The organism is Amycolatopsis sp. FDAARGOS 1241, assembly GCF_016889705.1.
GTDB lineage: Bacteria > Actinomycetota > Actinomycetes > Mycobacteriales > Pseudonocardiaceae > Amycolatopsis.
Genome location: NZ_CP069526.1, coordinates 3,391,681 through 3,447,052 on the forward strand (window position 1 = coordinate 3,391,681; position 55,372 = coordinate 3,447,052).

General features: G+C 71.9%; 54 protein-coding genes and 3 pseudogenes (2 of these 57 running past the window's edge). 40 read left to right on the forward strand and 17 right to left on the reverse strand.

The window, feature by feature from the left end:
* From I6J71_RS16655 to I6J71_RS16690, 8 genes and pseudogenes are all read left to right on the forward strand, one after another.
* A protein-coding gene (locus I6J71_RS16655) for a 2-dehydropantoate 2-reductase (protein ID WP_204095532.1) crosses the window boundary here: on the forward strand, positions 1-919 show its 3' portion. 11 nt of this gene lie to the left of the window's left edge; 919 of the gene's 930 nt are visible here — the last part of the coding sequence; its start codon lies beyond the left edge, outside the window; it ends in the stop codon at positions 917-919.
* 267 nt (positions 920-1,186) lie between these two features.
* A complete protein-coding gene (locus I6J71_RS16660) occupies positions 1,187-2,035 on the forward strand; it encodes an ESX secretion-associated protein EspG (protein WP_204095533.1) in 849 nt (282 codons plus the stop codon).
* Between the two features lie 31 nt (positions 2,036-2,066).
* Entirely contained in the window at positions 2,067-2,480 is a 414-nt protein-coding gene (locus I6J71_RS16665) for a hypothetical protein (protein WP_239154924.1), read from the forward strand.
* 10 nt (positions 2,481-2,490) lie between these two features.
* Positions 2,491-4,476 (forward strand): hypothetical protein, encoded by a 1,986-nt coding sequence (locus I6J71_RS16670; protein WP_204095534.1) that lies wholly within the window; start codon positions 2,491-2,493, stop codon positions 4,474-4,476.
* 7 nt (positions 4,477-4,483) lie between these two features.
* A pseudogene (locus I6J71_RS48300) lies at positions 4,484-4,777 on the forward strand (type VII secretion target); the annotation flags it as partial.
* A 289-nt stretch (positions 4,778-5,066) separates the two neighbouring features.
* Entirely contained in the window at positions 5,067-5,663 is a 597-nt protein-coding gene (locus I6J71_RS16680) for a YbaB/EbfC family nucleoid-associated protein (RefSeq protein WP_204095536.1), read from the forward strand.
* 128 nt (positions 5,664-5,791) lie between these two features.
* Entirely contained in the window at positions 5,792-10,825 is a 5,034-nt protein-coding gene (locus I6J71_RS16685; RefSeq protein WP_204095537.1) for an RHS repeat-associated core domain-containing protein, read from the forward strand.
* A 40-nt stretch (positions 10,826-10,865) separates the two neighbouring features.
* A complete protein-coding gene (locus I6J71_RS16690; RefSeq protein ID WP_204095538.1) occupies positions 10,866-11,186 on the forward strand; it encodes a YrhB domain-containing protein in 321 nt (106 codons plus the stop codon).
* A 323-nt stretch (positions 11,187-11,509) separates the two neighbouring features.
* On the opposite strand, the gene I6J71_RS16695 is transcribed toward I6J71_RS16690, so the two are convergent.
* Both I6J71_RS16695 and I6J71_RS16700 read right to left on the reverse strand, forming a co-directional pair.
* The gene (locus I6J71_RS16695; RefSeq protein WP_204095539.1) at positions 11,510-12,142 is read right to left on the reverse strand and encodes a nitroreductase family protein; all 633 of its coding nucleotides are present in this window, start codon (positions 12,140-12,142) and stop codon (positions 11,510-11,512) included.
* A gap of 142 nt (positions 12,143-12,284) precedes the next feature.
* Complete coding sequence (locus I6J71_RS16700) at positions 12,285-12,866, reverse strand: TetR/AcrR family transcriptional regulator (RefSeq protein ID WP_204095540.1); 582 nt, start codon at positions 12,864-12,866, stop codon at positions 12,285-12,287.
* Positions 12,867-12,989: 123 nt separating this feature from the next.
* Between I6J71_RS16700 and I6J71_RS16705 the strand changes: the two genes are divergently transcribed.
* From I6J71_RS16705 to I6J71_RS16745, 9 genes are all read left to right on the forward strand, one after another.
* Positions 12,990-14,606, forward strand: a complete 1,617-nt coding sequence (locus tag I6J71_RS16705) for an ATP-dependent acyl-CoA ligase (protein WP_204095541.1) — start codon at positions 12,990-12,992, stop codon at positions 14,604-14,606.
* Positions 14,590-15,372, forward strand: coding sequence for an enoyl-CoA hydratase/isomerase family protein (locus tag I6J71_RS16710; protein WP_239154926.1), 783 nt, complete (start codon positions 14,590-14,592; stop codon positions 15,370-15,372). The genes I6J71_RS16705 and I6J71_RS16710 overlap by 17 nt, the downstream gene beginning before the upstream one ends.
* A gap of 37 nt (positions 15,373-15,409) precedes the next feature.
* A complete protein-coding gene (locus I6J71_RS16715) occupies positions 15,410-15,898 on the forward strand; it encodes a MaoC family dehydratase (RefSeq protein WP_204095542.1) in 489 nt (162 codons plus the stop codon).
* Positions 15,895-16,344: a MaoC/PaaZ C-terminal domain-containing protein gene (locus I6J71_RS16720; protein WP_204095543.1), complete on the forward strand. Its 450-nt coding sequence runs from the start codon at positions 15,895-15,897 to the stop codon at positions 16,342-16,344. The genes I6J71_RS16715 and I6J71_RS16720 overlap by 4 nt, the downstream gene beginning before the upstream one ends.
* Positions 16,341-17,858, forward strand: a complete 1,518-nt coding sequence (locus tag I6J71_RS16725) for an acyl-CoA carboxylase subunit beta (protein ID WP_204095544.1) — start codon at positions 16,341-16,343, stop codon at positions 17,856-17,858. The genes I6J71_RS16720 and I6J71_RS16725 overlap by 4 nt, the downstream gene beginning before the upstream one ends.
* Before the next feature lie 2 nt (positions 17,859-17,860).
* Positions 17,861-18,685 (forward strand): CoA ester lyase, encoded by an 825-nt coding sequence (locus I6J71_RS16730; RefSeq protein WP_204095545.1) that lies wholly within the window; start codon positions 17,861-17,863, stop codon positions 18,683-18,685.
* The gene (locus tag I6J71_RS16735) at positions 18,685-19,614 is read left to right on the forward strand and encodes an LLM class flavin-dependent oxidoreductase (RefSeq protein ID WP_204095546.1); all 930 of its coding nucleotides are present in this window, start codon (positions 18,685-18,687) and stop codon (positions 19,612-19,614) included. Before I6J71_RS16730 ends, I6J71_RS16735 begins: the two co-directional genes overlap by 1 nt.
* On the forward strand, positions 19,607-21,355 hold the full coding sequence (locus tag I6J71_RS16740) for a biotin carboxylase N-terminal domain-containing protein (protein WP_204095547.1): 1,749 nt from the start codon (positions 19,607-19,609) through the stop codon (positions 21,353-21,355). Before I6J71_RS16735 ends, I6J71_RS16740 begins: the two co-directional genes overlap by 8 nt.
* A gap of 110 nt (positions 21,356-21,465) precedes the next feature.
* Positions 21,466-22,245, forward strand: a complete 780-nt coding sequence (locus I6J71_RS16745; protein WP_204095548.1) for an SDR family oxidoreductase — start codon at positions 21,466-21,468, stop codon at positions 22,243-22,245.
* Between the two features lie 22 nt (positions 22,246-22,267).
* Here the strand turns inward: I6J71_RS16745 and I6J71_RS16750 are convergent, their stop codons facing one another.
* Positions 22,268-23,644, reverse strand: a complete 1,377-nt coding sequence (locus I6J71_RS16750; RefSeq protein ID WP_204095549.1) for an NADP-dependent succinic semialdehyde dehydrogenase — start codon at positions 23,642-23,644, stop codon at positions 22,268-22,270.
* A 234-nt stretch (positions 23,645-23,878) separates the two neighbouring features.
* Between I6J71_RS16750 and I6J71_RS16755 the strand changes: the two genes are divergently transcribed.
* Positions 23,879-24,556, forward strand: a complete 678-nt coding sequence (locus I6J71_RS16755; RefSeq protein WP_204097096.1) for a GAF and ANTAR domain-containing protein — start codon at positions 23,879-23,881, stop codon at positions 24,554-24,556.
* 32 nt (positions 24,557-24,588) lie between these two features.
* On the opposite strand, the gene I6J71_RS16760 is transcribed toward I6J71_RS16755, so the two are convergent.
* From I6J71_RS16760 to I6J71_RS16775, 4 genes are all read right to left on the reverse strand, one after another.
* A complete protein-coding gene (locus tag I6J71_RS16760) occupies positions 24,589-25,452 on the reverse strand; it encodes a dioxygenase (RefSeq protein WP_204095550.1) in 864 nt (287 codons plus the stop codon).
* A gap of 29 nt (positions 25,453-25,481) precedes the next feature.
* Positions 25,482-26,300, reverse strand: coding sequence for a citryl-CoA lyase (locus I6J71_RS16765; protein ID WP_204095551.1), 819 nt, complete (start codon positions 26,298-26,300; stop codon positions 25,482-25,484).
* Positions 26,293-27,468, reverse strand: coding sequence for a CaiB/BaiF CoA-transferase family protein (locus I6J71_RS16770; protein WP_204095552.1), 1,176 nt, complete (start codon positions 27,466-27,468; stop codon positions 26,293-26,295). The genes I6J71_RS16765 and I6J71_RS16770 overlap by 8 nt, the downstream gene beginning before the upstream one ends.
* A 98-nt stretch (positions 27,469-27,566) precedes the next feature.
* Positions 27,567-28,388, reverse strand: coding sequence for an IclR family transcriptional regulator C-terminal domain-containing protein (locus tag I6J71_RS16775; RefSeq protein ID WP_204095553.1), 822 nt, complete (start codon positions 28,386-28,388; stop codon positions 27,567-27,569).
* A 218-nt stretch (positions 28,389-28,606) separates the two neighbouring features.
* Here I6J71_RS16775 and I6J71_RS16780 point away from each other — a divergent pair, with 218 nt between their 5' ends.
* The 6 genes and pseudogenes from I6J71_RS16780 (at position 28,607) to I6J71_RS50790 (ending at position 32,112) form a co-directional block, all read left to right on the forward strand.
* The gene (locus I6J71_RS16780) at positions 28,607-30,052 is read left to right on the forward strand and encodes an amidohydrolase family protein (protein WP_204095554.1); all 1,446 of its coding nucleotides are present in this window, start codon (positions 28,607-28,609) and stop codon (positions 30,050-30,052) included.
* A gap of 84 nt (positions 30,053-30,136) precedes the next feature.
* A complete protein-coding gene (gene ligD, locus I6J71_RS16785) occupies positions 30,137-31,141 on the forward strand; it encodes a non-homologous end-joining DNA ligase (protein ID WP_239154928.1) in 1,005 nt (334 codons plus the stop codon).
* Positions 31,142-31,234: 93 nt separating this feature from the next.
* The gene (locus tag I6J71_RS50775) at positions 31,235-31,552 is read left to right on the forward strand and encodes an aldo/keto reductase (protein WP_370542157.1); all 318 of its coding nucleotides are present in this window, start codon (positions 31,235-31,237) and stop codon (positions 31,550-31,552) included.
* Positions 31,553-31,616: 64 nt separating this feature from the next.
* Positions 31,617-31,703 (forward strand): annotated as a pseudogene (locus I6J71_RS50780) (hypothetical protein); the annotation flags it as partial.
* Positions 31,704-31,738: 35 nt separating this feature from the next.
* The gene (locus tag I6J71_RS50785; protein ID WP_255570887.1) at positions 31,739-31,870 is read left to right on the forward strand and encodes a hypothetical protein; all 132 of its coding nucleotides are present in this window, start codon (positions 31,739-31,741) and stop codon (positions 31,868-31,870) included.
* Positions 31,867-32,112, forward strand: coding sequence for an aldo/keto reductase (locus tag I6J71_RS50790; RefSeq protein ID WP_255570888.1), 246 nt, complete (start codon positions 31,867-31,869; stop codon positions 32,110-32,112). The genes I6J71_RS50785 and I6J71_RS50790 overlap by 4 nt, the downstream gene beginning before the upstream one ends.
* A 209-nt stretch (positions 32,113-32,321) precedes the next feature.
* Here I6J71_RS50790 and I6J71_RS16795 read toward each other — a convergent pair whose 3' ends face one another.
* A complete protein-coding gene (locus I6J71_RS16795; RefSeq protein WP_204095555.1) occupies positions 32,322-33,512 on the reverse strand; it encodes an NAD(P)/FAD-dependent oxidoreductase in 1,191 nt (396 codons plus the stop codon).
* 129 nt (positions 33,513-33,641) lie between these two features.
* Here I6J71_RS16795 and I6J71_RS16800 point away from each other — a divergent pair, with 129 nt between their 5' ends.
* From I6J71_RS16800 to I6J71_RS16815, 4 genes and pseudogenes are all read left to right on the forward strand, one after another.
* Positions 33,642-36,308 carry an AAA family ATPase gene (locus tag I6J71_RS16800; RefSeq protein ID WP_204095556.1) on the forward strand — a complete coding sequence of 889 codons (2,667 nt, stop codon included), beginning with the start codon at positions 33,642-33,644 and terminating at the stop codon, positions 36,306-36,308.
* A 128-nt stretch (positions 36,309-36,436) separates the two neighbouring features.
* Complete coding sequence (locus I6J71_RS16805; protein WP_204095557.1) at positions 36,437-37,132, forward strand: hypothetical protein; 696 nt, start codon at positions 36,437-36,439, stop codon at positions 37,130-37,132.
* A gap of 25 nt (positions 37,133-37,157) precedes the next feature.
* Complete coding sequence (locus I6J71_RS16810; RefSeq protein ID WP_204095558.1) at positions 37,158-39,272, forward strand: bifunctional lysylphosphatidylglycerol flippase/synthetase MprF; 2,115 nt, start codon at positions 37,158-37,160, stop codon at positions 39,270-39,272.
* Positions 39,273-39,320: 48 nt separating this feature from the next.
* Positions 39,321-40,626, forward strand: a pseudogene (locus tag I6J71_RS16815) (MFS transporter).
* Here the strand turns inward: I6J71_RS16815 and I6J71_RS16820 are convergent.
* The 4 genes from I6J71_RS16820 to I6J71_RS16835 all read right to left on the reverse strand — a co-directional run bounded on the left by I6J71_RS16820 (position 40,615) and on the right by I6J71_RS16835 (position 44,610).
* Positions 40,615-40,869 carry a hypothetical protein gene (locus I6J71_RS16820; protein ID WP_204095559.1) on the reverse strand — a complete coding sequence of 85 codons (255 nt, stop codon included), beginning with the start codon at positions 40,867-40,869 and terminating at the stop codon, positions 40,615-40,617. The pseudogene I6J71_RS16815 and the gene I6J71_RS16820 sit on opposite strands and share 12 nt — an antisense overlap.
* A 62-nt stretch (positions 40,870-40,931) precedes the next feature.
* Complete coding sequence (locus I6J71_RS16825; protein ID WP_204095560.1) at positions 40,932-43,277, reverse strand: aerobic carbon-monoxide dehydrogenase large subunit; 2,346 nt, start codon at positions 43,275-43,277, stop codon at positions 40,932-40,934.
* Positions 43,274-43,747 (reverse strand): (2Fe-2S)-binding protein, encoded by a 474-nt coding sequence (locus I6J71_RS16830; RefSeq protein ID WP_204095561.1) that lies wholly within the window; start codon positions 43,745-43,747, stop codon positions 43,274-43,276. Before I6J71_RS16830 ends, I6J71_RS16825 begins: the two co-directional genes overlap by 4 nt.
* A complete protein-coding gene (locus tag I6J71_RS16835; protein WP_204095562.1) occupies positions 43,732-44,610 on the reverse strand; it encodes a xanthine dehydrogenase family protein subunit M in 879 nt (292 codons plus the stop codon). Before I6J71_RS16835 ends, I6J71_RS16830 begins: the two co-directional genes overlap by 16 nt.
* 289 nt (positions 44,611-44,899) lie before the next feature.
* On the opposite strand from I6J71_RS16835, the gene I6J71_RS16840 reads away from it, so the two are divergent.
* From I6J71_RS16840 to I6J71_RS16890, 11 genes are read left to right on the forward strand one after another with little or no spacing between them, the layout of a single operon-like run.
* Positions 44,900-45,148, forward strand: a complete 249-nt coding sequence (locus I6J71_RS16840; protein WP_204095563.1) for a hypothetical protein — start codon at positions 44,900-44,902, stop codon at positions 45,146-45,148.
* A 10-nt stretch (positions 45,149-45,158) separates the two neighbouring features.
* Positions 45,159-46,025 carry a xanthine dehydrogenase family protein subunit M gene (locus I6J71_RS16845; protein ID WP_204095564.1) on the forward strand — a complete coding sequence of 289 codons (867 nt, stop codon included), beginning with the start codon at positions 45,159-45,161 and terminating at the stop codon, positions 46,023-46,025.
* A complete protein-coding gene (locus tag I6J71_RS16850) occupies positions 46,022-46,540 on the forward strand; it encodes a (2Fe-2S)-binding protein (protein WP_204095565.1) in 519 nt (172 codons plus the stop codon). Before I6J71_RS16845 ends, I6J71_RS16850 begins: the two co-directional genes overlap by 4 nt.
* A 10-nt stretch (positions 46,541-46,550) precedes the next feature.
* A complete protein-coding gene (locus I6J71_RS16855) occupies positions 46,551-48,941 on the forward strand; it encodes an aerobic carbon-monoxide dehydrogenase large subunit (protein ID WP_239154930.1) in 2,391 nt (796 codons plus the stop codon).
* Positions 48,942-48,951: 10 nt separating this feature from the next.
* Positions 48,952-49,869 (forward strand): XdhC family protein, encoded by a 918-nt coding sequence (locus tag I6J71_RS16860; RefSeq protein WP_204095566.1) that lies wholly within the window; start codon positions 48,952-48,954, stop codon positions 49,867-49,869.
* Entirely contained in the window at positions 49,863-50,447 is a 585-nt protein-coding gene (locus I6J71_RS16865; RefSeq protein WP_204095567.1) for an SRPBCC family protein, read from the forward strand. The genes I6J71_RS16860 and I6J71_RS16865 overlap by 7 nt, the downstream gene beginning before the upstream one ends.
* A gap of 10 nt (positions 50,448-50,457) precedes the next feature.
* Positions 50,458-50,712 carry a hypothetical protein gene (locus I6J71_RS16870; protein WP_204095568.1) on the forward strand — a complete coding sequence of 85 codons (255 nt, stop codon included), beginning with the start codon at positions 50,458-50,460 and terminating at the stop codon, positions 50,710-50,712.
* 13 nt (positions 50,713-50,725) lie between these two features.
* Entirely contained in the window at positions 50,726-50,953 is a 228-nt protein-coding gene (locus I6J71_RS16875; RefSeq protein ID WP_204095569.1) for a hypothetical protein, read from the forward strand.
* A 13-nt stretch (positions 50,954-50,966) separates the two neighbouring features.
* Positions 50,967-51,209: a hypothetical protein gene (locus I6J71_RS16880; RefSeq protein WP_239154932.1), complete on the forward strand. Its 243-nt coding sequence runs from the start codon at positions 50,967-50,969 to the stop codon at positions 51,207-51,209.
* A 3-nt stretch (positions 51,210-51,212) separates the two neighbouring features.
* Positions 51,213-51,482 carry a hypothetical protein gene (locus I6J71_RS16885; protein WP_204095570.1) on the forward strand — a complete coding sequence of 90 codons (270 nt, stop codon included), beginning with the start codon at positions 51,213-51,215 and terminating at the stop codon, positions 51,480-51,482.
* A complete protein-coding gene (locus tag I6J71_RS16890) occupies positions 51,479-51,838 on the forward strand; it encodes a hypothetical protein (RefSeq protein WP_239154934.1) in 360 nt (119 codons plus the stop codon). Before I6J71_RS16885 ends, I6J71_RS16890 begins: the two co-directional genes overlap by 4 nt.
* Positions 51,839-51,842: 4 nt before the next feature.
* Here I6J71_RS16890 and I6J71_RS16895 read toward each other — a convergent pair whose 3' ends face one another.
* The 5 genes from I6J71_RS16895 to I6J71_RS16915 are packed head-to-tail and all read right to left on the reverse strand — an operon-like array spanning position 51,843 to position 54,718.
* A complete protein-coding gene (locus I6J71_RS16895) occupies positions 51,843-52,232 on the reverse strand; it encodes a hypothetical protein (protein WP_204095571.1) in 390 nt (129 codons plus the stop codon).
* On the reverse strand, positions 52,229-52,489 hold the full coding sequence (locus I6J71_RS16900) for a hypothetical protein (protein WP_204095572.1): 261 nt from the start codon (positions 52,487-52,489) through the stop codon (positions 52,229-52,231). Before I6J71_RS16900 ends, I6J71_RS16895 begins: the two co-directional genes overlap by 4 nt.
* Before the next feature lie 9 nt (positions 52,490-52,498).
* Positions 52,499-53,599 (reverse strand): VWA domain-containing protein, encoded by a 1,101-nt coding sequence (locus tag I6J71_RS16905; protein ID WP_204095573.1) that lies wholly within the window; start codon positions 53,597-53,599, stop codon positions 52,499-52,501.
* The gene (locus tag I6J71_RS16910) at positions 53,592-54,467 is read right to left on the reverse strand and encodes a MoxR family ATPase (protein WP_204095574.1); all 876 of its coding nucleotides are present in this window, start codon (positions 54,465-54,467) and stop codon (positions 53,592-53,594) included. Before I6J71_RS16910 ends, I6J71_RS16905 begins: the two co-directional genes overlap by 8 nt.
* Positions 54,464-54,718 carry a hypothetical protein gene (locus tag I6J71_RS16915; protein WP_204095575.1) on the reverse strand — a complete coding sequence of 85 codons (255 nt, stop codon included), beginning with the start codon at positions 54,716-54,718 and terminating at the stop codon, positions 54,464-54,466. The genes I6J71_RS16910 and I6J71_RS16915 overlap by 4 nt, the downstream gene beginning before the upstream one ends.
* Before the next feature lie 99 nt (positions 54,719-54,817).
* Here I6J71_RS16915 and I6J71_RS16920 point away from each other — a divergent pair, with 99 nt between their 5' ends.
* A protein-coding gene (locus tag I6J71_RS16920; RefSeq protein ID WP_204095576.1) for a LysR family transcriptional regulator crosses the window boundary here: on the forward strand, positions 54,818-55,372 show its 5' portion. 393 nt of this gene lie beyond the right edge of the window; the window shows 555 of its 948 coding nt (coding positions 1-555); the start codon lies at positions 54,818-54,820; its stop codon lies off the right edge, out of view.

Genomic DNA, 55,372 nt, shown 5'->3' on the forward strand with positions numbered 1-55,372 from the left:
GAAGCGGATCCTCGTGGTGGGCGCCGGTGCGACCGGCGGGTTCTTCGGCGGCCGGCTGCACCAGGCCGGGCGCGACGTGACGTTCCTGGTGCGCCCGCGGCGGGCGAAGCTCCTGGCGGAGCGCGGCCTGCGCATCACGGGCCTCGGCGAGGAGACGGTGCTGACGCCGAACCTCGTCGAAGCGGACCGGCTGACCGGGCCCTACGACCTCGTGCTGTTCACGGTCAAGGCGGCCGGGCTCGAGCAGGCCGCCGCGGACGTGGCGCCGGCCGTCGGCCCGCGCACCCTCGTGCTGCCCGTGCTCAACGGCATGCGCCACGTCGACGTGCTCACCGCGCGCTTCGGCGAGGAGCGTGTACTCGGCGGCGTCGCGATCGTCGCGACCACTGTGGACGGTTCCGGTGACATCCGGCGGCTCGTCGACATGCAGTCGCTCACCTACGGCGCCCGCAGCGAGTCGGCCCCGCCCGAGCTCGCCGACGTGCACGCACTGCTCTCGGACGCCGGCTTCCCCACGGCGCTGGCACCGGACATCACGTCGCAGATGTGGGCGAAGTGGGCCTTCATCGCGTCGATCGGCGCGGTGACCGCGCTCATGCGCGGCACCGTCGGCGACGTCGCCGGGCAGCCCGGCGGGATCGCCTTCGCCGACGCCGTCGTCGCCGAGTGCGCAGCTGTCGCGGAGGCGGCCGGCCACCCCGTGGCGGCGCCCGCGCTCGAGAACGCCCGCGCGACCGTCACCGAGATCGGCTCGCCCCGTGCGCCGTCGTTGTACCGGGACCTCACTTCCGGCCGACCCGTGGAAGGCGAGCAGATCTTCGGCGACCTCGTCGACCGCGCCCACGCGCTCGGCGTCTCCGTGCCGCTGCTCGAACTCGTGCGGCTCAACCTGCGCGTGTACCAGTCGCGCCTCGGCTGAACCGCGGTTCGGCGCCCGCCGAAAATTTCCCGGACTCCGGTGAACCGGATCGGTGGCGGCGCACGTGACAGAGGCGGACGGGCGCGAAGGTCGTGCCCGGCGTGACACGGACGAATGGTCTTTCGGGCACCGGTTCGAGTGGTGATTTCCCGCCACACCAGGACTGCTAGGCTCCGATCAGTGACATCAGCGCCGGTTTTGGCACTGGTGTCCGGACCGCGGCCCCAGGCCGTGCACGACCCGCCTTGCGGAAGGATGCTCTCGGGTATGGCGGACAGGTTCGAGTTCGTTCTCGACGTCGTCGAAGCTCTAGTGGTCGGCCAGGCAACCGGCGGGGACATCCGCCAGTACCCGTTGCGGATCGGGACGGTGCCTTCGGATCCGGTGCGCTTCGTCCGCGTGGCGACGCAGGTCTACCGCGCGATGGAGGACCGCAGGCTCTCCGTGCACGGTGAGCTCAACCCCCACGTTCGCACGGCGTTCGGGTTGCTCGCCCGGCCGCGGGTTTCCGTGGCGGTGACCGGGATCGACGGTGTCGGCGCAGATATCGCGGTGCTCGCGCTCACCGACGGCCGGCAGGCGCTCGGGATCACGCAGGACCCCCTCACGGACGAACTCCTCTTCTCCCTCTTCGCGGACGAGAACTTCGTCGAGGTCGTCACCGGCGTGCTGCCGCCGGCCCGCCCGGCGTCCACCGGCACCCACACCGTCCGCCGCGAGGCGACGCGCTCGGTGTCGGCGATGACGGCCCGGCGGATGGCCGAAGCGGCGGAGGACGAAGAAGAGACCGACGCATTCGGGATGATCGAGGTGCGCGGCACCGTCCAGCCGCGGCGCCCGGACCCCCGCGTGCGGCGGTCGGAAGGCAGCACCGAGGTGCTCGAACGCGTGCTGGCCGCGCCGCGGCTCGGCGGCGGGCACATCACCGTCTCCGGCATCAGCCGGCGGGGCGAGCGGCTGGCCGCCGATCCGTTGAGCTGGCTCGACACCGCAGACGGCCGCTACCTGGTCCACACCACCACGGGCGCGTCCGGTGAGCTGAGCGCGCAGTACGTCCCCGCAGGGCGGTCCGAGGTGGCCCGCGCCGTGCAACACGCCATCGCCGCCGTCTACTGACGAGCGCGCGGAAGAACGAGGAGGGAGCCCGATGGCCGACGACACGACGCCGGTCCCGGCGACGCGCGAACTGACCCCGCGCCTGTCCGGAACCGCGCTCAAGCAGCTGGCGGAGTCCGGCAGTTTCGCGGTGGACGACACCACCGGCAACCAGATGATCGAATCGCTCGAGGGTGTGATCGACACCCTTCAGTCGCGGTGGGACGCTCTGCAGAAACTGGGCCAGAGCCCGTTGATGTCCGAGACGGCCACCGGCAAGTGGGTGGCGAACCACATGCTCAACACGGCCAGCGACGCGCAAGGGCTGCTGACGCAGCTGCAGGCGGCGAAGCAGGAGTTCCCGACGTACGTCGAGGCGATCAAGCTGGCCAAGCAGAACTACCGCGACAGCGACTCCGCGTCCCGCGACTCGCTGAAGCAGCTCCCCGTCGACGAGCTTTCCTGAGGAGGACCCCGTGTCAACGACCGACTCGTCCACCTCGACGGTTTCCGACCCGTCGTCGCCGGACTACGACCCGCACAGCCCCTACTACGACGTGACGGCCGATTCGTCGTCCAAGTACTACGTCGGCCCGGTCAAGCCGGACGACGTCGCCTCCGGTGATCAGATCCGCGCCGAGGCGACCAAGGAGATCGACGACGAGATCGCCAACGGCTGGCTCGGCCCCACCGTCGACCCGAAGACGCGCAACGACAAGATCCAGGACCTCTACGAGCAGAAGCTCGTGGAGTCGAAGGGCGGCCTCAACGACGGCCTGCAGATCCGCCAGACCGGCGGCGCCCCGACGACCGACTGGTCGCAGGCGACGCACGAGCAGATGGTGCAGGCGATCACGCAGCAGGCCGACTCGGCGAAGGTCGCCGAGTCATCGGAAGAGTGGGTGCGCGTCGGCAATGAGCTGGCGACGCACCAGCAGAACCTGGCGAAGGCGATCAGCGCGAGCACCTCGAACTGGCAGGGCGCGGGCGGTGACGCCGCGCGCGAGCACCTCGCGAACGTCGGCAAGTGGCTCGGCACCACGGCCCAGGGCGCGACCCTCACCGGCCGGCAGCAGGAGATCCACTCCCAGGCGCTGAACGAGACGCAGATCGCGATGGCGGCCAATCCGCCCGTGCAGTTCGACCTGCAGCAGGCCAACCAGCAGCTCCAACAGATCACCGACCCCGCCGAGTACGCCGCCGCGGCGGGGAAGGCCATGGCGACCTACACGGAGCAGCAGGCCGCGCGAGGCCAGGCGGCCCAGATCATGACGCAGTACGACAACACGATCGGCGCGGCCGTCGTGACGCCGCAGTTCGCCGCGCCGCCGAAGCTGCCGGGCTCCGCCGGCGCCGGTGGGGCCGGCGGCGGTGCGGGTGGCGCCGGCGGCGGCGCGGGCGGTGCCGGTGGTGCGGGCGGGGGAGCCGGTGGCGCCGGTGGGGCCGACGCGTTCTCGGCCGGCGGCGGCCCTGGTGGCGGTGCGCTCGGTGGCGGTGCGCTCGGTGGTGGCGCTGGTGGCGGTGCCGGTGCTGCCGGGGGCGGTGCCGGTGCTGCCGGGGGCGGTGCCGGCGGGACCGGAGGTGGTGCCGGTGGTGGTGCGGGCTTCACCCCGCCGCCGCTCAACGTGCCGGACGGTCCCGGGGGCAGTGGCTTCTCCGGCTCCGGAGCGGGCGGCGGTGCCGGTGGCGGCGCAGGGGGCGGTTCGGGCTTCACTCCGCCTCCGCTCAACGTGCCCGACGGCCCGAACGGCAGCGGGTTCGGCGGGGGCGGAGGCGTCGGTACCGGCGGATTCGGCGGCGGTGGTGGCGACGACACCACGAAGGCCTCGAGCTTCACACCGCCTCCACTGAACGTTCCGGACGGCCCGGGTGGCGGCGGTCTTGGCGGTGGTTCGGGCTTCAACCCGCCTCCGCTGAACGTGCCCGGCGGTCCCGGGGGCAGCGGCCTGGGTGGTGGCTCGGGTTCGGGCGCCGGCTTCACACCGCCGCCGTTCAACCCGGGCACCGGAGTCAGCGGCAGTTCGCTCGGTGGTTCGAGCGGCGGCCTCGGCGGGGGCTCGGGCAAGATCCCGACCATCGGCCGCGGTGGTGGTGTCAACGGCGAGAGCATCAGCAGCCGCCTCGGCGGTGGCGGTGGTGGGATCGGCGGTGGCGGCGGCATCAAGGGCGCCGGTCTCGGTGGTTCGGGCGCCGCGTCGGGTGCTGCGAGCGGTACCGGCGCCACGGCTGAGGAGGAGCTCGCCGCCCGCGGCGGTGCCGGTGCGGCCGGTGCCAAGGGCGCGGCCGGTTCGCCCGGCATGGGCGGCATGGGTGCGGCCGGCCGGGGTGGCGGCAAGGGCCAGGAGGACAAGGAGCACAAGACGGCCGACTACGTGGAGTCGGACGACCCGAGCTTCTTCGCCGCCGACGAGGTCGTCGCACCTCCGGTGATCGGCGACTGGAAGAACAAGGACTGGAAGTGAGGCGGCGATGACGAGCGGCAGCGGATTCGAAGTCGAGCCCGACGAGCTGGTGGCGCACGCCAGCCACCTCGACGGTCTCACCGACCGGCTGAACAACGCGGTGCAGGCGGCGGACTACGCGTTGAGCGATGACGCGTACGGCCTGCTCTGCGCGTTCCTCCCGCCGATCGTGAACCCGACGGGACAGCAGGCCAAGGACACGGTGAGCGCCGCGGCCGAGGGCATGCAGACGACGGCGGACAACGTCCGCACGGCGGCGCAGGGCTATCGCGACCGTGATGAGTCCCAGGCCCAGCCCTTCCTGCGGTCGCTCAGCAACAGCGACGACGCGGCGGGCCTCTCGAGTGACGGCGAGCCGGCGACTCTGCGGCGCGCCAGCGTGGGCACCTCGGCGGGCGACTCGTCCGGCGTCGACCCGTCGCGGTTCCGCATCGGCACGACGGTTCAGGAGCCGGCGGCGGACCCGTCGTCGTTCCGCATCGGCACGGTCACCGAGTAGGGACCGGCCCTGATCGTGGCGCCGGGCGGCTGAGCGGCCCGGCGCCACACGCAGTTTCGAAGCAGGAAGCAGATCGAGGAGTACGAGCGTCATGACCAGTGCGGGAGGGTTGGGTGACCTGATCAGGGACCCCGACGAGGCGATCCGGCGGATGGACGAGTGGGCGGCCGGGTTCGCCCGCAAGGCCGAGCGCTACGCGGCCGCCCAGCAGGAAACGGAACGGCTGCGCCTCACGGCGTCGAGCCCCGACGGCACCGTCAAGGTCACCGTCGGTGCCGACGGCGTGGTGTCCGACCTGGTCTTCGGGTCGAAGACGCGGACGATGCCGCCGGAGGAGCTGGCGCGCATGGTGCTGACCACCATGCGCCGCGCCCAGGCGGGCATCACCGAGCGCGTCGCCGAGGTCATGACCGAGAACCTCGGCGACGAGGACCAGGAAACCCGCACCGCGCTGCTTTCCAACCTCAGCAGCCGTTTCCCGGACCCCGACGAGCCCGAAGACGGTCCCGGCGAAGAACCGGCACCTCCGGTTCCTCCGGTTCCTCCGGTGCCGCCGGCACCGTCGGGTGGCGCGGCCACTCCGCCGCCGGCCGGTGGCGCGACTCCGCCTGCCGCCCCGCCCTCGGCGCCGCCTTCGCGCCGGCCGGGTGGGGTTGATCCGGACGAGCAGGACAACAACCCCTGGTGATCACCTCGTGGCGTCAGGCCGCTCCGCCGGCCTGACGCCACGGCATCGATGACTTCACAGCTGCGCCGTGCACCCGTTCGAGCGGCCCGCCTGCGCGTCGGCTGAACACGAATGGAATGGGGAAACGCGTGAGCAATCCGTTGATTGCGCCGACGGTCGATTCGACGAAGGCGTATTCCGGGATTTCGCTGTTGGAGACGGCGAACGATCTGTCGTCGGCGATCGAGTCGGGGGACTGGGCGTCGGTGGCGATGGGTGCGGTCGGCACCGCGCTGGATGCGCTCTCGGTGGCGATGGATCCGTTCGGGGCGATTCTGGCTGCGGGTGTGTCGTGGTTGATGGAGCACGTCGGCCCGCTCAAGGACGCGCTCAACGGGTTGACGGGGAATGCGGATCAGATCAAGGCGCAGTCGGAGACGTGGGCGAATGTCGCCAAGGAGCTGGGCAGCGTTGCGGATGATCTGAACAGCGCGGTGAGTTCGGATCTGCAGGCCTGGTCGGGGGATGCGTCGGATGCGTATCGGCAGCGGGCGCAGGATCTGGGCACGACGTTGCAGGCGGCGCAGAAGGGCTGTGAGGGCGCGTCGTCCGGGGTGAAGACCGCGGGTGAGGTCGTGGCGGCGGTGCGGACGCTGGTGCGCGACATCATTTCGGAGCTGGTCGGGCATTTGATCAGTTGGGCGTTGCAGGTGGTGTTCACCCTCGGTGTCGGGTTGGCGTGGGTGGTGCCTCAGGTGGTCAGCGCGGTCGCCAAGACCGCTTCGCAGATCACCTCGATCGTGACGAAGCTGGTGAAGGCGCTCAAGGCGCTGATCCCGTTGTTGAAGAAGGCCGGGACGCTGTTCGAGGACGCCGGTAAGGCGTTGAAGGGCCTCAAGGGTGGCAAGGTCTCGTCGGCGGGCAAGGGTGGCGACGTCGGCGGCATGCCGAAGGACCCGCCCAAGCCCGTCGGTGGTGGTGGGGGCACCCCGAAGGGCGGGGGCGACGGTGCGCCACCACCGGCCAAGTCGGGGGGTGATGACTCCACGCACTCCTCCAGCGCCGGTGGCGGGGGCAGCCACGGCGGTGGCGGCACCCCGCCCCCGAAGACCGAGGCGCCAGCGCCTCCGAAGACCGACACCGGTGACGGTCCGACGGTGACTTCCGGTGCGGGTGGAGGCGGTGCTCCGAAGGGCGGCGGTTCCTCCGGCCCCAAGTCGCCGGGCAAGGTGCCGGACAAGCCGGAACCCCCGCGCGACCGTTCGGTGGGCACCGACAACCGCGTGTGCGAGTCGGACCCGGTCGACATCGCGACCGGTGACGTCGTGATGACCCAGGTGGACCTCCTCATGCCGGGTCTTCCGGAGTTGGCGCTGGAGCGCACGCACATCTCCTCCTACCGGGCCGGCCGGGTGTTCGGTTCGACGTGGTCGTCTACTTTGGACCAGCGGATCGAGTTCGACGACGAGCACGCTTGCTACTTCTCGGCGGACGGCATGATCCTCGTGTACCCGTTGCCGCGCGCCGGTGAGGCCGTGTTGCCGGTCGAGGGTCCGCGGTTGCCGCTCGTCGCGACCGAGGCTGGGTACCGGCTGGCCGACCCGCTGCAGCAGGTGAGCCTCGAATTCGCCGCGGTGCCGGGCGCCCGCCGTGGCCTGGTTCCGCTGGTGGCGATCGAGCACGAGTCCGGCGAGCGGATCGACCTGCAGTACGGTCCGTCCGCGGTGCCGGTCGGGCTGAGCCGCTCCGACGGCCGGGCTGTCCGGCTACTGAGCGAGGGGGGACGGATCACCGCGATCGAGGTCGCCGACGGCGACGCCTCGGTGTCGGTGGCGAAATTCGGGTACAACCGGTTCGGCCAGCTGACGAAGGTCGCGAACTCGTCGGGCCTGCCTGCGGGGTACGACTACGACGTGCACGGCCGCATGGTCGGGTGGCAGGACCGGACGGGTACCTGGTACCGCTACGTCTACGACGCCGACGGCCGCTGCGTGCGCACGGTCGGTCCGCAGGGCTTCTACAGCGGGTCGTTCGCCTACGACCGTGAGCGTTTGATCACGCGTTACTCGGACTCGCTGGGCAACGTTACGGAATACCACCTCAACGAGGCCAACCAGATGCTGCGCCGCGTCGACCCGCTGGGGAGCGTGACGGGTTTCGTGTGGGACCGCTACGACCGGCTGCTGGAGAGCGTCGACCCGCTGGGGCACACGACTGCCTACTCCTACGACGAGTACGGTGCGCTGGTCTCGGTGACCCGTCCCGACGGTTCCGTCGTCGAGGTGAGCGGGGGTGGAACCGGACTGACCATCACCGTCCGGGACGGCGACCGGCACTGGAGCCGCACCTACACGGGCGAGAACGTGCCCGACCCGCTGATCGACCCGGTCGGCGTGTCGGCCTCGTTGAGCTACACGGAGCTGATCGACCGGCAGAACGCCGCACCGGAGGTGGCGGCCGCCGGCGCAGGAGCACCCGCCGACACTGACCCGGCGGGCCAGTCGGAGCCGCGCGACGTGTTCGGCCGCGTGACCACAATGCTCAACCGCTCGCGGCGGCCGGTCCGGCTCGGCTGGACCGTCGAGGGCGAGGAAAACCTGAGGGTCCATCCGTCCGGGGCTCGTGAGGCGCGGCGGTACGACCCCGAGGGCAACGAGGTCGAGCACGTCAACGGCGCTGGGTTCGTGACCCGGACCGAGTACGGGCCGTTCGGGTTGCGAACGGCGTCGATCGACGCCTCCGGTGCGAGGACCACCTACGCCTACGACACCGAGCTTCGGCTCACCACGGTCACCAACCCGCTGGGGTTGCAATGGACCTACCGCCACGACGCGGTAGGCCGGCTGGTGGAAGAGGTCGACTTCGACGGGCGCGTGCTGCGGTTCGACTACGACCGCGCCGGGCGCCTGGTCCGGTCGGTCAACGGAGCCGGTGACCGGACCGAGTACGTCTACGACCAGCTCGGCAACGTCCTCGAACGGCGGACTCCGACGGGGACGACCCGCTACTCGTACGATCCGGTGGGACGGATGATCCACGCCACAATCGGCGACGTCGAGCTGCGGATCGAGTACGCCGCCGACGGCACGTTGCTCAGTGAGACCGTCGACGGTCGAACGGTGACCACCAGCCGAGACCAGAACGGCGCGACGGTCCGGCGTACGCCTTCCGGAGTGGAGAGCGTGTGGCGCTTCGACACCGCGGGCAATCCTGATGCGCTGACGGTCGGCAGGCACTCCGTCGAGTTCAGCCACGACGAAGGTGGCCGCGAAATCGTTCGGACGGTCGACGGCCGGGTGGTTGTCTCGCAGGCCTTCGACGGCGACGAGAACTTGGTCGAGCAGTCCGTGCGGACCGCCGAATCCGAGCGAAGCCGCCGGTTCACCTACCGGAGCGACGGGTTCCTCACTGGGATCGACGACGAGGTCGCCGGCCCGACGCGGCTGCTGCTCGACGCGATCGGCCGGGTCGTGGAACTGCAGACGACGCAAGGCGACCGGCACTACCGCTACGACGACCTCGGCAACGTGACCGAGTCTGGCGAGCCGGTGGCCGCAGCCACCACCGGGATCCGGCGCTACGCCGGGAATGCTCTGGTGGCCGCGGGTGCCACGGAATACGAGCACGACCTGCAGGGGCGGGTGGTATCGCGCCGCGAAGGCGACCGGGTGTGGCGCTACACCTGGGACGCGCACGATCGGCTGGTCGGACTGCTGACGCCCGACGGCAGCCGGTGGAGCTACCGCTACGACCCCGTGGGGCGCCGCATCGGCAAGCAGCGGCTGGTGGCCGCCGCAGGGTCGTGGCACGTCACCGAGAGTTTCGTCTTCACCTGGAGCGGCTCACAACTGGTGGAGCAGAGCCACACCAACGAGGCGGGGCGGCAGGTCATCACCACCTGGGAATACCACCCGAAGGACGACCGCCCGATCCTGCAGCTCGGCCAGCCGTCCACTGTGGACGAGGAGTTCTTCTCCATCGTCACCGATCTGCTTGGTACTCCGACGGAGCTTCTCGACGCCGATGGGGCCACGGCGTGGCGCGACAGCGTCGGGCTGTGGGACCGGTCGGGCGGCACGGCGCTCACGCCGCTGCGCTTCCCCGGCCAGTACGCGGATGCCGAATCGGGCCTGCACTACAACGTCTACCGATACTACGATCCGGCTACCGGCCGCTACCTGAGCCAGGACCCGCTCGGCCTCGGGCCCGCCGAGAATCCCGCCGCCTACGTCCCCAACCCGTTCGCGGCCTGCGACCCCCTGGGTCTCGCGGCGAAGAAGGGCGGCTGCGGCGCCGGCGGTTCCGGCAAGGGCAAGACGCCCGACCGGCCCGGCGGCGGTGGAGACGTCAGCAAGGTCCCGGACACGAAGGGCAAGGGCGCGGCAAACGGCACCCACCCGGCGGGAGCCGAACCCGGCATGCCCAGCGCGTCGTCTTCGTCGGGGACGAGGCAGCCGACGCACGCCTACCACAACCTCGATGGCACCGGTTACCACACGGCCGGCCAGAACATGTTCAACCAGTACTACCCGCCGGCCAAGCCCGGCTGGCCGGGCCGGCCGAACGATCTCGGCGGCGCGATCCCGTCCACGAGTTCGTCCGCGCACAATCCCTACATCCCGGCGAACGCCACACAGCGGCCGCCGACACACCCGGCCGTGATCGACCCCAATGGACCGGGCCCCTCGGTGCACGCCGGGCACGGTACGCCCCAAGCGCAGCAGCAGTTCCTGGACACGCACTTCCCCAACCACGGCCAGATCAACCCGAACTTCGGTACGAACCAGGGGTACGGTCTGAACTGCAACCAGTGCATCGTCAGCGTGGACGCGGTGAACGCGGGTCACCCCGTCACGCACGCGCCGCCGATGTCGTCCGGCTCCTTCGCCGGCACCGAGTTCCTGAAGAACAAATACGGCGGAACGGAATACCACAACACCACTTACGGCGAAATCACGCAGAAGATCACCCAGCAAGGTGGCGCCGGAGTCGTCTACATCAACCGGCCGCCCGCCGGTGGCTTGCCCGGTTCGGCACACGTGTTCAACGTCGTGCACCACCCGCAGTACGGTGCGGTCTATCTTGACGGGCAGACGGGCAAGCTGGCCAACCTCGAGGCGTTGACCCACCAGGGCGGTGCGGTCGACCGGGTCGATCTCATGCACTACTTCCCGAACTACTAGCCGAAGCAAGGGGACTTTCGAGGTGGAGGGTATTTCGATCATGGACCGGGACAACGCGCTGGCGGCGGCACGGGCGCTACTGGACCAGGAAACCGCCGCGATTCCTGAGGACTCCCCGTTTCACGACATGGTGATCCGGGACGAGCAGGTCGTGCAGCATCCGGCCGGCTGGCTGGTGCCGTTCAACACCAGGCGGTACCTGGAGACCGAGGACTTCGCCGTGGCCGCGGTGCCCAACCTGGTCATGGTGCCCGGCGACGGCTCGCCCGCGCACTTCCCACCCAGCGCGGTTCCGGTCGACCGCTACCTGGAGGCGGTCACCGCGGGCGAGATCGGCTGGGGGCAGCTGCCTCAGACCTGACCCTGCTCGGATCGCGGGTATGGACAAATTCGCGGTGATCACCAGGCCCGGGGCGACGAGACATCGCTTCAGGGGCCGGCCGAGAAACTGGCCCCGCGCCGTGGGCGCGGCCTGGGATCGGCCCGAGCCGCCAGTGGAACCAGGACAAAGGAAAAGGTTTCGGCTACCACGCGAACCCCCGAAAACAACGCGTGGTAGAAGAAAACAGGCAGCAAGATCGCGAAGCAGCACGGTCTGGGCTGATTACCCGGCTGATTTGTCGGGCGACTGAGTCCGGCTGCGGGTGTGCCCCGCAGCCGGCCGTCGCTACGCGCTTGTTTTGGTCACCACTGGTCCCAGTGGGTGACCTCGTCCGGAGCGGGCCGGGAAGCCGGGCGGAAGTCCGTGCCCTTCGTGTACGCCAGCGGAGTCAGCACAGTCTGCACGACCGTCTCGTAAGGAATGCCGAGGACGTCCGCGACGTCCTTTTCGCGGGCGACGTGCATGGACGTCCAGGCCGTACCCAATCCGCGGGCGCGCGCGGCGAGCATGAAGCTCCACGTGGCGGGCAGGACGTTGGACACGCCGGCTGCCGCGGAAGCTCGGTCGGGGCCCTCGTTGCAGGCCAGGACGAGCACGGGGGCCTCGCCCATGTGCTCGCCGAGGTAGTCGGCGGAGCTGGCCACGCGCGACTGCACGCGGTCGCGCTCGGTGGCGCCCGCGTTGTTGCCCGGGTAGCCGGGGGAGGCCTTGTACTTGGCGTAGATGGAGCCGTAGATCTCGCCGATGGCGCGGCGCTTGGCTTCGTCGCGGACGACCACGAAGCGGGCCGTCACCACGTTCGAGCCGGCCGGGGCTTGCAGTGCCAGTGCGACGCATTCGCGGATGAGGTCGTCGGGGACGTCGCGGGTGAAGTCGAGGCGTTTGCGGACCGCGCGAGTGGTGGACAGGAGCTGGTCGGGGGAAAGATCGAGCATGTCGCGATCATAGGTCCACCCGAACCACGGTGCCGACGCGCGAGATGGTGACCACAACGCACCGCGCCGGAAGGCCGGCGCGAACGGTTCCGCGAACGGCACCCACCGAACCGGGCGCAACGGCGGCAGAACGCGCCCACCGTCAGTGCGCGCGCAACCCCTCGATCAGCAGATCCGCGAACTGCTCCGCCAGCTGATCCGTCGTCAGCGAACCTTCCGGCGAATACCACACGTACGCCCAGTTCAGGATGCTCGTCAGCGCGATGCCCGCGATGCGCGGATCGGCAGCGCGGAACTCGCCGTCGGTGATGCCGCGGGTGATGATGCTGCGCAGTCCCGTCTCCCAGCGGTCACGGCTGGCGATGACGGCCTGCTGGCGCGGTTCGCTGAGGTTGCGCCACTCGTGGAAGAAGACGGTGGCGAACTCCTTGTTCTCGGCGATGAGCTTGAGGTCGCGCGCGGCGACCTGGCGCAGTTGCTGCGTGGCCGTGCCCCCGCCCGCGAGGATCTCCTCCATGTCGCGCTCCGAGCGCTCCATGATGCTGTGCACGATCGACTCCAGCAGGTCCTCCTTGCTCTGGATGTGCACGTACAGGCTGCCGGCGTGCACGCCGACCTCCCGCCCGATGTCGCGCATCGACGTACCGTGGTAGCCCTTGCGGGCGAACAGGCTCGCGGCGATTTCGACGATCGGCGTCACGTAGTCGGTGGCTCGTTCGGGCACGAGCCCCATTAGACACTACGGCGAGTGACGAGTCGATGGGCACACAGCTTGCAACAACTGTTTGTTGACCAATCGTGTCCTGCCGGATAGCGTCCGGGGCAGAGACTTGGAGGCAGCTCGACGATGCGCTACTACGAGATCGACCAGAGGACGACCGCGCACATCCTCGCCGACAAAGCCGCCCGCGTCGGCGACCGGCCGTTCCTCCATTGGGCCGGGCGCACTTACACCTACCGGGACCTCGACGAGATCACCAACCGCTACGCCAACGGGTTCGCGGACCTCGGCATCACGAGGGGCGACCACGTGGCGATGATGATGCCCAACGGCCCGGAGTTCCTGTGGACGCTCTGGGGCCTGGGCAAGCTCGGCGCCGTGGCGGTGCCGCTCAACACCGCAGCTAAGGGCGAGCTGCTGCGCTACTTCCTCGACCAGTCCGATTCCACGGCGATCTGCGTGGCGGGGGAGCTGCTCCCGCGCGTCGCCGCCGTGCTGTCCGAGGTTCCCGGCGTGCGCACGGTGCTGGGGCTCGGCGCCGACCCGGCACAGCTCGCCGCGCTCGAGGGCATCGCGACACACGACTTGGCGACCCTGCACGACGCGTCTGCGGAACCGCCGCGGCTCGCCGAACCCGTGCGCTGGAACGATCCCCACCTGATCCTGTACACGTCCGGCACCACCGGCCCGTCGAAGGGCGCGATCTGCCCGCAGGCACAGGGACACGCGGTCGGCCACCAGATGGCTTCCCTCAACGGGTACCGACAGGACGACGTGCTCTACACCTGTCTGCCCGTCTTCCACGGCAACGCGCTCTGGTACACCGTGTACGCCGCGCTGTGGGCGGAGGCGTCCGTGGCGCTCTACCCGCACTTCTCGGCGAGCCGGTTCTGGTCGCAGATCCGCGAATCACGCGCCACCGTGTTCAACGCGCTCGGTGCGATGGCGAACATCATCTGGCAACAGCCGCCGTCCGAACAGGACCGCGACCACTCCGTGCGGATCTGCATGATGGTTCCGAACTCCCGCGAGCTGGCCGAAGGGTTCCTCGAGCGCTACGGCACGCGCGTCACCTCGGTCTACGCCATGACGGAGAACTGCGCGGTCACGGTGTTCAGCCCGGAGGACCCGCTGGAGAAGGTCCCATCGGCGGGCCGCGTGCGCCCGGACATGAGCGTGCGGATCTTCGACGACGACGGCCTGCCGGTGCCCACGGGCGAGGTGGGCGAGATCTGCCTGCGGCCCAACGAACCCGGCATGACGATGCTGGAGTACTACAAGATGCCGGACGCCACGGTCGGCGCCACGCGCGACCTGTGGTTCCACACCGGCGACCGCGGTTCGCTCGACGAAGACGGCTACCTGTTCTTCTCCGACCGCAAGAAGGAAGCCATCCGCCGCCGCGGTGAGAACATCTCGGCGTACGAGGTCGAGACGATCGTCTGCCGGCACCCGGCGATCCTCGAGGCCGCCGCCGTGCCGGTCGCCTCCGAGCTCGGTGAGGACGACCTCATGGTCTACCTCGTCACCGAGGACGGCGCTTCCGCATCGTACGAAGAGATCATCGCGTTCTGCGACGAGCACATGCCGTACTTCATGGTGCCGCGCTACCTCGAGTTCATCGACCGGCTGCCCAAGACGCCGAGCGAGAAGATCGAGAAGTACAAGCTGAAGACCGCCGCCGCGAAGCGCGTCGGCGAGCTGTGGGACCGGGAGGCCGCGGGCATTGTCATCAAGAAGTGAAGCCGTCAACTTCACCGTCGACGGGCACCTCGGCCGCATCACGATCGACCAGGAAGCCACCCGCAACGCGCTGAGTCCCGAAGTGATCGCCGGGCTGGACCGGGCGATCACGGCCGCCGAGGGCTGCTCGGTCGTGGTGGTCCGCGGGCGGGGCGGGACGCTGTCGGCCGGTGCGGAGCTGAAGTTCCTCCGGTCGGTGCTGGACGATCCAGAGGCGGTGCGCGACTACATCACCTCGATCGGCGTGACGCTCGACCGGCTGGAGGCCGCGCCGTTCGTGTCCGTGTGCGTGATCGACGGCTACGCGGTCGCCGGCGGCTGCGAGATCATGCTCGCGTGCGACCTCGCGGTGGTCAGCGAAACGGCGCAGATCGGCGACCGGCATCTCGAGTACGGCCTGCTGCCGGGAGCCGGCGGTTCGGTGCGGCTCACGCACGCTGTGGCGCCGGCCATCGCACGAAGGCTGCTCTACACCGGGGAAATCGTCGACGGGGCCACGGCGGCGAGCTTCGGGCTCGTGAGCAGCGCCGTGCCCGCGGCGGAGCTCGACGATGCCGTCGACGCGCTCGTCGCCCGCCTGTCGCGGCACGCCCCCGACGCGTTGCGGAGCATGAAACGCCTGCACCGCGACGCACTCGCCGCGGAGCCGGCGACGGCGATCACCGCCGAGCGCGAGACGCTGCTCGCGCACCTGGCCGGACCGGTCGCCCGCGAAGGGCTCGCCGCCTTCGCCGAGCGCAGACAGCCCCGGTTCAGCACACTCTGAGGCGACCCGGCCGGTGACCCAGCACGGAAGGAAGACCATGAGCACAGACACCGAGCGCCCGGTTTCGGGCCGGTGGTTCGAACAGCTGACGGTGGGCACCCTCGTCCACCACGCGACGCGGCGCACCGTCACCGAGACCGACAACGTGCTGTTCACCACGATGACGATGAACCCGGCGCCCATGCACCTCGACGCCGACTACGCCTCGCGCAGCGAGTTCGGCAAGCCGCTGGTGAACAGCATGTTCACGATCGCGCTGGTGGTCGGGCTCTCGGTGTACGAGCTGACGCTCGGTACTATCGTCGCGCAGCTCGGACTGTCCGATGTGGAGTTCCCCAAGCCGGTGTTCGCCGGCGACACGATCCGCGTGGAGAGCGAGGTCGTGGAAGCCCGCGCCTCGAAGTCGCGGCCGCGCGCGGGGGTCGTGGTGTTCGAGCACCGGGCCTACAACCAGCGTGACGAGCTCGTGTGCCGGGCCCGGCGCACCGGGCTGATGCACCGCGAACCGACGGGGGAGCAGGCGTGATCACCGAGTACTTCGACAAGATCAAGCTCGGCGACCGGCACGTCAGCCGGGCCCGCACGATCACCGAGACGGACATCGTGCAGTTCGCGATGTTCACCGGCGACTGGCACCCGGCGCACACCGACGCCGAGTACTTCGGCCAGGACCCCGTGTTCGGCGGCCGCGTCGCCCACGGCGCGCTGTCGCTTTCGGTCGCGCTGGGGCTGGTCACGTTCTGGCCCGAGGCGATGAAAGCCTTCTACGGCATCGACAAGCTCCGCTTCGTCACGCCGGTGCGCGTCGGCGACACGATCCACGTCGAGACCGAGGTCACCGAGCTGACGCCGCGCGGCGCCGGCAAGGGCGTGGTCACTTCGGCGTTCCGGATTCTCAACCAGCGCGGTGAAACCGTGCTCGCGGCGACGCTGAAGACGCTGGTGGTCACCGAGGAGGCGGCGCGGCGATGAGCGAGGTGACGGCCGAGCTGGAGAAGGCCGCGCAGGCCGCGCTCGCGGGCGGCGACGCGAGCCGGTGGCCGAACAAGATCCCGGTGCGGGAGCGGATCGCGCTCCTGCTCGACCCGGGCAGCTGGGTCGAGGACGGGCTGCTCGCCGATGCCTCCGGCGACGGTCTGCCGGCCGACGGCGTGCTCACCGGCGTCGGCACGGTCGAGGGCCGCCCGGTCGCGGTCATCGCCCACGACTTCTCGGTCAAGGCCGGTTCGTGGGGCGAGCTGACCTGCGAGAAGCAGGTGCGCATCCTCGAACGCGCCGACCGCGACCTGATGCCGGTGTTCTACCTCGTCGATTCGGCGGGCGGGCGGCTGACCGACCAGCTCGGGTTCTTCTCGGGCCGGCGTGGGGCGTCGCGGATCTTCCAGCTGCAGATCAAGCTCTCCGGGCGGGTGCCGCAGATCTGCTGCCTGCACGGGCCTTCGGCCGCCGGCGGCGCGTACATGCCGGCGTTCACCGACTGGGTCGGCATGGTCGAGGGCAATGCGTCGATGTACCTGGCCTCGCCGCGTGTCGCCGAGAAGGTGACCGGCGAGCACACCACGCTCGAGGAGATGGGCGGCGCGGTCATGCACGCGACGGTCTCCGGCTGCGGTGACGAGGTGTTCGACGAGGACTGGCAGGTGATCGCGGCCGCGCGGCTGCTGCTGTCGTACCTGCCCGACGACTGGCGCTCGCCCCCGGCGAACGCCGAACCCGCCGAGCCCGAACTGCTCGACTGGCCCGAGGGCCTGATCCCGGAGGACCCGAACGCGGCCTACGACGTGCGCGACGTGATCCTGCGGCTCGTGGACGCCGGCAGCTTCTTCGAGATCAAGTCGGCGTGGGCCACCGAGATGGTGACCGGGTTCGCGCGGCTCGACGGGCAGACCGTCGGGCTCGTGGCGAACCAGCCGTCGGTGCGCAGCGGCGCGATCTTCGTCGACTCGGCCGACAAGGCGGCGCGGTTCATCTCGATGTGCGACGCGTTCAACATCCCGCTGGTGTTCCTGCAGGACGTGCCGGGCTTCATGGTCGGCGTCGCGGTGGAGCGGCAGGGGATCATCCGGCACGGTGCCAAGATGGTCGCCGCGATGGCCAGCGCCGAGGTGCCCAAGTTCAGCGTCGTGCTGCGCAAGGCCTACGCCGCCGGGTTCTACGCGATGTGCGCACCGGGTTTCGAGCCGCGCGCCACGATCGCGCTGCCGACCGCGACGATCGGCACGATGTCGCCGGAAGCTTCCGCGAACGCCGTGTACGCCAACAAAATCGCGGCGATCGAGGACCCCGCCGAGCGCGAGGCGTTCGTGCAGGCGCGGGTCGCCGAGCAGGCCGCGGACTTCACGCTCCTGCGGCTGGCCGGCGAACTGCACGTCGACACCGTGGTGAAGCCCGAAGCGCTGCGCGCCGAGTTGCTGGGCCGCCTGCGGGCCGCCCGGAACTGGGAGCGCTCGGGGCACCGCCGCCACCACCTGATCAGCCCGGTGTGACCATGACGGACGGACTGGTTCCCCGCAGCCTGCTGTTCATGCCGGGTTCGAAGGCGTCGATGGTCGCGAAGATCCCCGTGCTCGCGCCCGACGCTGCCGTGGTCGACCTCGAGGACGCCGTGCCCGCGGCGCAGAAGGCCGAAGCGCGCGAGACGGCGGTCGCCGCGCTGGCCGGGCTCGACGCCGGCCCGCGCACCACCGTGCTCGTGCGCGTCAACCCGATCACGTCGCCGTGGTTCGCCGACGACCTCGCGGCCGTCGCCGGACTCGGCGGGATCGGCGTGGTGCTGCCGAAGTACGAGCGGCGCGAGGAGATCGACGTGCTGCGCGGCCGGCTCGGGCCCGACGCGCCGATCGTCGTCGGGCTCGAAACCGTGCGCGGGGTCGCGGACTGCCGCGAGCTGCTGCGGGCCGGCCTCGACTCCGTCTACTTCGGGGCCGAGGACTACATCGCCGATATCGGCGGCGTGCGGACCACCCACGGCGACGAGGTGCTCTACGCACGCAGCGAGGTCCGCCTCGCCGCGCACCTCGCCGGGGTGTCCGCTGTGGACCAGGCCGTGGTCGCGATCCGCGACGACGACCGGTTCCGCGCCGACGCGGCGCAGGGTCGAGCGATCGGGTACACCGGCAAAATCTGCGTGCACCCACGTCAGGTCGAGCTGGCGCACGAGGTCTTCACACCGGCGCCGGACGAGGTCGCGCACGCGCGCGCCGTGCTGGCGGCGGCGGACGAAGGCGTCGCGGTCGTCGACGGCCAGATGGTCGACGACGTCCACGTGCGGATGGCGCGCACCGTGCTGGCGCGGCTGCCGGAGGAGCGGTGATGCGCGTCGGACTGATGTTCCCGCCCGGGGCCGACCCGGGCGAGATCCCCGCTGTCGCGCGCCGCGCCGAGGAAGCCGGCTTCGACTACTTCTGCTGCGGTGAGCACGTGTTCTTCCACGGGCCGATCACCAACGCGTTCGTCGGGCTGGCCGCCGCCGCGGGCGCCACCGAGCGGATCCGGCTGCTGAGCGCGCTCACGATCCTGCCGGTGTACCCGGCCGCGCTGGCGGCGAAGCTCGTCGCGACACTCGCGGCCGTGTCGCGCGGCCGGTTCGAGCTGGGCGTCGGGGTCGGCGGGGAGCACCCGCCCGAGTTCGAGGCCGTCGGCGTCCCGCTCGCCGAACGCGGCCGCCGGACCGACGAAGCCCTCGAGGTGCTCGAGAGGCTGCTGGCCGGGGGACCGGTGACGTTCCACGGGGAGTTCACCACGATCGAGGACCAGGAGCTGCAGCCGGTGCCGGCGCGGCGCCCGCCCGTGTGGGTCGGGGGCCGGCGGCGCGCGGCGATGCGGCGCGCGGCGAAGCACGCCGACGTCTGGCTGCCGTACCTGGTCACACCCGAGCGCCTCGCGGGCAGCCTCGCCCAAGTCCGCGAGCTGGCCGCCGGGCACGGCCGCGAAGCCGCGGACCTCACCGGCGGTGTCTACCTGTGGTCCACTGTGGACCGGGACGGCGACCGCGCCCGCCGCGAGGTCGTCGAGGCCATCAGCCGGATCTACCGGCAGGACTTCGAGCCCTACGCCGATCGCTACCTGCTCTTCGGCACGCCGGCCCGGCTGCGTGAGCGCATCGCGCAGTTCGCCGCAGCCGGCGCGGAGCGCATCGTGTTCGCCCCGGCCTGCGCGGCCGGAGACCGCGACCGCGTGATCGACCTGTTCGCCACCGAGGTCCTGCCCGGGATCCGGGAGAGGGGAGTTTCCGTTGCCTGAGTTCCGCAAGGTGCTGGTCGCGAACCGCGGCGAGATCGCGGTGCGGGTGATCCGGGCCGCGCGCGACGCCGGGCTGGCCTCCGTCGCCGTGTACGCCGACCCCGACGCGCGGGCGCCGCACACGCGCCTGGCCGACGAGGCCTACGCGCTGCACGGGAGCACTGCGGCCGAGTCCTACCTGGACATCGACAAGCTGCTCGACGTCGCCAAGGTCAGCGGTGCCGACGCCGTCCACCCCGGGTACGGGTTCCTCTCGGAGAACGCCGACTTCGCGCAGGCGGTGCTCGACGCCGGGCTCGTGTGGATCGGCCCCGAGCCGCAGGCGATCCGGGACCTGGGCGACAAGGTCACCGCGCGCCGCATCGCGCGGTCCGTCGGTGCACCGCTCGTGCCGGGCACGGAGGAACCGGTCGCGTCGGCCGGTGAGATCGTCGCGTTCGCGCGTGAGCACGGGCTGCCGGTGGCGATCAAGGCGGCGTTCGGCGGCGGCGGGCGCGGGCTCAAGGTTGCGCGGGAGCTCGCCGAGATCCCCGAGCTGTTCGACTCGGCCACGCGCGAAGCGGTGGCGGCGTTCGGCCGTGGCGAGTGCTTCGTCGAGCGCTACCTCGACCACCCCCGGCACGTGGAGGCCCAGGTGCTGGCGGACGCGCACGGGACCGTGCTCGTCGCCGGCACGCGGGACTGCTCGCTGCAGCGGCGGCACCAGAAGCTCGTCGAGGAGGCGCCGGCACCGTTCCTGACCGAGCGGCAGCGCCAGCTGATCCACTCGTCGGCCAAGCGGATCTGCGCGGCGGCGGGCTACCGCGGCGCGGGCACCGTGGAGTACTTGGTGGGCACCGACGGGACGATCTCCTTCCTGGAGGTGAACACCCGCCTGCAGGTCGAGCACCCGGTGACCGAGGAGACGACCGGCCTCGACCTCGTGCTGGAACAGTTCCGCATCGCGCGCGGCGAACCGCTGCCCTACGCCGAGGACCCCGCACCACGCGGGCACGCGTTCGAGTTCCGGATCAACGGCGAAGACCCGGGCCGCGGGTTCCTGCCCATGCCCGGGACCGTGCGCCGGTTCGACGTGCCGGAAGGACCGGGCATCCGGCTCGACTCCGGCGTCGAAGCCGGCACCGTCGTGGGCGGCCAGTTCGACTCGATGCTGGCCAAGCTGATCGTGTCCGGACCGGATCGCGCGACCGCACTGGCCCGCAGCCGCCGGGCGCTGGCCGAGCTGACGGTCGAGGGCCTCGCGACCGTGGTGCCGTTCCACCGTGCGGTCGTGCGTGATCCGGCGTTCACCGCGGAGAACGGCTTCACCGTCCACACGCGCTGGATCGAGGACGACTTCGTCAACGACTTGCCGGAATACTCGGCCGAACCAGCCGGCGACGGCCGGGTGGCGATCTCCGTGGGCGGGCGCGCGCTGCGCGTCTCGTTGCCGGGTCTGTCCGAAGTGGGTACCGGGCGCGCCGAGGAAATCCGCGCGGCCTCGGCGGCCGTCGCGCTCGGCCCGCGGGCGACGGCGGTGTCGGGGGACGCGGTGACGACCCCGATGCAAGGCACTGTCGTGAAGCTCGCGGTGGCCGAAGGCGATCGGGTGGCGGCCGGGGACCTGATCGCGGTCGTGGAAGCCATGAAGATGGAAAACCCCGTGAAGGCGCACAAATCCGGCGTGGTCGCCGGGCTCGCGGTGGCCGTCGGCGACAGCCGGGCGCAGGGCGAGGTGTTGTGCGAGATCCGCGACGAGTGACACCCGCGTGGCTCTTCGGGCACGGCCGAGCGGACCTCCGGCCGCCGGCGCCGCCGGGCCGGTAGGGTCGGGAGCGGTTTTTCCGTTGGCGCGGCAGGGGAGCAGGACTCGTGGATCTCGGAATCGCCGGCCGCACGGCCGTGGTGTGCGCGTCGACCCTCGGGCTGGGGCGCGCCTGCGCCACCGAGCTCGCCCGGGCGGGCTGCACCGTCGTCGTGAACGGGCGGTCGGCCGAGTCGACGCGCGCGGCGGCCGAGGAGATCGCGGCGGAGACCGGCGCGACGGTGGTCCCCGTCGCGGGGAACGTCGACGACCACCCCGTGCAGGACGCGCTGCTCGCGGCCGCCGGTGACGTCGACATCCTCGTGAACAACAACGGCGGCCCGCCGTTCCGCGACTTCCGCGAGGTCGACGAAGAGGCATTGCTGGCCGGCGTGCGCGCGAACATGGCGACGCCGATCCGGCTCGTGCAGCGGGTCGTCGACGGCATGGTGGCGCGCCGGTTCGGCCGGATCGTCAACATCACGTCCGGCTCGGTCAAGATGCCCCTCGCGGGCCTCGACCTCTCCAGCGGCGCGCGGGCCGGCCTGACCGGGTTCCTCGCGGGCGTCGCGCGGTCGGTGGCGCACGCCAACGTGACGATCAACTTCCTGCTGCCCGGTTCGTTCGACACCCGCCGCCTGCGTTCAGGCCAGGAAGCGGCCGCCGCCGGCGCGGGCGTGACCCCGCACGCGATCGCCGACCGCCAGCGAGCGGCGATCCCGGCCGGCAGGTTCGGCGAGCCCGCCGAGTTCGGTGCCGCCTGTGCGTACCTGTGCTCGGCGCAGGCCGGGTTCCTGACCGGCCAGAGCCTGCTCATCGACGGCGGCGCGTACCCGGGCGTACTCTGACGCGCCGGGCACGCGCCGCTGCTCAGCCGACCCAGACGGTCTTGAGGTTGCAGAACTCCCGGATGCCGTGCGACGACAGCTCGCGGCCGTAACCGGAGCGCTTCACGCCGCCGAACGGCAGCTCCGGGTACGACACGGTCATGCCGTTGATGAACACCTGCCCGGCCTCGAGGTCACCGATGAAACGTTCGATCTCGTCCGCGTCCTGCGTCCACGCGTTGGAACCGAGGCCGAACGAGGTCGCGTTGGCGACCTCCAGCGCCTCGTCGATGTCCGCGACGCGGAACAGCGAGGCGACCGGCCCGAACACCTCTTCGGTGTACATGCGCATTTCGCGCGTGATGCCGCTGATGACGGTCGGCGGGTAGAACCAGCCCGGCCCGTCGGGTCGCTTCCCCCCGCACAGCACCTCGGCGCCCGCGGACACGGCTTCGTCCACCAGCTCCTCGACGTCGGTGCGGCCCTGCTCGGTGGCCAGCGGACCGACGTCGGTGCTGTCGTCGGTGGGGTCGCCCACCGTCAGCGCCCGCATCCGCTCCACGAACTTCCTCGCGAACTCGTCGTAGACGTCCGTGTGCACGATGAACCGCTTCGCGGCGATGCAGGACTGGCCGTTGTTCTGCACGCGGGCGGTCACCGCGGTTTCGGCCGCGTGGTCGAGGTCGGCCGAAGGCATCACCACGAAGGGGTCGCTGCCACCGAGCTCCAGCACGGTGTGCATGACCTCGTCGCCGCAGATCGCGGCCACCGAGCGGCCGGCGGGCTCGCTCCCCGTGAGCGTCGCGGCCGCCACGCGCGGGTCGCGCAGGACGGGCTCGACCTGGCGCGAGGAGATCAGCAGCGTTTGGAAGCAGCCTTCGGGGAACCCACCGCGGCGGAACAGGTCCTCCAGGTACAGCGCGCACTGCGGCACGTTCGACGCGTGCTTGAGCAGGCCGACGTTGCCGGCCATCAGCGCAGGCGCGGCGAAGCGCATCACCTGCCACAGCGGGAAGTTCCACGGCATCACGGCCAGCACCACACCCAGCGGCTGGTACCGGCCCAGCGCACGGGACGCGCCGACGGCCGACGGGTCGGCGAGCGGCTCGTCGGCCAGGAACTCTTCGGCGTGGTCCGCGTAGTACCGCATGCCCTTGGCGCACTTGAGCGCCTCGGCCCGGGCCGCGGCGAGCGTCTTGCCCATTTCCGTGGTCATCGTCGCCGCGACGTCGTCGGCCTCCTTCTCCAGGAGGTCGGCCGTGGCGTGCAGCAGCGCGGCGCGCTCGGCGAACGAAGTGCGGCGATAGGTGAGCCACCGTTCGTGTGCGACAGCGATCTTGTCCCGGACCTCGGCTTCGGTCAGCTCGGTGAACGTCGTGACCGTCTCCCCGGTCGCGGGGTTGATCGTGGCGATCGCCATGGGTGGAGCCGTCCCTTCTCCTCGATGCGGTGCGGCCGGCGCGCTCGTCCGCGGATCCCGGCCCCAGCAGCAGCCTAGGCTTTCCCGGCCCGAGTGGCGGGCAAACCCGTGCGGGCGCGCGCCGGGGTGCACTGCGCGAGTGGACACCGACGTCAGACCGCCCGGCGCGCAGCCGGGTAAAGTGTGCGAGTGGACATCGATGACAGAGCCGCGTTCGACGAGCTCACCGGCGCGATGACGGACCTCACTGCGGCGCTCGAGTCCGGCGACGACACCGCCTCGACACTCGAAGCCGTCTGCACCCACGCCGTCCGCGCGGTACCGGGCGCCGAGATCGCGAGCGTCACCGTCATCACCGAAGGGAAAGCCGAAACCGCCGCGTACACCGACGAGATCGCACTGCGCGTCGACCGGGCGCAGTACGCCGCGGGCGACGGACCGTGCCTGCGCGCGGCGGCGACCGGCGAGATCGTGCGCATGTCGCTTCCGCACGCCGGCCGGGAGTGGCCCGAATTCGTGGACTTCGCCCGCGGCGAGGGCATCGGCAGTTACCTCGCCGCGCCGCTGCGCGTCGACGAGACGCTCTCGGGCGCGCTCAACCTGTTCAGCACCGAAAGCCACGGCTTCGAAGAACTCGACGGCAAAGTCTTGGAGCTCTACACGGTCGTGGTCGCGTCGGGACTGCGCACCACCCGGCGGTTCCGGCGCGCACACGACCTCGCCGCCCACCTCGACACCGCGATGCGCAACCGCGCGGTGATCGAGCAGGCGAAGGGCATCCTCATGGCCGCGCACAGCATCAGCGACGTCGAGGCCATGCAGCGGCTCATCCGGGAATCGCAGAACACCAACGTGAAGCTGCGCGAAGTCGCCGTCCGGTTCGTGCACGAGGCGACGCGGCCGGCCGGCTGAGCCGGTTCAGCCGGCCGGCCGGTTCAGCCGGTTCAGCTCGAGGGCTGGAGCACGAAGTCGTAGCGCGCTTCGACCCAGGGCACGACCGACTCGCCGCCGTCCGGCGTCGGGCCGGGATCACGCGGCTCGAACGCGACCACCAGTTCCTGCTTGGTGCCGAACACGACGTCGCTGTCGAGGTACTCGGCGCCCTCCTGGAACAGGTGGGTGATGAGCGGCTCGTGGCCCTCGGCCGTCACCAGGAAGTGCACGTGGGCCGGGCGGAAGTGGCTGATGTCGGTGCGCGAGATAAGGTCGCCGACCGGGCCGTCCATCGGGATCGAGTACCCCTTCGGCGCGATGGTGCGCACGCAGTACGAACCGTCGGCGCGGGCCGTGTACTTCGCGCGCAGCCGGGCTTCGTCGATCTCCGGCAGCTGCGACTCGTAGGCGCCCTCCGCGTCGGCCTGCCACACGTCGAGCAGCGCGCCGGCGACGGGGGAGCCGTCGAGGGAGCGCACGGAACCGGTGACGTACAGGGGAGTGCCTTCGACGCCGTCGGACATGTCACCGCCGAAGTCCAGTGCCGGCGAGCCGTCGATGTGGAACGGACCGAGAACCGTGGCAGGGGTCGCTTCCGGGGCGAAGTGGTGGTTCATCTGCACCACGAGCATGCTCAGGCCCAGCACGTCGGAGGCGAGGATGAACTCCTCGCGCTTCTCGTCGCTGATCTGGCCGGTCGAGGTGAGCCACCGGATGGCCGCCATCCACTCCGCTTCGGTGAGCCGCACCTCGCGCGCGAAGGCGTGCAGGTGGCGCACGAGCGCGGTCATCAGCTCCTTCGCGCGCGGGTCGTGCGCGGTCGCCCACCGCCGCTCGGCCAGCTCCGTGATGTTGTCTTCGGTGACGAGCTCCATGGCTGTCCTCTCCTGGGCCGGGCGGCGGGTCAGGGCTGTTCGGGCGAATAGGGGTCCGGCGCGACGGGCCGGTTGTTCAGGTCTACCGCGAGGAAGACGTCGTTGGCGACGGGGTGGCGCAGTTCTTCGGCAAGCTGCCCGATGAGCCCGGCCGTGCGGGCCAAAAGTGCGAACCCGCGCAGCAGTTCGAGCGGGAGGCCGAGGTCGGCCAGCGCGGCACCGCAGACGCCCGCGCCGTTGAGCGGCAGCGTCTTGCCGAGCACCTGCGGGTGCACGCGGCCGATGGCGCTGAACAGTGCCAGGTGCGGTCCGACGAGTCCCTCCTCCGCCGCGATCTCCAGCAGGCGCGGGGTTCGTGGGTCACCCTGCTTGTGCACGTGGTGACCCAGGCCCGGCACGAATTCGCCCGCCGCCCGTCGCGTCCGCACGGTTTCCAGGGCCAGCGCGTCCCAGCCGGCATCGTCGGCGGGGAGCTCGCCGGTTCTGCCGGCTTCGGTGAGGACGCCGTGCAGGAACCTGCCGCAGTCCTCGGTCACGCCGAGGAAACGCGAGCCACCGCCGAGCAGGCCGGCGGCGAGCGCGCCCTGGATCGAGTCGGGCGCGGACAGGTAGGTCAGGCGTGTGACGATCGCCGTGGGGGTGAAGCCGTGGTCGGCCAGCGCGGCCAGCACGGCTTCGAAGACGCGGGTCTCACCCGGCGCCGGCCGGCGCTGCGTCGCGAGCCAGAAGGCCAGCTCGCCGAAGCCGACCTTCCCCATCACGTCCTGCGCGAGGTCCTGCCCCAGCAAGGTGATCTTGTCGAGGGACGACGCGCCGAGGGCGGTCTCGTACACCGGGGGCTCAGCCATCTCCGTCCTTTCGCGTGAGCCACGCGCGCAGCTGCTCGCCGTGCTCGTCGAGCTCGGGCGGCGGCAGCCGGTAGGTGGCCGGCGTCGCCGAGAACCGCAGCGGGTGCCGGGTGGTCGGGACCGCGCGGTCGCCCTCCCCGACCTCGACGACCGGGTCGAGGCCGAAGCGCTCGGCCATCGCGAACCCGCCGTCGATCGTCTGGATGGGCCCGCAGGGCACGCCCACCGCGGTGAGTGCCTCGAACCACTCGACGGCGCCCCGTGTCGCCAGCCGCCGTTCGAGGATCGGTCGCAGTTCCTCGCGGTTCTTCGTGCGGTCGGCGTTGTGCGCGAACCGCGGGTCGTCGGCGACCTCGGGGATCGCGAGAACGTCGCACAGCTTGCGGAACTGGCCGTCGTTGGCCGCGGCGACGATCAGGTCGTCGTCCGCCGTCGGCAGGGGTTCGTAGGGGAAGACGCTGGGGTGCGCGTTGCCCATGCGGTAGGGCACCACGCCGCCGGCGGCGTAGGCCGAGCTGTGATTGACCAGCCCCGTCAGGGCCGAGGACAGCAGGTTGACCTCCACGAGCTGCCCGGCGCCGGTCGCGTCACGGTGGCGCAGCGCGGCGAGGATGCCGATCACGGCGTGGTTGCCCGCCATCACGTCGAAGACGGAGATCCCGGCGCGGTAGGGCGGGCCGTCGGGGTCGCCGGTCAGGCTCATCAGGCCCGAGATCGCCTGCACCATCAGGTCGTAGCCGGGCACGTGGCTGCCCGCGCCGGAACCGAAGCCGGTGATCGACGCGTACACCAGGCCGGGGTTGGCGGTGCGGACGCTTTCGTAGTCGAGGCCGTACTTCGCGAGCCCGCCGGGCTTGAAGTTCTCGATGAGCACGTCGGCGCGGGCGGCGAGCTCGCGCCCGAGCGCGGCGTCGGCCTCATTGCGCAGGTCGAGCGCGATCGAGCGCTTCCCGCGGTTCACGCCGAGGTAGTACGTGGAGGTCTCGCCGCGCACCGGGGGCATCCAGGTGCGCGTCTCGTCGCCCTGCGGGCCTTCGACCTTCACGACCTCGGCGCCCAGGTCGGCGAGCAGCATCGTGGCGTACGGGCCGGCGAGGACCCGGGAGAAATCCGCGACCAGCAGCCCCGACAGCGGTCCGCGGGCCGCCCCCGCCGGGGAGTCTTCCATGTCGTGCCTCTCTGCTGGTTTCTCAGCCGTGTCCGCTAGCCGGACCAGTGTCCGTCCCAGCGCTCGACTCAGAGTCTGCGCCTGCGCGGCGCAGGGCGTCAAGCACCGTCGCCGGAGGCCGCGGGCACTTCGACGTGCGGCACGTCCTGCAGGCGGGCGAAGTCGGCGCTGATGTCGCCGGCCGACTGCAGCAGCAGGGGCAGGTGGTGGCCCACGAGCCGGTCGACCGGCGTCTCGGCCGCGTGGCAGTTGACGTTGACGCTCGCGATCACGCGGCCCGAACCGTCGCGCAGGGGCGCGGCGACCGACCGGATCCCGAGGGTCAGCTGCTCGTCGGTGAGCGCCCAACCGCGGGCGCGGACTTCGCGCAACTCCGCGTCGCGCTCGGCGCGGCCGGGCTGCCAGCGCGGCACGAGCCCGGAGCGCGTCGGCTGCGCCAGCGCGACGTCGAGGTCCCCTGGGGAGAGGGCGGCGAGCAGCACTTTGCCCAGCGACGTCGGCAAAGCGGGGAAGCGCGTGCCGATCTGGACGGCCAGCGACACGATCTTCGGCACCGAAACCCGTGCCACGTAGACGATGTCCGAGCCGTCGAGCTGGGCGATCGAGCACGACTCGTGCGTCTGCGCCACGAGCTTCTCCAGGTGCGGGCGGGCGACGTCCCACAGCCCCATCGACCGCACGTACGCCACGCCGAGCTCGAGCACCCGCGGGGTGAGCGAGTAGCCGCGCTCGGCCGGGCGAACGTAGCCCAGCTCCTCGAGCGTCAGCAGGATCCGCCGCGCGGTGGGGCGGGCCAGCTTCGTCGCCGCGGCGACCTCGGCGAGCGTCATCGCGGGCCGGTGGGGCTCGAAGGCCGCGATCACCTCGAGGCCGCGCGCGAGCGCCTCGATGAAGTCCGGACCGGTTCCCTCGCGTGGCATGGCGCGACCTCCTGACGGCCTGGCGGACCTGGTCTCCGCGAAGCGTAGCCGCTCGGTGTCCGCGAGCCGGACAGCAACGTCGGGCGAGAGGCCGGCCCGCGGGCGTGCCCGCCATTGACACGGGCGGTGGCGTGCGAAAAGGTATTCACATCCACTCGTTGTCCGCCAAGCGGACGATTGTACGCGGGACTCACCGAGACCGCGGAAGAGAGGCAGCCATGAGCGAGCCCAGCGACACCGCCGGCCGTCCGGTCGTGCTGCGCGGCGGGACCGTGCTCACCGTCGACGCCACCCGCCGGGTGCTCCCCGGCCACGACGTGCTGGTCACCGGTGACACGATCACGGCCATCGGCCCGGACCTGGCCGTCCCCGAGGGCACCGTCGAGATCGACGCGACCGGCGGCATCGTGATGCCGGGCATGATCGACACGCACCGGCACATGTGGCAGACCGCGATGCGCGGCTACGGCGCCGACTGGACGCTGACCCAGTACTTCGTCTGGTACTACCTGGATTGGGGCAAGGTCTTCCGCCCCCAGGACGTGTACGCGGGCAATCTGCTCTCGGCCGTGGAGGCGCTCGACGCCGGCGTGACCACCACCGTCGACTGGTCGCACGGGCTGCAGACGACCGAGCACGCCGACGCCGCGGTCGACGCGCTGCAGGCGGTGGCGGGCCGGTTCGTGCTGGCCTACGGCAACATCCAGGACGCGCCCGCGCACTGGACCTCCACGCCCGAATTCCGCGACTTCGTCTCCCGGCGCGTGACGGACGACCCGATGCTCGGATTCCAGCTCGCGTTCGACGTGACGGGCGACCCGGCGTTCCCGGAGAAGCCCGCGTTCGAGGTCGCGCGCGAGCTCGGCGTGCCGGTGACCACGCACGCGGGCGTGTGGGGCGCGACCGGTGACGACGGCATCAAGCTCATGCACGACCACGGGTTCATGACACCGCACAACATCTACGTGCACAGCGCCTCGTTGTCGGCGGACTCCTACCACCGGATCGCCGCGACCGGCGGCTCGGTGTCGGTCTCGACGGAGAGCGAGCAGAGCGCGGGCCAGGGTTATCCGCCCACCTGGGCCCTGCGTGCCCACGGCATCCCGGTGTCGCTGTCCATGGACACGTCCGTGTGGTGGAGCGGTGATCTGTTCACGGCCATGCGCACCACCCTCGGCGCCGACCGCTCGCGCGAGCACCTGGAAGCGCACGCGAAGGGCGACACCGTCACGCACGCCGCGTTGCGAGCCGATCAGGTCGTGGAGTGGGCGACGCGCGGCGGCGCCAAGGCGCTCGGGCGCGAGGACGAGCTCGGTAGCGTCGAGGTGGGCAAGAAGGCCGACCTGGTGCTGGTGAAGAACGACAACTCACCCGTGTCGTTCCCGGTGCTCAACCCCCACGGGCACATCGCGTTCCAGGCCCAGCGCGGCGACGTGCACACGGTGCTGGTGAACGGCCGGATCGTGAAGCGCGACCACCGGCTCGTCGACGTCGACCTGCCGGCCGTGCGCCGGACGGTGGAGGAAACCGTCGAGCACCTGCGCTCGCGCCTGGGCGAGGAGGCCTGGCAGCAGGGCATGAACCCCGATGTGCCGGAGGCGAAGATCCTCGACAACCCCTACACCTACACCGATTACCAGAGTGGGAGCACGCACGGCGGCTGACGCCTCCACAGTGGACGTCTCCGGCGGGATCGCGGTTTCCGGCCTACCGTGAACCGCGAGGATACGTCGAGGCGGGAGGCCGGTGTGGCTGGTGGTGCTGAGCGGTCGCGCGTGCCGGCCGGGATCGAGCCGATGCTCGCGACGCCCGATGGCGGCACGCTGCGCGACGGGCCGGAATACGCGTATGAGTTCAAGTGGGACGGTTACCGCGCGATCATGCGCGTGGCCCCCGACGGCACGACGGTGCTGACGAGCCGCAACGACAACGACTTCACCGGCCGCTTCCCCGAGCTGGCCGGCGTGCTCGGAGACGCACTGGGCGGGCGCGCGGCGGTGCTCGACGGCGAGATCGTGGCCCTCGACGAGCAGGGGCACCCGGACTTCGGGCTGCTGCAGAACCACGACACCGCCGGGCGCTCGGTGTCGTACTTCGTGTTCGACGTGCTGCTGCTCGGCACCGAGTCCTTGCTGGATGCGCCTTACGACGAGCGTCGCGCCGTGCTGGACGCGCTCGAGCCGGCGAACCGGCAGCGGGTCGCGATCACGCCTTCCTACACCCACACCGACTTGTCGGCGCAGGGGATGAGCCCGGCGGATCTGCTCGAGGTCGCGCGCAAGACGATGCTCGAAGGCCTGGTCGTCAAGGTACGCTCTTCGAAGTACCACCCGGGCCGGCGCAGTCCGGAGTGGCTCAAGCACCCGTTCATCCGCACCACCGAGGTCGTGGTCGGCGGCTGGCGCCCCGGTCAGGGCCGCCGCGACGGCACCGTCGGCGCCCTGCTGCTCGGCGCCCATGACCCCACCACGGGCGACCTGCTCTACCTCGGCGACGTCGGCACCGGCTTCACCGAACAGATGCTGCGCGACCTGCGGGAAACACTGGCCCCGCTGGAACGCCCCACGAGTCCCTTCGCGAACCCCGTCCCCCGCGAACGCGCTCGCGGCGCGCACTGGCTGACCCCTTCCCTCGTCGGCGAGGTCGTCTACCGCCGCCTCACCCCCGGCGACCACCGGCTGCGCCACACCGCGTGGCGGGGATTGCGGCCGGATCGGAAACCCGGCGAAGCGAAGGTGCCGCCGCTGTCGTGACGGAGCGACGCTGTCCTGCGGAGAACTCTCCGGTACGTTCGGAGCATCATTGGAGAGTTCTCCGTTTCGTCTCTCTTCTTCGGCACCGCGAACATGTATCCGCAAGGTTCGAGTGAGGAGATCCTGGGCCGGGCGATGCGGGATTTCGCCGATCGCGACGACGCGGTGCTCGCGACGAAGCTGCGGCACCCGATGCGGTCGGGGCCGAGCGGGGAGGGCTTGTCGCGCAAGGCGATCATGGCGGAGATCGACCACAGCCTGCGCCGGCTGGGCACCGATTACGTCGACCTGTACCAGATCCACCGCAACGATCCGGCGACGCCGCTGGAGGAAACCCTGGAGGCGCTGCACGATCCGGTGAAGGCCGGCAAGGTGCGCTATCCGGGGGCGTCGTCGATGCCCGCGTGGTAGTTCGCGAAGGCATTTGTACACGCAGCACACGCAGCACACGCACGGGTGGGCGCGGTTCGTGTCGATGCAGGACCACTACAACCTGCTGGCGCGCGAGGAGGAACGCGAGATGCTCCCGCTGTGCCTCGACGAAGGCGTGGGCACGATCGTGTGGAGCCCGCTGGCCCGCGGCCGGCTCGCGCGGCCGTGGCAGGAGACGAAGGCGACCGCGCGGGGCTCGACGACCCGTTCGCGGATCTGCTGTACCTGCCGTACACGGCAGAGAGTGACCGCAAGATCGTGGCCGCCGTCGGTGCCCTCGCCCAGGCGCGCGGGTGAAGCGGGCGCAGGTGGCGCTGGCGTGGTCGCGCAGCAAGCCCGGCGTGGTCGCGCCACTGGTTGGGGCGAGCACGAGGAACCAGATCGACGACGCCGTCGCCTCGCTGGAAATCACCCTGAGCGGCGAGGAGATCGCGCAGCTGGAACAGCACACCCCGCGGTATGTCTTGCAGGGCATCTGCGACGACCGCGAGCTGCAGCGGATCGTGGCACAGGTGCCGCAGTTCACCGCGGCGCCCTGAGTCCCTGTTCGCTCGGCTCGGGTAGTTCGACGCGATGGCCTGCGCGGCGCGGCGGTGAACCACCTCGTCGAGGGCTTCGGCCGCCGAAGTGGCGCAGGGGTGCTTGCGGGCGATGGCGAACCCGGTCACCGGCCGCGTGTTTCAAGCGGTGCGAGGCCGACAGCTGACGGGAAACCGCCACGGCGCACGGAGAAGAGCCGGAGCACGCGTCAGCCGCCCGTCAATTTCGTGACGAGCGCGCACAGTTGCACCGGATCCTCCTGCTGGACGGCCCGCACCGGCCGGGTCGACGAGCCGGCCAGTGCTGTCGTGCGCAGTGTCCAGTCGCGCAGGTGGCGGGCGGCGGGTGAGGACCGGGAGGAGAGCCGCGCGAGCCGGTCGGCGTGGTTCTGCACGCGCAGCACCGCCGGGCGGCGCCGCTCGGTGTAGTGCCGGAGCGCGACCGGCACGGAGTCCTCGGCCAGCTCGGCGGCGAGCACGGCGGCGTCGACCAGGGCGGAGTTCGCGCCCTGGCCCACGGTCGGCGCCATGGCGTGGGCGGCGTCGCCGAGCAGCACGAGCCGGCCGTCGTGCCAGGGCACGCAGTCGACGCGGGCGGTGGTGGTGACCAGCAGCTCGTCGAACCCGGCCAGGCGGGCGACGATGCGGCCGGCGCCGGGGGAGACGCTGGCCCAGGCCGTCTGGAACGCGGGGAGGTCGCCCGAGCGCAGGGCGTCCGCGACCGCGGGCGAGGTGGCGCACGCGTAGAAGTAACAGGTTCGCCTGTCGACCGGGGCCGCGCCGAACAGGCCGAGTTCGGTCCACACTTCGCCCACGACGTCGTCGCCCCGGCGGGGTACCAGGCCGCGCGCGTAGCGCTCGCGGTCGACGCGCTTGTGGGTGCCGAACGAGCCACCGGCGCGCACGGTCGAATCGACTCCGTCGGCGCCGGCCACCAGATCGGCCTCGATCACGCTCCCGCGGCCACGCCACGTGAGCTCGACGCACCCGGCCGGATCCGCACTTTTCACCGTCGCGCCCAGCCGCAGGTCGATCACGGGCTCCTCCCGCACGGCCTTCAGCAACACCGCGTGCAGCAGGCTTCGCCGCACGGCGAGCACGTGGTCGAGGCCAGGGCCGAAGTCGGGCACGGCGAGCTTCGCGAGCGGCGACCCGCGGGTGCCGAGCAGTGCGGTGGCGCGCATCGCGTGGCCTTCGCGTTCGAGCGGACCGGTGAGGCCGAGGCCGGCGAGCACCGCCAACCCGTTGGGCTGCACCAGGATTCCGGACCCGCGCCCACCCGGGTCCGCGTCGCGTTCGAGCACGGTCACCGACGCGCCGGCGCGCGCCAGCAGCAGCGCGGTGGCCAGCCCGCCGATGCCGGCTCCGACGACCACTGCGTCGAGGTGCGCGATGCCCATGGGCCCTCGCCTGGTGAGGAGTTCGGTTCGTGCGGCCCACGCTGCCCGGCCGCGGGGCGCCTGGCATCCGTGAGGTGCCCTGTCTCGCGGAGCCGGGGACGGCCGGAACCCGGGGTTACCATCCGCTTCATGCTCTACGGCCGGGGAGCCGAGTGCGCGGAGATCCGGGGATTGCTGGCGGCGGCCCGCGATTCCCGCAGCGGCGCGCTCGTGCTGCGCGGCGAACCGGGCGCCGGCAAGTCGGCGTTGCTGGACTACGCGGCCGCCGAAGCGGCGGGCATGCGGCTGCTGCGCGGCGCGGGTGTGGAGACGGAAGTGTGCTTGCCGTTCGCGGCGCTGCACCAGCTGCTGCACCCCGTGCTCGACCGGGCCGGCGATTTGCCGGGACCGCAGGCCGCGGCGTTGCGCGGCGCGTTCGGGCTCGCGCCGGGCCGAGACGGCGATCCGTTCCTCATCGCCGTCGCCGTGCTGACCCTGCTGGGGGAGGTCGCCGGCGACCGGGGCTTGCTGTGCCTGGTCGACGACGCGCAGTGGCTCGACTCCGGGTCCGCGGAAGTGCTGGCGTTCGTCGCGCGGCGGGTGCAGGCGGACGGTGTCGCGCTGCTGTTCGCCGCGCGAGAGGGCGAGAGCCGCGAATTCCGCGCGCCCGGCCTGCCCGAACTGACCGTGGCCGGGCTCGACGTCGAAGCCGCCGGGGCGCTGCTCGACGAAGCGGCGCCCGGGCTCGCGCCCGCGGTCTGCACCGCGCTCGTCGCGGGGACGGCCGGAAATCCCTTGGCACTGCTGGAGATCCCCGCTTCCCTGAGCGCAGACCAGCTCGCCGGACGCGCCCCGCTGCCGGTTCCGCTCGACGCGGGCCGCGACGTGGAACGCCTGTTCCTCGCCCGCGTCCGTGCGCTCGGCAAAGCGGCGCAACGGTTCCTGCTCATCGCCTCGGCCGAGAGCGGCGGGGACCTGCTCGCCGTCCTGCGCGCCGCGGGCGCCGACGGGGCGGGGCTCGACGAAGCCGAGCGCGCGGGTCTGGTGCGCGTGCTCGGCGACCGGCTCGAGTTCCGTCACCCGCTCGTGCGCTCGGCGGTGTACCACGGCGCGACCTTCCTCGAACGGCGCTCGGCCCACCTCGCGCTCGGTGCGGTGTTCGACGCCGCGCACGACACCGACCGCCGGGCGTGGCACCGCGCCGCCGCGGCGCTCGAGCCGAGCGCGGAGCTGGCGAAATCGCTGGAGGAGTCGGCGGCGCGGGCACGGGCCCGCGGCGGGGCGGCGGCCGCGGCCAACGCGCTCGAACGCGCCGCGCAGCTGAGTCCCGGGGACACCGACCGAGCGGCCCTGCTGCTCGCGGCGGCCGAGGACGCCTGGCACGCCGGGCAGCACGGCCGCGTCGCCGCACTGCTCGACGCCGCTGAACGGCTCGACGCCGCGCGGCCCGTGCGCGGCCGCGTGTGGTTTCTGCGTGGCATGGTGGAACTGCGGTCCGGCGACCCCGCGGCCGCGTGCCGGCTGCTGCTGCGCAGCGCGGCGGAAAGCCCGGACGACGGTACGGCGACGCTCGTGCACGCGGGCGAGGCGGCCGCGCTTCTCGGCGATCCGGCGCTGGCGGCCGAGGTCGAACGGTGCGCGGGCGAGGACGAGCAGTCGCGCCTGGTCACGGGCTGGGCGAGCCTGGCGCGCGACGACTGGCCCGCGGGCGCGCGGCTGCTCGGTGCCGTCGTCGACGCGGCGGGTGCCGACGACGATCCGGTGCGGCAGGTGTGGACCGGGCGGGCCGCGCTGTACCTCGGAGACGTGGACACGGCCCGCACGGCCTACACCCGGGCGGTGGCGCGGGCTCGCGCCGGCGGCGAAGTCGGTGCCCTGCCGATGGTGCTCGACCGGCTGGCGTTCACCGACGTCCTGGCCGGGCGCCCGGCCGACGCGACGGCCAACGCCACCGAGGGCCTGCGGCTCGCCGGTGACCTCGGGCTCGACGTGGGACTCGCGCTGGTGAGCCTGGCGCTCGCCGCCGCGTGGACTGGCGACGCGCCGGCCTGCCGGCGCGCCGCCGACCGGGCGCACCGCGTGGCCGCGGAGCGCGGGCTGACGGTGGTCGCGGCGGGTGCGGACTGGGCGCTCGGTCTGCTGGCGCTGGGCGCCGGGCAGCCCGCCGAGGCCGCGGCACGACTGTGGTCGCTGGCCCCGGGCGGGCCCGGCGACCACGCGTTGATCCGGCTGTGGGCGACGCCCGACCTGGTCGAGGCCACCGTGCGCGCGGGTGGGCCCGCGACGGTGCGCGAGTCCGTGACGGCGCTGGCCCACTGGGCGCGGGGAAGCCGACAACCCGGTCCGGCGGCGGCGCTGAGCCGGTGCGAGGGCCTGCTGTCCGGTGACGTCGACCGCTTCCGCGCAGCGGTGCGGCTCGATCCGCAGGGCCGGCAGCCGCTCGAACGTGCCCGCACCCAGCTGCTGCTCGGTGAATCGCTGCGCCGGGAACGGCGCCGCAGCGAGTCACGGGCGTACCTGCGGGCCGCGCTGGAGACGTTCGAACGCGCCGGCGCCGCGGCGTGGGCCGAGCGCGCCGCCACCGAACTGCGCGCGAGCGGCGAGAGCGCCCACAAACGCGACGAAGCCCAGTGGGCGCGGCTGACCCCGCAGGAGCTGCAGATCGCGCGGTTCGCGGGTGGAGGCGCCAGCAATCCCGACATCGCCGCGAAGATGTTCCTCAGCCGCCGGACCGTGGAGTACCACCTGCACAAGGTGTTCACGAAGCTCGGCGTCACCTCGCGCACGGAATTGGCGCGCCTCGACCTCGACGGGTGAGTTTCCGGCGCGGCGGGGTTCCGCGTCGCTTTCCGACCACTGTGGACACTGGTGAGTTCACGGATTCGCGCCCCGCCGCCGCGGGGCATCGTCCGGGCTGGACCTGTCTTCGAGCCGGGGAGCCGACGATGAGTGCCACCTATCCGCAGCCGCCGCGGCGCAGCCCGGCGCGAGTGGTCGTGATCGTCCTCTCGGTGGTGGTGCTCGTCGTCGGGGTGTGCCTGGCCGTCGGTGGCGGGGTGCTGCTGCTGATCTTCGGCACGAACGGGCAGCTGCGGTCGGGGCAGCACGCCGTGTCGACGCCCACCGTCGCGCTCGTGACCGACACCGCGCAGGTCGCCGACTCCACGAGCCTCACGCGCGCGCTCGGCGCACCTTCGGTCACGGTGCACGCCACCGGAGGCAACAGCTCCGGGCTGTTCATCGGCATCGGGCCCGCCGCCGAGGTGGACCGCTACCTCGCGGGCGCCGCGATCGAGCAGGCGCGCAACTTCGACCTCGACCCGTTCTCGGTCGGCTCGGCGCGGGTCAACGGCGCGCTCGTCGTGCGGCCGCCGGCCACACAGACGTTCTGGGTCGCCTCCGGCTCCACCGGTCTCACCTGGCGGATCCGGGACAGCAGCTACCGCGCGGTCGTGATGAACGCCGACGGCTCGGCCGGCGTGAACGCGCAGCTCGACGTGACGCTGGCTCTGCCGCGGCTGTTCGGCTACGCACTCGGCTTCTTCATCGGCGGGGTCGTGCTCATCGTGGTCGCCGTGCTCGCGCTCGCACTGGGCCGCCCGCGCGCCCGCGTCTCCGCGCCGACGGGACCGCCGTCCTGACGAATTGAGCCACCGAGAGGGGACCATGGCCCAGCACGCCGCGGCGGTCGAGCCCGCGAGACAACCCGAGTTCCTCGGCCGCGTGCGGTCGATCGCCCTGCTGCTGTGGCGGCGGGCCCCGTTCACCACCGCGGTGGTCCTGGTGATGGTCGTGGCCGGCCTCGCGACGGGGTCGCTGTGGAGTGCCGTGGAATCGCGCGAGTGGTTCCCGCTGGTGTCCTACGGCCTGCCCTCGCTGGAGAACGGGCGCTGGTGGACGTTCCTCACCGGGCCGTTCTTCGCGCTGACGCCGATCTTCTACCTTCCGGTGGCCGGCGGCTTCGCCCTGCTGGTCGGGCCCGCGGAAGCGCGGATGGGCACGCGGCGCACGGCTGCGATCGCCGTCGGCGCGCAGCTCGCCGCCACCCTCGGCGCGGCGCTGGTCCTGCTCGGGCTGCGCAGCACCGGCTGGGCCTGGGCCGGGCAGCTGGCCGAGCGCACCGACGTCGGCTTCTCCGCGGGAGCGCTGGCCGTGGTCGCGGTGGTGAGCGCGACCATCCGGTCGCCGTGGCGGCTGCGGTTGCGCGCGCTGTTGTGCGTGTACGTCGGCGTGTCGATCCTCTACGTCGGCACGCTCGCGGATCTCGAGCACCTGCTCGCGGTCGGGCTGACGCTGCCGCTCGCGCGCCGCCTGGCCGGGCCCCGGCGCGTCCGCTCGCTGGGCCGGCCAAGCAGACGGGAATGGCGGCTGCTCGCGGTCACCGGCCTCGCGGTGGCCGGTGCCGTGCAGGTCGTGGTGCGGATCGCGCCGGGCCCGAGCCCCCTCGGGTCGACGGCCGGGCAGGCCGACTCGATCCCGGAGCTGGCGATCGTCTTGATCGTCATCGCGCTGATGATCAACGGCCTGCGCCGCGGCAAACGCGCCGCATGGCGCTGGGCGGTCGGGCTCGCGTCGCTGATCGTGGCGCTCGGGGTGGTGATCGCCGTGCTCGTGGTGATCGCGGAGATCTTCGGCCTGGCCTACACGATCGAAAACGCGCCGTTCCTCGTCGCCGACGCCGTGCTGTGGGGTGCGGAGCTGACCCTGCTGCTCGCGGCGCGCAGCGCGTTCCGCGTGCCCTCGCGGCGGAAGCGGCGGCGGGCGCTCGGCACGCGCGACGTCGACACCGCGACCGAGCTGCTGCAACGCCACGGTGGCGGCACGTTGTCGTGGATGACCACGTGGCCCGAGAACTACCACTTCTTCCCCGACGACGAGTCGTACCTCGCCTACCACCGCCACGCCGGCGTCGCGATCGCGCTGGGCGACCCGATCGGGGCGGTCCCGGGCACGATCACCGCCTTCTCGGAAGCGTGTGACAGCGCGGGACTGATCCCGTGCCTGTTCTCGGTCACCGAGGAGACGATCGCGTTCACCGGCGGGCTGGGCTGGTCGCGCGTGCAGGTCGCCGAGGACACGATCGTCGACCTGGAGAACCTGGAGTTCCGCGGCAAGGCGTGGCAGAACGTGCGCTCAGCCCTCAACCGCGCGAAGAAGGAGGGCATCGCCTTCCGTCTCGTGACCCTGGCCGACGAGCCGTGGTCGCTGGTGGCGCAGGTGCGGGCGATCTCCGAGGAATGGGTGGGGGACAAGGGGATGCCCGAGATGGGCTTCACCCTCGGCGGCGTCGACGAGGCGCTGGACCCGCGCACGCGCGTCGGCCTGGCCCTCGACCCCGGCGGGGTCGTGCACGGCGTCACGTCCTGGCTGCCCGTGTACTGCGGCGACGGCCGGGTCGGCGGCTGGACCCTCGACGTGATGCGCCGGCGCGCCGACGGGTTCCGGCCCGTCGTGGAATTCCTGATCGCGTCGAGCTGCCAGCAGTTCCGCGACGAAGGCGCCCGCGTCGCGTCCCTCTCGGGTGCCCCGCTGGCCCGCGCGCCGGAAGCCCCGCCGGCCGGGCCCCTCGAACGGCTCCTCGACTCCTTCGGCGGCGCGATGGAGCCGTATTACGGATTCCGCTCGCTGCACACATTCAAGATGAAGTTCAACCCGCGTTACGTCCCGATGTACCTCGCCTACCGCGAGGAGGCCGACCTGCCGCGGATCGGCGTCGCGCTCACCCGCGCCTACCTGCCGGACGCGTCGCTCGGGTCGCTGGTACGGATGGGCAAGAGCTGACTTCCGGACCTCTTCGCGGGGTGCCTGCCCGCCGCTACGCTCGGCGTCATGATCAACCGGGGGGAGCCGGGCACGGCGGAGCAGGTCCTCGACCGCGGCTTGCAGGTGCGCCGCGTGGCGCCGGCAAGTTCGATCGGCACGACGATCGAGTGGTACGACTACTTCATCTACAGCACGGCCACCGCGCTGGTGTTCAACAAGCTGTTCTTCCCTTCGCTGTCGCCGGCGTCGGGCACGCTCGCGGCGTTCGCGACGCTCGGCGTCGGGTTCGTGGCCCGCCCGCTGGGCGGAATCGTGTGGGGCCACTTCGGCGACCGCGTGGGGCGCAAGGCGATGCTCGTCGCGTCGCTGGTGCTGATGGGGCTCGCGACGGCCGCGGTCGGCGTGCTGCCGACGTACGAGTCGGCCGGCGTCCTCGCGCCCGCGCTGCTCGTGGTGCTGCGCGTGCTGCAGGGCATCTCGGCGGGCGGCGAATGGGGCGGGGTGGCGCTGATGGCCGTCGAGCACGCCCCCGAGGGACGCCGCGGCCGCTACGGCTCGTTCTCCCAGATCGGGGTGCCCGCGGGGCTCATCCTCGCGCAGCTGGTGTTCTTCGTGGTCTCCGGCGCCACCTCGCCGGCGGCCTTCCGGTCGTGGGGCTGGCGCGTGCCGTTTCTGGTCAGCCTCCTGCTCGTGGCCGTGGGCCTGGTGATCCGGCTGTGGGTGGCCGAGAGCCCGGTGTTCGCGCGGCTGCGCGACGCGGGCGAACGCAGCCGCGTCCCGATCGTCGAGGTGCTGCGGCGGCGCCCGCGCGAGGTGCTGGTGGCGTCGGTGAGCTTCATCGCGAACACGGCACTGGGATACGTGTTCTTCGCCTACCTGCTGTCGTACGGGACGTCGGTGCTCGGCCTGTCCAGCACGACGATGCTGGTGGAGATCATTCTCGGCAGTGTGGTGTGGCTGGTGGGCATCGTGGCGGCGGCGAGCTGGTCCGACCGCGTGGGCCGCAAGCGGGTCTACCTCGTGGGCTCGGTCCTGCTGGTGGTCCGGTCGATCCCGTTCTTCCTGCTTGTCGACACGCGCCAGCCGTGGCTGCTCGGCGTCGCGGTCGTGGTGCTGAACCTCGGCCTCGGCGCGGCCTACGGACCGCAGTCGGCGCTGTTCGCGGAGCTGTTCGAACCACGTTTCCGCTACAGCGGCGCTTCGTTCTCCTACGCAGTGGGCGCGGTGCTGGGCGGCGGGTTCGCGCCGGCTGATCGCGACGGCACTGCAGACCTCGACCGGCACCTCGCTGTCGGTGTCGCTGTGCATGGTCGGGGTCGCGGTGCTCAGCCTCGGTGCCGTGCTGGCCTTCCCGCGCTCGTCAGGCCGCTGAGTTCAGGGCCAGCACCCGGGTTCCCTCCGGCGTCAGCTCGGCGCGCACCCACTGCCCGGGCGAGCCGGGTTCCACCGCGCGCACGAGGCCGGCGTGCGCGAGGTGGTGGGCCGTCGCCTGGTCGGTGCACTGCAAGCCGTCGACGCGCAGGTCGGGTTCGCGGCCGCCGGCCAGCTCGGCGCGGCCCTGGGCGACGGCTCGCAGCATGGCGAGCGCCCGGCCCGTGATCGGTGTCGCGGTCATGACAGCTCCTTTCCGCGTCCCCTGCGAGGAATACGGATCCGGCGCCGCGCCGGTTCAGGTGCTCAGGAAATCGCCAGGTCGGCGCGCAGCGGGGCGCCCTTCATGGCCCGCCACACCGCGGCCGGCGTGAGCGGCATGTCGGCGTGGCGCACGCCGAAGGGCGCCAGCGCGTCCACGACCGCGTTGACGACGGCGGCGGGTGAGCCGACCGTGGCCGATTCGCCGATGCCCTTGGCGCCGATCGGGTGGTGCGGCGACGGCGTGACGGTCTCGCCCAACTCCCACGACGGGCACTCCAGCGCCGTCGGCAGCAGGTAGTCCATGAACGACCCGCCGAGGTGGTTGCCGTACGCGTCGAAAGCCACGAGCTCCATCAGCGCCATGCCGATGCCGTCGGCGAGCCCACGGTGGACCTGGCCCGCGACTATCATCGGGTTGATGCGCACACCGCAGTCGTCTACGGCGACGAACCGGCGCACCCGCACCTGGCCCGTGCCGGCGTCGACGTCGACCACGCACAGGTAGGCCCCGAACGGGTAGGTCAGGTTGGGCGGGCTGTACACGCTGCTCGCGTCGAGCTGGCCCTCGACGCCGTCGGGCAGGGCCAGGTCGGAGTGGGCGGCCAGCGCGATCTCGCGGATCGTGTGCCCGCGGTCCGGCACGCCGCGCACGAACCAGCGCCCGCGCTCCCACTCGAGGTCGTCCGGGCTCACCTCGAGCATCGCCGACGCGACTTGCCGCGCGCGTTCGCGGACCTTGCGCGCCACCGTCACCGCGGCCGCGCCGGACACCGGGGTCGAGCGGGAACCGTAGGTGCCGAGGCCGAACGGCGTGTGGTCGGTGTCGCCCTGCACGACCTCGACCTCGTCCGGCGGGATGCCGAGCTCGTGTGACACGAGCTGTGCGAACGTCGTCTCGTGGCCCTGTCCCTGGGACATGCAGGAAAGCCGCAGCACGGCCGAGCCGGTCGGGTGCACGCGCAACTCGGCGCCGTCGGCCATGCCGAAACCCAGGATGTCCATGTGCTCGCGCGGGCCCGCGCCGACGGCCTCGGTGAAGAAGCTGAGCCCGATGCCCATCAGCTCGCCACGCTCGCGCCTGGCCGCTTGCTCGCGGCGCAGTCCGTCGTAGCCCGCCAGTTCTTTCACCAGTTCCAGCGCGCGCGGGTAGTCGCCCGAGTCGTACTGCCAGCCGGTGGCGCACGTGTAGGGGAACTGGTGCGGGCGCAGCAGGTTGCGCATCCGCAGCTCGGCGGGGTCCATCCCGAGTTCGCGGGCGAGCACGTCCATCATCCGCTCGACGACGTAGACCGCCTCGGTGATCCGGAACGAGCACGCGTACGCGACGCCGCCCGGCGCCTTGTTCGTGTACACGCCGGTGACCGAGCAGTGCGCGGCAGGCAGGTCGTAGGACCCGGTGAAGACGTGGAAGAACCCGGCCGGGAACTTCGCGGGCTGCGCGGTGCCGTTGAACGCGCCGTGGTCGGCGAGCACCCGCACACGCAGCCCCAGCAGCCTGCCCTCGCGCGTCGCCGCGATCTCGCCGCTCATGTGGTAGTCGCGGGCGAAGGCGGTGCTCATCAGGTTCTCGGAGCGGTCCTCGGTCCACTTCACCGGCCGCCCGGTCACCATCGAGCCCACGACGGCGCACAGGTAACCGGGGTACATGCCGACCTTGTTGCCGAACCCGCCGCCGATGTCGGGCGCGACGATGCGGATCCGGTGCTCGGGCAGCCCGGTGACCCGCGAGTACAGCAGCCGGTGCGCGTGCGGTGCCTGCGCGGTGGCCCACACGGTGAGCTTGCCGGTGATCGCGTCGACGTCCGCCACCGCGCCGCACGTCTCCAGCGGCGCCGGGTGCACGCGCGGGTAGAGCATGTCCTGACGTGCCACCACGTCCGCCGTGGCGAACGCGGCCTCGGTCGCCTCGGCGTCACCGGCGGCCCAGTCGAACACGTGGTTGTCGGTCTTGCCGAGGTCGTCGCGGATCACGGCGGCGCCGGGCGCGAGCGCGGCCGGCGCGTCGACGACCACCGGCAGCGGTTCGTACTCGATGTCGATCAGCTCCAGCGCGTCGCGCGCGGCGTAGCGGTCTTCGGCTACGACGAACGCGATCTCCTGGCCCTGGAAGCGGACCTTGTCGGTGGCGAGCACGGCCTGGACGTCGTGCGAGAGCGTCGGCATCCACGCCATCCCGCGCGCGGCCAGGTCCTCGCCCGTGAGAACCGCGCGGACCTTGGGGTGCGCCTCGGCCGCGCTCGTGTCCACCGACACCAGACGCGCGTGCGCGTGCGGGCTGCGCAGGATCGCGCCGTGGAGCATCCCGGGCAGCACGAGGTCGTCGACGAACGTGCCGCGCCCGCGCACGAACCGCGCGTCTTCCTTGCGCGGCAACGAGCCATACGTCATGCCGGTGCTCCGTCCGGGTGCTCGGCCGCCCAGCGGATCGAGCGGATGATGTTCTCGTAGCCGGTGCAGCGGCACAGCTGCCCGGAGATCGCTTCGCGGATCACGGTCTCGCTCGGATCCGGATCGTGGTCGAGCAGCCAGCGCGCGGTCATCAGCATGCCGGGCGTGCAGAACCCGCACTGGATCCCGTGACACGCCACGAAACCCTGCTGCACCGGGTCGAGCGCGGCGCCCTGGCCGAGGTCCTCGACCGTGCGCACGCGCTTGCCGTCGGCCATCGCGGCGAGCACCGTGCACGACTTCACCGGCAGGTCGTCGAGCCACACCACGCACGTGCCGCAGTTGGAGGTGTCGCAGCCCCAGTGGGTGCCGGTGAGCCCGAGGTCGTCGCGCAGGAAGTGCACGAGCAGCAGGCGTGGTTCGACCGTGCGGCGGTGGGTTTCGCCGTTGACCGTCACCGTGATCTCCACGCGACCGCCCTCTCCTTGGCCCGGTTCAGCGCACGGGTCGTGAGCGTCGCGACGAGGTGTCGCTTGTAGTCCACCGGGCCGCGCTGGTCGGCTGCGGGGGAGCAGTGCTCGGCCGCGATGAGCCCCGCCTTCTCGAACCGCTCCGCCGTCGCGCCGCCGCCGCGCAGGAAGTCCTCGGCCTCGGCCGCGACGAACCGCGGCGCGCCCACCGCGGTGAGCCCGATGCCGGCCTCGGCCACGTCATCACCCTCCAGCACGAGTGACGCGCCGGCGGCCGCGACCGCCCAGTCGCCCGCGCGGCGGCCGACCTTCGCGTACGCGCTCCCGCCGCCTTCGCGGATCGGCAGCCGCAGCTCCACCAGCAGCTCGGCGGGTCCGACGACCGTGCTGTAGGGACCGCTGAAAAACTCGCGCACCGGCACCGTTCGCGTGCCCTCCTCGCTGCGGATCACGGCGTTCGCGTGCACGGCGGCGAACGCGGCGGAGAGGTCCTCCGACGGATCCGCCTGGCACAGTGAGCCGCCGACGGTGCCGCGGTTGCGCACGATCGGATCGGCGATCACGCACTCGGCGTCGGGCAGGATCGGGAACAGTGCACCGGCTTCGTCCGACGCCAGCAGCTCCGCGTGCCGCACGAGCGCGCCGATGCGCAGCTCGCCGCCGGCGACCCCGATACCCGTCAGCTCCGTGAGCTCGTTGACGTCGACGAGCGCCTCCGGCCGGGCCAGCCGCAGCTTCATCATCGGGATCAGGCTGTGCCCGCCCGCGATCACGCGGCTTTCCGGGCCGTACTTGGCCAGCAGCGCCAGCGCGTGCTCGACGCTCGAGGCCCGCTCGTACTCGAACTGCGCCGGCACCTGCATAACGATCGATCGTCCCCGTCGCGCGCGGGCGCCGCAACAGCGGATTAACCGATGGCCTACTGCGCCGTTCGTTGCCGATCCGACCACAGCCACGCCTATCCGGCTTGCGCAGCGATGGTTGCGCAGTGCCCGGGCTCTGCCTGCTTCCGGTCGGAGTGGCAACGGCCCCGGGGACCGGTTCCGCGCAGGTCCGCGCGGGGTTAAGCAAAGGGTTAATCCCGGATTGTCCGGCCCGCCGTCCCGGGGGAGCATCACCGCACCTGACCAACGGCGGAAGCAGGTGCGCGTCATGCGGATCGAGTCCGACGGGCACAGCCGCGGCAACCCCCGGCTGTACGAGCTCGTGGAGGACGCACCGGACGAACGGCCCGGGGCGGGACACAGCCCGACCGTGCGGGCCTGGCCCGAGTTCGTGGACTTCCTGAAGGTGGCGGGTCGCCCGGTCGCCGGTCCGTGGCCGCCGCACCAGCGCCCGCGCCCCGACCCCGAGGAGGACACCCTCCCCACGGCCGTGGCCGAACCTCCCGAGACCGCCTGAGGAGGGCCGCGTGTACCCGTCCCGGTTCCGCTACGAAGCTCCCCGTTCGCTCGCCGAAGCGCTCGACCTGCTGCACTCCGGCGGCGACGAGGCCAAGGTACTCGCGGGCGGGCAGAGCCTCGTGCCGCTGATGAAGCTGCGGTTCGCCTCGCCCTCGCTCGTCGTGGACATCAACAACATCCGCGGCCTGGCCCACCACGAAATCGACGCCGACGGCAACCTCCACGTCGGCGCGCTGTGCCGGCACGCGGATCTCGAACGCTCCGCGCTGCTCAAGTCCGCGCAGCCGACGATGGCCGCCGCCGCGCCGCTCGTGGCCGACCCGATCGTGCGCAACCGCGGCACGCTCGTCGGCTCGCTGTGCCACGCCGACCCGCAGGGCGACTGGGCGTCGGTGGTGCTCGCGCTCGACGGGTCGGTCGTCGCGGAAGGCCCGGCCGGACGGCGGACGATCGCGGCGCGCGATTTCGTGCTCGGGCCGTTCCAGAACGCGCTCGCGCCCGACGAGATCGCCGTCGAGGCGGTCATCCCCGCACCCCGCGGCACGCCTGCGGGTGGTTACCTCAAGCTGGAGCGCCGCGTCGGCGACTTCGCGACGGTCGGGGTCGCCGTGGCGGTCGAGACCCGCGCCGGCACGGTCACCCGCGCCGGTATCGCGCTCACGGGCGTGGGCAGCTCGACGATCGAGGCCACCGACGCGGAACACGCGCTCGTCGGGGGCCCACTGACCCCCGACAGCGTCGCGCACGCCGCCGAACTGGCCGCGGCTGCCGCGCGCCCGAAGACCGACCACCGTGGCACGGCCGGGTTCAAACGGCACCTGGTGCGCACCTTCGTCGTGCGCGCGCTGGCCGGCACCGGGGAGGAAGCGGCATGACGAGCGTCCACGAGATCCACGACGAAGCGACCGGCGACGTCCCCATCCGCCGGATCACGGTCACGGTCAACGGCGAGCGCCACGTGGTCGAGTGCGAACCGCGGCTGCTGCTCGCGCACCTGCTGCGCCAGGGCCTGCGGCTCACCGGCACCCACATGGGCTGCGACACCACCAACTGCGGCGCGTGCACCGTGCTCGTCGACGGGCGCGCGGTGAAGTCGTGCACGATGCTCGCGGTGCAGGCCGACGGCCATGACGTGATGACCGTCGAAGGGCTCGCCACGGCGAGCGAGCTGCACCCACTGCAGGAGGGATTCCGGCAGGAACACGGGCTGCAGTGCGGCTTCTGCACGCCGGGGATGATGCTCTCGGCCAAGGCGCTGCTCGACGAGAACCCGAATCCGTCCGAAGAGGACGTCCGCTGGGCGCTCTCGGGGAACCTGTGCCGGTGCACGGGGTATCAGAACATCGTGAAGTCGGTGCTGTGGGCCGCCGCCAAGCTGCGGTCCGAATAGGAGGATCGACGTGTCGCAGGCGTTGGACGAGAACAAGATCGGCGGGGTCGGCGCGAGCCGCAAGCGCGTGGAGGACAACCGGTTCATCCGCGGCCGGGGGAACTACACCGACGACATCGTGCTGCCCGGCATGCTGCACATGGAGATCCTGCGCAGCCCGCTCGCGCACGCGCGCATCAAGTCGATCGACGCGAGCCGGGCGTGGGAGATCCCGGGGGTGCGGCTCGTGCTCACCGGCGAGATGGCGGCGACGCGCAACCTCGCGTGGATGCCCACGCTGTCCTACGACACCCAGGCTGTGCTTGCCACGGACAAGGTTCGCTTCCAGGGCCAGGAAGTCGCGTGCGTCGTCGCCGACGACCCCTACATCGCCAAGGACGCGTGCGAGGCCATCGACGTCGAGTACGAGCCACTGCCGGTGATCGTGAACCCCGAGCAAGCCGTGGCCGGCGACGCGCCCGTGATCCGCGACGACAAGGCCGGCCAGACCGAGAACATCGTGTACCGCTGGGAGGTCGGCGACCGCGCCGGCACCGACGCGGCGTTCGAGCGGGCCGACGTGATTTCGAAGCTGCGGCTGCACTACCCGCGTTCGCACCCCTCGCCCATCGAGTGCTGCGGTTCGGTCGCGGACTTCGACCGCGCGACGCAGAAGCTCACCGTCTACATGACCACGCAGGCGCCGCACATCATCCGCGCCGCCGTGGCGATGGTGGCCGAGCTGCCCGAGCACCTGATCCGCATCATCTCGCCGGACATCGGCGGCGGGTTCGGCAACAAGGTGCCCGTGTACCCGGGCTACGTCTGCTCGATCCTGTGCTCCATCCTGCTGGAGCGCCCGGTGAAGTGGATCGAGGACAAGTCCGGCAACCTGATCTCCACCGGCTTCGCCCGCGACATGTACCTCGACGGCGAGCTGGCCCTGCGCGCCGACGGCAAGATCCTCGGCGTCCGCATGCACGCCGACGCCGACCACGGCGCGTTCTTCGCCGACGCGCAGCCCAGCAAGTTCAAGATCGGGTTGCTGCACTCGGCGTTCGCCTGCTACGACGTCCCGGCCGCGCACCTGACCGCGCGCGGCACGTACAGCAACAAGGCTCCCGGTGGTGTCGCGTACCGCTGCTCGTTCCGCGTCACCGAGGCGATGTTCTTCCAGGAGCGCATGGTCCACCAGGCCGCGAAGGACCTCGGCCTGGACCCGGCGGAGTTCCGGCGGCGCAACTTCGTGTGCGCCGACGCGTTCCCGTACCGCACGCCGTTCGGGTTCCTCGTCGATTCGGGTCAGCCCGAAGCGTGCCTCGACGTCGGGCTGCGGGCCGTCGGCTACGAGGACTTCCTGCGGCAGAAGGAAGAAGCGCGCAGCCGCGGGCGCCGCCTCGGCATCGGGATCTCCACGATGACCGAACCGCTGGGTGCCGGCAACAGCCGCGAGTACGACATCCTGGGCATCAAGATGTTCGACTCCGCCGAGCTGCGCGTGCACGTGACCGGCAAGGCGCTGCTGCGTGTCGGGGCGAAGAGCCAGGGCCAGGGCCACGAGACCACGTGGGCCCAGATCGTGAGCCACGAGCTGGGCATCCCGGCCGACGACGTGACGGTGGAGGAAGGCGACACCGACACCGCGCCCTTCGGCATGGGCACCTACGCCTCGCGCAGCACGCCCGTCGCCGGCGCGGCGATCTCCATGGTGTCGCGCAAGGTGCGGGCCAAGGCGCGCAGGCTCGCGGCGCACCTGCTCGAAGTGTCCGAAGAGGACCTGGAGTGGGAACTCGGCCGCTTCCACGTGCGTGGTGCCCCGGCGCGCGGCGTGACCATCCAGGAGTGCGCGATGGCCGCGTATTCGAACATGCCCGACGGCATGGAGCCCGGCCTGGAGAACCACGCCTACTACGACCCGCCCAACCTGACCTGGCCGTTCGCCGTCTACATCGTGACGGTCGAGGTCGACCCCGAGACCGGTGTCTGGGACGTGCTGAACACGGTCGCGGTCGACGACTGCGGCGTGCGCATCAACCCGATGATCGTCGAGGGGCAGATCATGGGCGGGCTCACCGAGGCCTACGCCATGGCGAACATGCAGTTCATCACCTTCGACGCCGAGGGCAACTGCGTCGGCTCGAACTACATGGACTACCTGCTGCCCACCGCGTGGGAGACGCCGGGGTTCGAGCTGCACAGCGAGGTCGTCACACCGTCCCCCCACCACCCGATCGGGGCCAAGGGCATCGGCGAGTGCGCGGCGGTCGGTGGACCGGCGGCGTTCGTGAACGCCGTGCTGGACGCGCTCGACGACACCGGCGTGCGCAACATCGACATGCCGCTGCTGCCCGACCGCGTGTGGGAGGCGCTGACGCGGCGCCACGACGTGTCCGGTGCGCCGCCCGTGCGGACGGACGACTGAGGTGAGGCCTGTGGACGGCTGGGACGTGCTCGAACAGGCAGGCGAACTCGCCCGCCGCGGCGAGGCGTTCGCGCTCGCGACCGTGGTGTGGCGGCAGGGCCCGTCGTCGGGCAAGCAGGGTTGCCGCGCGATCATCACGGCCCAAGGCGAGCTGCACGGGTGGATCGGCGGGGCGTGCGCCGAGCCGACGGTGCTCCGCGAGGCCCGGCAGGCCCTCGTCGAGGGTGAGCCCCGGTTGCTGCTGCTGGGGTCTTCCGACCAGTTCGGCGGGGCGGTGCCCGAGGGCATGACGGTGGTCCCGATCTCGTGCCAGAGCGAGGGCGCCCTGGAGGTCTACATCGAACCGGTGCAGCCCTCGCCGCACCTCGTGGTGGTCGGGCGCTCCCCGATGGCGCACACGCTCGTGGAACTGGCGGGGTCCCTCGGCTGGCGCGCGCAGCTCGCCGACGATCCGGCGGCGGCGACCGAGCGGTCGTTCGTCGTCGTGGCGACGCAGGGCCACGCCGACGAGGACGCGGTGGAGCGGGCGCTGGCCGCACGGCCGGCGTACGTCGGGCTCGTCGGATCGCGCCGGCGCGGCGCCGCGGTGCTCGGGTACCTCGCCGACCGCGGTGTCGCCGCCGATCAGCTCGCCCGCGTGCAGGTGCCGGCCGGGCTCGACCTCGGCCACGTCTCGCACCGGGAGATCGCCGTGGCGATCCTCGCGGAGCTGGTGCGGATCCGGGCGGCGCGCGGGATTCCGCCGGCGGCCGCCGTCACCCACGCCGCCGAGACCACCGAAGCGGTGGACCCGGTGTGCGGCATGACCGTGGTCGTGACCGACCCGGTGGTCTACGAGGGCCTCGAATACAGCTTCTGCTGCGCCGGGTGCCGCGCCGAGTTCCTGCGCGACCCGGCAGCCTACGCGAAGAAGGAGAGCCGATGCTGATCCGCAACCAGTTCGAGGTCGCACAGCCGGTCGACAAGGTCTGGCGCTTCTTCGACGACGTGCCCGCCGTGGCGACGTGCCTGCCCGGCGCCGAGCTGACCGAGGAGCTCGGTGACGAGCGCTACCGCGGCCGCGTGGGCGTCCGCCTGGGACCGGTGTCGCTCAAGTTCGACGGGGTCGCGGCCATCACCTCGCGCGACGAGGAGGCCCGCCGGCTCGTGGTCGACGCGAGCGGTGCCGAAGCGCGCGGCCGCGGCCAGGCGGCCATGGTCGTGACGGCGACGCTCGCCCGCGCGGATGTGGGCACCCGCGTCGACTTCGAACAGGACCTGCAGGTGTCCGGCGCCGCCGCGCAGTACGGGCGCGGCATGATCTCCGACGTCTCGTCGGTGCTGATGCGCCAGTTCGCCCTCAACGTGCAGGAGGCCATCGCGCGCGCCGAACGCGGCGAGCAGCCGGCGGCCCGCCACGCGGCGGCCCCGGCGCGCGGGTTCACCATCGGCCTGCAGGCCACGCTGATGGCGCTCAAACGCGTGTTCCGGCGGTTCTTCGCGCCCTATCCGAGCACCCCGGCCTGAGGAGGCAACCGTGGTCCTGTGGTGGATCGGCAACGCCGTGCTGCTGTTCGTGGTGCTGCCCGTCGTCATCGCCCTGCTCAACCGCGTGCTCGCGGCGCTCGAGCGGATCCGCGCCGCGGCCGACGACGTCCTCAGGGGCGGCGGGCGGCTCGCGGGGCAGCTCGAACCCGTCCCCGCCGCGCTCGCGCGCACCGACCGCACCATCGGCGAAGTGGCCGTCGGCGCGACCCGCTACGCCGGCAGCGTCGCGAAGCTGCTGGGCTGAAAGGAGTTCCGCCATGCCCGCCGCCGCCTGGGCCACGCTGGCCGTCAGCGCCGTGATCATCCTGTTCGCCGCCGTCGGGTTGCTGCGCGTCATCCTCCACCTGCGCCACGTGCGCCGCACCCTCGGCGGCGTGCTCGGCGGGGTGCGGGTGATCGCCGAACGCACGGCGCCCGTGCCCGCCGCGCTCGGTTCGGTGAACGCGAACCTCAAGCCGGTGCGCGACTTCTGCGAGTCGGTGTGAAAGGGGGACTGTCGTGACGACGGGCTGGATCATCGGGTTCTCGATCGGCGGCACGATCGTCGTGGTCGTCGTCGCGCTCGTGGTACCGATCCTGGTGCTGGCGCGCTCCATCGGCCGCGCCGCTCCGCTGATCGACGACGAGCTCAAGAAGGCCGAGCGCGACACCGCGTCGCTCACCGAGCTGCGCACCACCATCGACCACGCCGAGGTCATCGTCGCGGGCCTGCGACGCGGCCGCGCGCGGCTGGGAGGCTGAGCCATGTCGACGGAAACCCTGTGGTGGATCGCGCTCGCGGCCGGCCTCGTGGTGCTCCTCGCGGTGGTCGCGTTGCTGAGCCTGCTCATCCGCTACGTGCAGGTGATCGACCGCCGCGTCGCCGGCATCCGCGACACCCTGCACGGCGCTGAGGCGAACACGGCGGACACCGCGCTCATCCCCGTCACGGCTTCGCGCGTCGACGCCGTGCTCGCCGAAGGCCTGGAGCACCACCTGTTCCTGGGCCGCGTGCTCGGAAAGGTGAAGTCGTGACCACCACCCTGGTCGTGCTGACCGTCGTCGAGATCGCCCTGCTCATCGCCGGCCTCGCGGGCTACCTGTTCTGGGTCGGCAGCCTGCTCGGCCGCGTCGCCACGAACCTCGAGGACTGCGCGGAAACCGTGGCGCGCATCAACGACCACGCCGAAGCGATCGTCCCGGGCGTGTCCCACATCAACCGCACCGGAGGCGTGGTGGCCGGTGCGTTGCCGCTGCTGTACGGGATGGCGGAGGACATCGTCGCCGGGGCGACCTACACGCCGCCCACCCAGGAGCGCGAGCCGGCTCGGCCGGCGTCGGGCACGCGGCGATCGCGGTTGCACCGGGCGGTGGGGTTCGCGCCGCACTGAGTGCTCACCCGCTGCGGCCGATCCAGTTCTCGTGCCAGGTGTGCTCGTATTGGGCTTCGTTGCAGCGCGGGCGGTAGACCGCGGTGAGCTCGCGGACGATCTGCTCGCGGTGCGCCGGCAAGCCGCCCGGGACCTCGTAGGTGCAGATGTGTACCTTCCAGCGCGAGCCTGCCCGCGCGATCCAGCACGGAGCGCGCGGGTGGCGGAACGGCAGGCGCGCGCAGGACAGGTCGTCGGCGTGGTCGACGTAGATCACGGCGTAGCGATCGGGCCGGCCTTCGGGATCGGGGCGGTACAGGACGGCGTACACGGCGGGCACGGCCGGCGGCGTCCAGCCGCCCAGCAGGCGCGGGCCGTCGAAGGGATAGCCCGAGGCGGTGCCGAGGCGGATCACTCGCTCACGGCCTCGACGCGGCCCACCGGCAGGGGCGGCAGGCCCGCCTCGCGCGCGGCGCGGCGGAACTCCGCGGTGGCCAGGGTGATCGCCTTGTCGCGGTCGGGCGCGTCGACGAGCAGCCGCACGCCGTAGCGCGTGGTGCCGATGCCGCTGGCGATGCCGCCCGCCGCGGCGACCGCGTCGGCGAGGTTCACGATCTCCTCGCGCGTGAACACGCGGTCGCCGTCCGCTTCGATGCCCACACTCCACCGCATCGCGCTCTCCTAACCGAGCCGCGGCAGCTCCGCCGCGAGCTCCTCGAGGCTGCGCAGGTCGTGGCCCGACACCAGCAGGTCCACGTACGGCGCGGCGATCGTCATGCCGAGCGCACCCGGTCCGGTGCCACTGTGCGGGTTCGTCCACACCAGCCGGTGGCACAGCCGCGACAGCCGCTCCACCGCCCGCGCCAGCACGTCCGGGTCGCCGCGGTCGAACCCGTCGGAGCAGATCACCACCACGCCGCCGCGGCACAGGCCCCGCCGGCCGTACGTGTGGACGAACTCGTCCAGCGCGGCCCCGATCTGGGTTCCGCCCTCCCAGTCGACCACGGCCGCGGCCGCTCGCGCCAGTGCCTCGTCGGCGTCGCGCGCGGCCAGCCGGTCGGTGATCCGTGTCAGCCGCGTGCCGAAGCAGAACACCTCGACCCGCGCCGCCGCGCGCCGGGCGGAGTACGCGAACTGCAGCAGGGCGCGGGAGTGGTCGGCCATCGACCCGGACACGTCGAGCACGAGGATCAGGGGCCGCAGCCGCACCCGCCGCGCCCGCCAGCGCAGCTCGCGCGGTTCACCGAACGTCCGCAGCGAATCGCGCACCGTGCGCCGCAGATCCGGGGCCCGGCCCTGGCGCGCGGGCCGGGTGCGGCGCGTGCGGCGCTTCGGCGGTGTCAGACGCAGCCGGGCCATGATACGGCGGATCGCGGCGAGCTCTTCGGGGGTGCACGCGCTGAACGACTTGCGCTTGAGGGTGTCCACTTCGGACGCCGAGAGCCCGAGCCGCGCGTCCGTCTCCTGCTCCTGACCGGCCCGCTCGGTCTCGGGCATCACGAGCACGGCGCCGGTCGCCGATTCGGTGAGGATCGTGCGCAGTTCGGCGGGCGGCTCGGCGGCGCCGAGGAAGTAGCGCCGGAACGTCTCGTCGTGGCGGGGGAGGTCCTCGTGGCGCTTCAGCAGCGTCGTGCGCCCGCCCCAGTACAGGTCGACGAGGTCGGCGGGGTCCAGCGTCGCCATGGCGCGGCAGTAGGTGAGCACGTCACCGGAGCCGACGGGCAACCCGGCCTCGCGCAGGGCCCGCGCGAAACCGGTGAGCACCCGTGCGAACTCAGCCACGGGAGGTGAGCTCCGCCAGGTTGTCCCGCACCACGTCGAGATCGTCGCGGTCTTTCACCACGGCGCCGAGCGTGTCGGCGGCGGCGCGTTCGTCGAGCACCGGTTCGCCGAGGAACCGCAGCATGCGCGCCCAGTCGATGGTCTCGGCGACCCCGGGCGGCTTCGCGAGGTCGAGCTCCCGCAGCCGGCGCACGGCGGCGACGACCTGGCGCGCCAGCGCCTCCTCGACACCGGGCTCGCGCACGCGCACGATCTCCACTTCGCGGTCGGCGCCCGGATAGCCGAGCCAGTGGTAGAGGCAGCGGCGCTTGAGCGCGTCGTGCAGTTCGCGCGTGCGGTTGGAGGTGAGCACGACCAGCGGCGGACTGGGCGCCGCGATCGTGCCGATCTCCGGGATCGTGACCTGGAAGTCCGACAGCAGCTCCAGCAGGAAGGCCTCGAATTCGTCGTCGGCCCGGTCGATCTCGTCCACGAGCAACACCGCGCCGGCGCCCGCGCGGACGGCGGCCAGCAGCGGCCGTTCGACGAGGAACTCGGGCCCGAAGAGCTGCTCCACCACGGCGTCGTCGTCGGCGCGGTGGTCCTGCAGCGCGCGGATCCGCAGCAGCTGGCGGGCGTAGTCCCATTCGTAGAGCGCCTGGGCGGTGTCGATGCCCTCGTAGCACTGCAGCCGGATGAGCCGGCGCTCCAGCACGGTGGCGAGCGTCTTCGCGACCTCGGTCTTGCCGACGCCGACCTCGCCTTCCAGCAGCACGGGCCGGTGCAGCCGCAGCCCGACCAGCAGCGCCGTGGCGAGGCCGCGGTCGGCGAGGTACCCCCCGCCCCGCAGGGCGGAGGTGAGGTCCTCGACGGTGTCCGGTTCGCTCATCCCTGCTCGTCTGCGCCGAGCACGAGATCACGCACCGTGGCCGTACCCGGTGTCAGCTTCCCCTCGCGCGCGAGCTGGGTGCGCCACGCGGACCGCAGGTCCCCGTCGCCCGCCTCGGCCAGCTCGTCGAACCCGACGGCGGCCATGCTCTTGCACGCCCGCTGCGGGCCGCAGGCGGCTTCGACCTCGTCGGCGTCCTGGCCGCGGGCATGCCAGACCTCGCGCAGGACCTGCAGCGCTTCGTCGTCCATGAACGGAAGCTAGCGCTCGGGTCCGGCTCGCCGGGGCTGGATTAACCCTTTGCTTAAGGAGTAATGTCGAGGGTCCGGGGTTACCGAGAGTATTTGACCATGACACTGGGCCAGCTCAACGCGTTCGTCCTGGTGGCGAGACTGGGCTCGGTCACCGGCGCCGCGAAGGCGCTCGGTGTGAGCGAGCCCGCGGTGTCGCAGGCGCTGGCCGCGCTGCGCCAGCACCACGGCGACAAGCTGCTCATCAAGCGCTCCGGCGGCATGACGCTCACCGCGGGCGGCAGCCGCCTGCTGCCCATCGCGTCGCAGATGGTCGCGCTCGGCGCCGAGGCCGACGCCGCGGTGCGCCAGGCGAACGGCTACGCCGCACGGCTGCAGCTCGCCGTGACGAGCGAGATCGCGGAGTTCGTGGCGAACCCGCTGCTGGAGACGTTCACCCGAAGATCCGGCAACGCCATCGACGCGTCGTCCGGGCTCGCCCGCGTGGCCGAGCTGCCCGTGCTGATCGCCAACCGCCTCGCCGACGTCGCGCTCGGCCCCGACGTCACCGGTGAAGGCGGCCAGGACCTCGACTGCACGCCGATCTTCCGCGCGTCGCTCGTCGTGGTCGGCTCGCCGCACTGCCGTCACCAGGGCAGCCCGGCGCACTGGCCG

What these genes read in the sequence shown, in the direction of transcription:
- I6J71_RS16660 (WP_204095533.1), top strand. Translation starts at nt 1,187, where the DNA reads ATGGCGGACAGGTTCGAGTTCGTTCTCGACGTCGTCGAAGCTCTAGTG.
- I6J71_RS16665 (WP_239154924.1), top strand. Translation starts at nt 2,067, where the DNA reads ATGGCCGACGACACGACGCCGGTCCCGGCGACGCGCGAACTGACCCCG.
- I6J71_RS16680 (WP_204095536.1), top strand. Translation starts at nt 5,067, where the DNA reads ATGACCAGTGCGGGAGGGTTGGGTGACCTGATCAGGGACCCCGACGAG.
- I6J71_RS16690 (WP_204095538.1), top strand. Translation starts at nt 10,866, where the DNA reads ATGGACCGGGACAACGCGCTGGCGGCGGCACGGGCGCTACTGGACCAG.
- I6J71_RS16695 (WP_204095539.1), bottom strand. Translation starts at nt 12,142, where the DNA reads ATGCTCGATCTTTCCCCCGACCAGCTCCTGTCCACCACTCGCGCGGTC.
- I6J71_RS16705 (WP_204095541.1), top strand. Translation starts at nt 12,990, where the DNA reads ATGCGCTACTACGAGATCGACCAGAGGACGACCGCGCACATCCTCGCC.
- I6J71_RS16715 (WP_204095542.1), top strand. Translation starts at nt 15,410, where the DNA reads ATGAGCACAGACACCGAGCGCCCGGTTTCGGGCCGGTGGTTCGAACAG.
- I6J71_RS16725 (WP_204095544.1), top strand. Translation starts at nt 16,341, where the DNA reads ATGAGCGAGGTGACGGCCGAGCTGGAGAAGGCCGCGCAGGCCGCGCTC.
- I6J71_RS16730 (WP_204095545.1), top strand. Translation starts at nt 17,861, where the DNA reads ATGACGGACGGACTGGTTCCCCGCAGCCTGCTGTTCATGCCGGGTTCG.
- I6J71_RS16735 (WP_204095546.1), top strand. Translation starts at nt 18,685, where the DNA reads ATGCGCGTCGGACTGATGTTCCCGCCCGGGGCCGACCCGGGCGAGATC.
- I6J71_RS16750 (WP_204095549.1), bottom strand. Translation starts at nt 23,644, where the DNA reads ATGGCGATCGCCACGATCAACCCCGCGACCGGGGAGACGGTCACGACG.
- I6J71_RS16755 (WP_204097096.1), top strand. Translation starts at nt 23,879, where the DNA reads ATGACGGACCTCACTGCGGCGCTCGAGTCCGGCGACGACACCGCCTCG.
- I6J71_RS16760 (WP_204095550.1), bottom strand. Translation starts at nt 25,452, where the DNA reads ATGGAGCTCGTCACCGAAGACAACATCACGGAGCTGGCCGAGCGGCGG.
- I6J71_RS16765 (WP_204095551.1), bottom strand. Translation starts at nt 26,300, where the DNA reads ATGGCTGAGCCCCCGGTGTACGAGACCGCCCTCGGCGCGTCGTCCCTC.
- I6J71_RS16770 (WP_204095552.1), bottom strand. Translation starts at nt 27,468, where the DNA reads ATGGAAGACTCCCCGGCGGGGGCGGCCCGCGGACCGCTGTCGGGGCTG.
- I6J71_RS16775 (WP_204095553.1), bottom strand. Translation starts at nt 28,388, where the DNA reads ATGCCACGCGAGGGAACCGGTCCGGACTTCATCGAGGCGCTCGCGCGC.
- I6J71_RS16780 (WP_204095554.1), top strand. Translation starts at nt 28,607, where the DNA reads ATGAGCGAGCCCAGCGACACCGCCGGCCGTCCGGTCGTGCTGCGCGGC.
- I6J71_RS50775 (WP_370542157.1), top strand. Translation starts at nt 31,235, where the DNA reads ATGTATCCGCAAGGTTCGAGTGAGGAGATCCTGGGCCGGGCGATGCGG.
- I6J71_RS16795 (WP_204095555.1), bottom strand. Translation starts at nt 33,512, where the DNA reads ATGGGCATCGCGCACCTCGACGCAGTGGTCGTCGGAGCCGGCATCGGC.
- I6J71_RS16800 (WP_204095556.1), top strand. Translation starts at nt 33,642, where the DNA reads ATGCTCTACGGCCGGGGAGCCGAGTGCGCGGAGATCCGGGGATTGCTG.
- I6J71_RS16805 (WP_204095557.1), top strand. Translation starts at nt 36,437, where the DNA reads ATGAGTGCCACCTATCCGCAGCCGCCGCGGCGCAGCCCGGCGCGAGTG.
- I6J71_RS16810 (WP_204095558.1), top strand. Translation starts at nt 37,158, where the DNA reads ATGGCCCAGCACGCCGCGGCGGTCGAGCCCGCGAGACAACCCGAGTTC.
- I6J71_RS16820 (WP_204095559.1), bottom strand. Translation starts at nt 40,869, where the DNA reads ATGACCGCGACACCGATCACGGGCCGGGCGCTCGCCATGCTGCGAGCC.
- I6J71_RS16825 (WP_204095560.1), bottom strand. Translation starts at nt 43,277, where the DNA reads ATGACGTATGGCTCGTTGCCGCGCAAGGAAGACGCGCGGTTCGTGCGC.
- I6J71_RS16835 (WP_204095562.1), bottom strand. Translation starts at nt 44,610, where the DNA reads ATGCAGGTGCCGGCGCAGTTCGAGTACGAGCGGGCCTCGAGCGTCGAG.
- I6J71_RS16840 (WP_204095563.1), top strand. Translation starts at nt 44,900, where the DNA reads ATGCGGATCGAGTCCGACGGGCACAGCCGCGGCAACCCCCGGCTGTAC.
- I6J71_RS16850 (WP_204095565.1), top strand. Translation starts at nt 46,022, where the DNA reads ATGACGAGCGTCCACGAGATCCACGACGAAGCGACCGGCGACGTCCCC.
- I6J71_RS16865 (WP_204095567.1), top strand. Translation starts at nt 49,863, where the DNA reads ATGCTGATCCGCAACCAGTTCGAGGTCGCACAGCCGGTCGACAAGGTC.
- I6J71_RS16875 (WP_204095569.1), top strand. Translation starts at nt 50,726, where the DNA reads ATGCCCGCCGCCGCCTGGGCCACGCTGGCCGTCAGCGCCGTGATCATC.
- I6J71_RS16885 (WP_204095570.1), top strand. Translation starts at nt 51,213, where the DNA reads ATGTCGACGGAAACCCTGTGGTGGATCGCGCTCGCGGCCGGCCTCGTG.
- I6J71_RS16900 (WP_204095572.1), bottom strand. Translation starts at nt 52,489, where the DNA reads ATGCGGTGGAGTGTGGGCATCGAAGCGGACGGCGACCGCGTGTTCACG.
- I6J71_RS16910 (WP_204095574.1), bottom strand. Translation starts at nt 54,467, where the DNA reads ATGAGCGAACCGGACACCGTCGAGGACCTCACCTCCGCCCTGCGGGGC.
- I6J71_RS16915 (WP_204095575.1), bottom strand. Translation starts at nt 54,718, where the DNA reads ATGGACGACGAAGCGCTGCAGGTCCTGCGCGAGGTCTGGCATGCCCGC.